Origin of the sequence: Collinsella tanakaei YIT 12063 (genome assembly GCF_000225705.1) — a bacterium.
Lineage (GTDB): Bacteria > Actinomycetota > Coriobacteriia > Coriobacteriales > Coriobacteriaceae > Collinsella > Collinsella tanakaei.
Map to the genome: position 1 here is coordinate 53,610 of NZ_JH126471.1, position 43,269 is coordinate 96,878.

34 protein-coding genes and 1 pseudogene are annotated in these 43,269 nt (G+C 61.8%); 24 read left to right on the plus strand and 11 right to left on the minus strand.

Going from position 1 to position 43,269, the window contains the following annotated elements:
- The 4 genes from HMPREF9452_RS08110 to HMPREF9452_RS08120 all read left to right on the plus strand — a co-directional run.
- Nucleotides 1-223: biotin/lipoyl-containing protein (locus HMPREF9452_RS08110; protein WP_009141655.1), on the plus strand; the 223-nt coding region annotated here is incomplete at its 5' end.
- Between the two features lie 41 nt (nucleotides 224-264).
- On the plus strand, nucleotides 265-1,380 hold the full coding sequence (locus HMPREF9452_RS08115) for a sodium ion-translocating decarboxylase subunit beta (protein WP_009141656.1): 1,116 nt from the start codon (nucleotides 265-267) through the stop codon (nucleotides 1,378-1,380).
- A 12-nt stretch (nucleotides 1,381-1,392) separates the two neighbouring features.
- The gene (locus HMPREF9452_RS12010) at nucleotides 1,393-1,536 is read left to right on the plus strand and encodes an OadG-related small transporter subunit (RefSeq protein WP_009141657.1); all 144 of its coding nucleotides are present in this window, start codon (nucleotides 1,393-1,395) and stop codon (nucleotides 1,534-1,536) included.
- Nucleotides 1,537-1,594: 58 nt separating this feature from the next.
- Nucleotides 1,595-2,986 (plus strand): oxaloacetate decarboxylase subunit alpha, encoded by a 1,392-nt coding sequence (locus HMPREF9452_RS08120; RefSeq protein WP_009141658.1) that lies wholly within the window; start codon nucleotides 1,595-1,597, stop codon nucleotides 2,984-2,986.
- Nucleotides 2,987-3,160: 174 nt separating this feature from the next.
- On the opposite strand, the gene pckA is transcribed toward HMPREF9452_RS08120, so the two are convergent.
- Both pckA and HMPREF9452_RS08130 read right to left on the minus strand, forming a co-directional pair.
- Entirely contained in the window at nucleotides 3,161-4,744 is a 1,584-nt protein-coding gene (gene pckA / locus HMPREF9452_RS08125) for a phosphoenolpyruvate carboxykinase (ATP) (protein WP_009141659.1), read from the minus strand.
- Nucleotides 4,745-4,996: 252 nt separating this feature from the next.
- The gene (locus HMPREF9452_RS08130; protein WP_009141660.1) at nucleotides 4,997-5,806 is read right to left on the minus strand and encodes a biotin--[acetyl-CoA-carboxylase] ligase; all 810 of its coding nucleotides are present in this window, start codon (nucleotides 5,804-5,806) and stop codon (nucleotides 4,997-4,999) included.
- Nucleotides 5,807-5,994: 188 nt separating this feature from the next.
- On the opposite strand from HMPREF9452_RS08130, the gene HMPREF9452_RS08135 reads away from it, so the two are divergent.
- Nucleotides 5,995-6,921, plus strand: a complete 927-nt coding sequence (locus HMPREF9452_RS08135) for a TIGR02452 family protein (protein ID WP_009141661.1) — start codon at nucleotides 5,995-5,997, stop codon at nucleotides 6,919-6,921.
- A gap of 113 nt (nucleotides 6,922-7,034) precedes the next feature.
- Here HMPREF9452_RS08135 and HMPREF9452_RS08140 read toward each other — a convergent pair whose 3' ends face one another.
- Nucleotides 7,035-7,904, minus strand: a complete 870-nt coding sequence (locus HMPREF9452_RS08140) for a YaaA family protein (RefSeq protein ID WP_009141662.1) — start codon at nucleotides 7,902-7,904, stop codon at nucleotides 7,035-7,037.
- Between the two features lie 126 nt (nucleotides 7,905-8,030).
- Here HMPREF9452_RS08140 and HMPREF9452_RS08145 point away from each other — a divergent pair, with 126 nt between their 5' ends.
- Entirely contained in the window at nucleotides 8,031-9,005 is a 975-nt protein-coding gene (locus HMPREF9452_RS08145) for a PfkB family carbohydrate kinase (RefSeq protein WP_232205048.1), read from the plus strand.
- Between the two features lie 156 nt (nucleotides 9,006-9,161).
- On the opposite strand, the gene HMPREF9452_RS08150 is transcribed toward HMPREF9452_RS08145, so the two are convergent.
- Nucleotides 9,162-10,553, minus strand: a complete 1,392-nt coding sequence (locus HMPREF9452_RS08150; protein WP_009141664.1) for an aminopeptidase — start codon at nucleotides 10,551-10,553, stop codon at nucleotides 9,162-9,164.
- A 197-nt stretch (nucleotides 10,554-10,750) separates the two neighbouring features.
- On the opposite strand from HMPREF9452_RS08150, the gene polA reads away from it, so the two are divergent.
- Complete coding sequence (gene polA, locus HMPREF9452_RS08155) at nucleotides 10,751-13,567, plus strand: DNA polymerase I (protein WP_009141665.1); 2,817 nt, start codon at nucleotides 10,751-10,753, stop codon at nucleotides 13,565-13,567.
- A 516-nt stretch (nucleotides 13,568-14,083) separates the two neighbouring features.
- Here polA and HMPREF9452_RS08160 read toward each other — a convergent pair.
- Complete coding sequence (locus HMPREF9452_RS08160) at nucleotides 14,084-14,920, minus strand: HAD-IIB family hydrolase (RefSeq protein WP_009141666.1); 837 nt, start codon at nucleotides 14,918-14,920, stop codon at nucleotides 14,084-14,086.
- 564 nt (nucleotides 14,921-15,484) lie between these two features.
- Here HMPREF9452_RS08160 and HMPREF9452_RS08165 point away from each other — a divergent pair.
- The 3 genes from HMPREF9452_RS08165 to argH all read left to right on the plus strand — a co-directional run bounded on the left by HMPREF9452_RS08165 (nucleotide 15,485) and on the right by argH (nucleotide 18,499).
- Nucleotides 15,485-16,771 (plus strand): argininosuccinate synthase, encoded by a 1,287-nt coding sequence (locus HMPREF9452_RS08165; protein WP_009141667.1) that lies wholly within the window; start codon nucleotides 15,485-15,487, stop codon nucleotides 16,769-16,771.
- 9 nt (nucleotides 16,772-16,780) lie between these two features.
- On the plus strand, nucleotides 16,781-16,993 hold the full coding sequence (locus HMPREF9452_RS08170) for a hypothetical protein (protein WP_009141668.1): 213 nt from the start codon (nucleotides 16,781-16,783) through the stop codon (nucleotides 16,991-16,993).
- Nucleotides 16,994-17,071: 78 nt separating this feature from the next.
- The gene (gene argH / locus HMPREF9452_RS08175; RefSeq protein WP_009141669.1) at nucleotides 17,072-18,499 is read left to right on the plus strand and encodes an argininosuccinate lyase; all 1,428 of its coding nucleotides are present in this window, start codon (nucleotides 17,072-17,074) and stop codon (nucleotides 18,497-18,499) included.
- Nucleotides 18,500-18,648: 149 nt separating this feature from the next.
- On the opposite strand, the gene HMPREF9452_RS08180 is transcribed toward argH, so the two are convergent.
- The 3 genes from HMPREF9452_RS08180 to HMPREF9452_RS08190 form a co-directional block, all read right to left on the minus strand.
- Entirely contained in the window at nucleotides 18,649-19,143 is a 495-nt protein-coding gene (locus HMPREF9452_RS08180) for a hypothetical protein (protein ID WP_009141670.1), read from the minus strand.
- A 70-nt stretch (nucleotides 19,144-19,213) separates the two neighbouring features.
- Nucleotides 19,214-19,675 (minus strand): hypothetical protein, encoded by a 462-nt coding sequence (locus HMPREF9452_RS08185; RefSeq protein WP_009141671.1) that lies wholly within the window; start codon nucleotides 19,673-19,675, stop codon nucleotides 19,214-19,216.
- 38 nt (nucleotides 19,676-19,713) lie between these two features.
- A complete protein-coding gene (locus tag HMPREF9452_RS08190) occupies nucleotides 19,714-20,097 on the minus strand; it encodes a hypothetical protein (protein ID WP_009141672.1) in 384 nt (127 codons plus the stop codon).
- A gap of 276 nt (nucleotides 20,098-20,373) precedes the next feature.
- Between HMPREF9452_RS08190 and ndk the strand changes: the two genes are divergently transcribed.
- Together ndk and HMPREF9452_RS08200 are read left to right on the plus strand one after the other, a co-directional pair.
- A complete protein-coding gene (ndk, locus tag HMPREF9452_RS08195) occupies nucleotides 20,374-20,778 on the plus strand; it encodes a nucleoside-diphosphate kinase (protein WP_009141673.1) in 405 nt (134 codons plus the stop codon).
- A gap of 102 nt (nucleotides 20,779-20,880) precedes the next feature.
- The gene (locus HMPREF9452_RS08200; RefSeq protein ID WP_009141674.1) at nucleotides 20,881-22,290 is read left to right on the plus strand and encodes an L-cysteine desulfidase family protein; all 1,410 of its coding nucleotides are present in this window, start codon (nucleotides 20,881-20,883) and stop codon (nucleotides 22,288-22,290) included.
- A 165-nt stretch (nucleotides 22,291-22,455) separates the two neighbouring features.
- On the opposite strand, the gene HMPREF9452_RS08205 is transcribed toward HMPREF9452_RS08200, so the two are convergent.
- Complete coding sequence (locus HMPREF9452_RS08205) at nucleotides 22,456-23,229, minus strand: HAD family hydrolase (RefSeq protein ID WP_009141675.1); 774 nt, start codon at nucleotides 23,227-23,229, stop codon at nucleotides 22,456-22,458.
- A 420-nt stretch (nucleotides 23,230-23,649) separates the two neighbouring features.
- On the opposite strand from HMPREF9452_RS08205, the gene rpsA reads away from it, so the two are divergent.
- From rpsA to HMPREF9452_RS08260, 11 genes are all read left to right on the plus strand, one after another.
- On the plus strand, nucleotides 23,650-24,831 hold the full coding sequence (rpsA, locus tag HMPREF9452_RS08210; protein ID WP_009141676.1) for a 30S ribosomal protein S1: 1,182 nt from the start codon (nucleotides 23,650-23,652) through the stop codon (nucleotides 24,829-24,831).
- A 212-nt stretch (nucleotides 24,832-25,043) separates the two neighbouring features.
- Entirely contained in the window at nucleotides 25,044-25,727 is a 684-nt protein-coding gene (locus tag HMPREF9452_RS08215; RefSeq protein WP_009141677.1) for an HAD hydrolase-like protein, read from the plus strand.
- Nucleotides 25,728-25,827: 100 nt separating this feature from the next.
- The gene (locus tag HMPREF9452_RS08220) at nucleotides 25,828-27,243 is read left to right on the plus strand and encodes a Sapep family Mn(2+)-dependent dipeptidase (RefSeq protein WP_009141678.1); all 1,416 of its coding nucleotides are present in this window, start codon (nucleotides 25,828-25,830) and stop codon (nucleotides 27,241-27,243) included.
- 358 nt (nucleotides 27,244-27,601) lie between these two features.
- Entirely contained in the window at nucleotides 27,602-28,537 is a 936-nt protein-coding gene (locus HMPREF9452_RS08225; protein WP_009141679.1) for a phosphate ABC transporter substrate-binding protein, read from the plus strand.
- A gap of 31 nt (nucleotides 28,538-28,568) precedes the next feature.
- On the plus strand, nucleotides 28,569-29,477 hold the full coding sequence (gene pstC, locus HMPREF9452_RS08230) for a phosphate ABC transporter permease subunit PstC (protein WP_009141680.1): 909 nt from the start codon (nucleotides 28,569-28,571) through the stop codon (nucleotides 29,475-29,477).
- A complete protein-coding gene (gene pstA, locus HMPREF9452_RS08235; RefSeq protein ID WP_009141681.1) occupies nucleotides 29,470-30,417 on the plus strand; it encodes a phosphate ABC transporter permease PstA in 948 nt (315 codons plus the stop codon). The genes pstC and pstA overlap by 8 nt, the downstream gene beginning before the upstream one ends.
- Nucleotides 30,414-31,253 carry a phosphate ABC transporter ATP-binding protein PstB gene (pstB, locus tag HMPREF9452_RS08240; RefSeq protein ID WP_009141682.1) on the plus strand — a complete coding sequence of 280 codons (840 nt, stop codon included), beginning with the start codon at nucleotides 30,414-30,416 and terminating at the stop codon, nucleotides 31,251-31,253. Before pstA ends, pstB begins: the two co-directional genes overlap by 4 nt.
- Before the next feature lie 272 nt (nucleotides 31,254-31,525).
- The gene (locus tag HMPREF9452_RS08245) at nucleotides 31,526-33,382 is read left to right on the plus strand and encodes an ABC-F family ATP-binding cassette domain-containing protein (protein ID WP_040362812.1); all 1,857 of its coding nucleotides are present in this window, start codon (nucleotides 31,526-31,528) and stop codon (nucleotides 33,380-33,382) included.
- 710 nt (nucleotides 33,383-34,092) lie between these two features.
- A complete protein-coding gene (locus HMPREF9452_RS08250) occupies nucleotides 34,093-37,443 on the plus strand; it encodes an ABC transporter ATP-binding protein/permease (RefSeq protein ID WP_009141684.1) in 3,351 nt (1,116 codons plus the stop codon).
- A 249-nt stretch (nucleotides 37,444-37,692) separates the two neighbouring features.
- Nucleotides 37,693-38,739 carry a helix-turn-helix domain-containing protein gene (locus HMPREF9452_RS08255; protein WP_009141685.1) on the plus strand — a complete coding sequence of 349 codons (1,047 nt, stop codon included), beginning with the start codon at nucleotides 37,693-37,695 and terminating at the stop codon, nucleotides 38,737-38,739.
- A gap of 142 nt (nucleotides 38,740-38,881) precedes the next feature.
- Nucleotides 38,882-39,124 carry a hypothetical protein gene (locus HMPREF9452_RS08260; protein ID WP_009141686.1) on the plus strand — a complete coding sequence of 81 codons (243 nt, stop codon included), beginning with the start codon at nucleotides 38,882-38,884 and terminating at the stop codon, nucleotides 39,122-39,124.
- A gap of 72 nt (nucleotides 39,125-39,196) precedes the next feature.
- Here the strand turns inward: HMPREF9452_RS08260 and HMPREF9452_RS08265 are convergent, their stop codons facing one another.
- Both HMPREF9452_RS08265 and HMPREF9452_RS08270 read right to left on the minus strand, forming a co-directional pair.
- Nucleotides 39,197-39,901: a response regulator transcription factor gene (locus HMPREF9452_RS08265; protein WP_009141687.1), complete on the minus strand. Its 705-nt coding sequence runs from the start codon at nucleotides 39,899-39,901 to the stop codon at nucleotides 39,197-39,199.
- Nucleotides 39,894-42,632 (minus strand): sensor histidine kinase, encoded by a 2,739-nt coding sequence (locus HMPREF9452_RS08270; protein WP_009141688.1) that lies wholly within the window; start codon nucleotides 42,630-42,632, stop codon nucleotides 39,894-39,896. Before HMPREF9452_RS08270 ends, HMPREF9452_RS08265 begins: the two co-directional genes overlap by 8 nt.
- A gap of 330 nt (nucleotides 42,633-42,962) precedes the next feature.
- On the opposite strand from HMPREF9452_RS08270, the pseudogene HMPREF9452_RS12015 reads away from it, so the two are divergent.
- Nucleotides 42,963-43,269: pseudogene (locus tag HMPREF9452_RS12015) on the plus strand (IS110 family transposase); the annotation flags it as partial.

Consider the following 43,269-nt stretch of genomic DNA (forward strand, 5'->3'; position numbering starts at 1 on the left):
TCCCGCCGGCGCTCACGTGCAGGGTGCTCCCATGCCCGGCACCATCTTGGATATCCATCTCAACGTCGGCGACCCGGTCAAGGCCAACCAGCCCGTCATGGTTCTCGAGGCGATGAAGATGGAGTCCGAGATCGTCGCCGAGGTCGACGGCGTCATCGCTTCCATCGGCGTATCCAAGGGCGATATGGTCAACCCTGGCGACGAGCTGTTCAGCATCGCCTAGCGCCGTTCCGTCCATCTTCTACTTGAAAAGAGGCGTGACCATTGGAAACGTTGATTGAAGGAGTTATCGGCCTCGGCGCCGAGCCGGGCCGCATCGTCATGATGCTTATCGGCGCCATCCTTATGTATCTGGGCATCAAGAAGGAGTACGAGCCCACGCTGCTCGTCCCCATGGGCCTGGGCACCATCCTTGTGAACATTCCCAACACGGGCGTTCTCATGACCGGCGGCGAGGCCGGTCCGTTTCAGGTCCTGTTCGAGGCCGGTATCGAGACCGAGCTGTTTCCGCTTCTGCTCTTCATCGGTATCGGTGCCATGATCGACTTCGGTCCGCTGTTGTCTAACCCGTTCCTGCTGCTCTTTGGCGCAGCCGCCCAGTTCGGCATCTTCTTTGTCATCATCGTGGCGGTGCTCGCCGGCTTCGATATCGCCGACGCCGCCTCGATCGGCATCATCGCCGCGGCGGACGGACCTACATCTATCTTTGTAGCGAATTCGCTGGGATCAAAATATATGGGCGCCATCATGGTCGCGGCCTACTCCTACATGGCGCTGGTCCCCATCATCCAGCCTATCGCCATCAAGGCCGTTACCACTAAAAAAGAGCGCCGGATCCGCATGAAGTACAAGCCGGGCGAGGTATCGCAGACGGCGAAGATCCTCTTCCCGATCATCATCTGCGTGGTCGCCGGCCTCATCGCCCCGGTATCCTTGCCGCTGGTCGGTTTCCTTATGTTCGGTAACCTGCTGCGCGAGTGCGGCGTGCTCGACCGCCTGTCCGTCTCCGCTCAAAACGAGCTGGTCAACCTGGTTTCCATCCTGCTGGGCCTGTGCGTCTCGGTGAAGATGGTCTATACCGACTTCCTCCAGTTCGACACCCTGCTGGTAATGGGCCTGGGTCTTCTGGGCTTTGTCATGGACTCCGTGGGCGGCGTCATGTTCGCCAAGCTGCTCAACCTGTTCCGCAAGGAGAAGATCAACCCCATGATCGGCGCCTCGGGCATCTCCGCCTTCCCCATGAGCTCCCGCGTCATCCAGAAGCTCGCTACTGAGGAAGATCCCCAGAACTTCATCCTCATGCAGGCTGCCGGCGCCAACGTTGCCGGCCAGATCGCATCGGTTGTTGCCGGCGGCCTGGTCCTTGGCCTTTTGCTTTAAGGGAGGTTTGAGATGGCTGAACTGTTTTCCGGCGACCTCGCAACAGCTTTCCAGATTCTGGTTCTTGGCTGGGGCGGCATCTTTGTTGTCATGCTCATCATCTACCTGGTGTCCATGGCTCTTTCCAAGATGTTCCCGCCCAAAAAGGACGCTTAAGGCTATTCCGTTCGTTTACGTTCGATACTCTATATAGATAGGAGGTGCGACTCATCCCATGGCACATAAGATTCGCTTTATGGAGACCATCCTGCGCGACGGCCAGCAGAGCCAGATCGCGACGCGCATGCCCATCGAGGATATGGTTCCCATTTTGGAAACCCTCGATAGCTGCGGCTACGAGTCGCTTGAGGTTTGGGGCGGCGCGACGTTCGATTCGTGCCTGCGCTTTTTGGACGAGGATCCCTGGGAGCGCCTGCGCACCATTCGCTCCCATGTGAAGAACACCAAGTTGCAGATGCTGCTGCGCGGCCAGAACCTTCTGGGCTATCACAATTATGCGGACGATATCGTCGAGTCCTTTGTGAAGAAGTCTGTTGAGAACGGCATCGATGTCCTGCGCATCTTCGACGCGCTCAACGACACGCGAAACCTTACCACCTCGATTCGCGCTGCCAAGGAGGCCGGCGGCGAGGTGCAGGCTGCGATTTGCTACACCACCAGCGAGGTCCACACCATCCGCTATTTCGTATCCCTGGTGAACGAGATGGAGCGCTCCGGTGCGGACTCCATCTGCATCAAGGACATGGCGGGCGTCCTCACGCCGGACGTCGCCTACGAGCTTGTTTCAGAGATCAAGAACGCTACCAGCCTGCCGCTCGAGCTGCATACGCACGGTACGGCCGGCATCGCCCAGATGACGCTCCTCAAGGCCGTCGAAGCGGGCGCCGACATCATCGACACCTGTATGTCCCCGCTTGCCGAAGGCACCAGCCAGCCGTGCTCCGAGTCCATGGCCATCGCGCTTGAGGGCCTGGGCTATAACACGGGCCTTGACTTGGGCCCCATGGAGGAGGTCGCCAAGGCGCTGCTGCCCGTGCGCGACGGCTTCCTGGCATCCGGCGTCCTTAATCCCAAGGTGCTGGGCGTCGACCCCAAGGCCCTGCTCTACAAGGTTCCCGGCGGCATGCTCTCCAACCTGCTCAACCAGCTGAAGGAGATGCATATCGAGGACCGTTACGGCGAGGTTTTGGCGGAGGTCCCCCGCGTGCGCGCCGATATGGGATATCCGCCGCTGGTCACCCCGCTGTCGCAGATGGTGGGTACCCAGGCGATGATGAACGTCATTTCCGGCGAGCGCTATAAGATCGTGCCGTCAGAGATTCGCGACTACGTCCACGGTATGTACGGACGCCCGCCGGTGAGCATCTCCAAGGAGATCCGCGAGAAGATCATCGGCGACGACGAGGTTATCACCTGCCGTCCCGCCGACTTGATCGAGCCTCAGATGCCCAAGCTGCGCGAGGAGATCTCGCAGTACGCCCGCAGCGAGGAGGACGTGCTTTCCTACGCCCTGTTCCCCGAGCAGGCGCGCGACTTCCTCGGCCGCCGCGAGGACCCGTTCTACGACGTCCCCGTCCAGGAGGTCAGCGTCTCCATCGACTGCTAGGATCTTGGCAGCCGGCAGTTATATTGGTTTTCTTGTAAACGCCCGTCCATCGCATGCCCGTGCGGTGGGCGGGCGTCTTTGTGCCGCTGGAGCTAACGCCGGGCCATGAAAAGAGCCCGCCTGCACGGACGGCAAGCGGGCTGAAGGGGGGCTTGTGGGGCGTGCTTGATTGCGCTAGCGCTTCAGCGTGGTAAGGTCCTCGAGCGAGGTGCCGGGGTAGCGCTTCTCGAAGTTCTCCTTGAAGAGCTTAGCGAGCTTGGCGGCAGCCTCGTCGTAGGCCTCGGGATCCTCCCAGGTCTTGCGGGGCTCCAGCAGGTCGGACGGTACGCCCAGGCACTCGCGCGGAACGTCGACATCGAAGACGTCGTCATGGCGATAGCCGGCGTAATCAAGCGAGCCGTCCATGGCAGCGCGCACCAGGGCGCGGGTGTGGGAGAGGGCGATGCGGTGGCCCACACCGTAGGGGCCGCCGGTCCAGCCGGTGTTGACCAGGTAGACGCGGGTGTTGTGCTTGGCGATCTTCTCGCCCAGCAGATAGGCGTAAACCATGTGGTCCAGCGGCATGAAAGGCTCGCCGAACAGCGCGGAGAACGTGGGTTGGGGCTCGACGATGCCGACCTCGGTGCCGGCGACCTTGGAGGTGTAGCCGGTCAGGAAGTGGAACATGGCCTCGGTGCGGTCCAGGCGCGAGATGGGGGGCAGCACGCCGTAGGCGTCTGCGGTGAGGAACAAGATGACGCTGGGGGTCTCGCCCACGCTGGGCTCGACGGCGCTGGGGATATGGGTCAGCGGGTAGCCGGCGCGGGTGTTCTCGGTGATGGAGCCGTCGGAGTAATCGGGCTCGCTGGTCTCCGGATCGAGAACCAGGTTCTCGGTAACGCACCCAAACTTGATGGCATCGAAGATCTCGGGCTCGCGCTCACGGGTGAGGTCGATGCACTTGGCGTAGCAGCCGCCCTCGATGTTGAAGATGCCGCGGGGGCTCCATCCGTGCTCGTCGTCACCGATCAGGCGACGGTTGGGGTCGGCGGACAGGGTGGTTTTGCCGGTGCCGGACAGGCCGAAGAGCACGGCGGTCTTGCCGGTGGCGGGGTCGACGTTGGCCGAGCAGTGCATGGAGAGAACGCCGTCCTCGACGGGGAGCAGATAGCTCATGGTCGTGAAGACGCCTTTCTTGATCTCGCCGGAATACCCGGTGCCGGCGACGATGATGCCCTTGGTGTCGAAGTTGAGCATGACCGCAGCGTCGCCGTCCACGCCGTCGACTTCCTTGCTGGTGGAGTAGCCGGGGGCCGCGAAGACCGTGATGTCCGGACGGCCGAAGTTGCTCAGCTCGTCCTTGGTGGGACGAACTAGCAGCTGGCTAATAAAAAGCGCCTGGCTGGCGCGCTCGCAAACAACAAGGACTTTTCGGGCGTAGGCGCGGTCGGCGCCGGCAAAGGCGCGGACAACAAAGACCTCGCGATCAGAGAGGTAGGCGGCGACGTTGTTATAGAGGCGCTCGTAGGTCTCGACGTCGATGGGGCGGTTCTGGGGGCTGTTCCAGTTCACGTTCTCGTGCGCCTTGGGGGCGTCGACGATGTAGCGGTTCTGGGGGCTGCGGCCGGTGTACTTGCCGGTCTCGCACATCAAAGAGCCGGTGTTGGTGAGAACGCCCTCGCCTGCCTTGACTGCGTACTCGGTAAGCTTTGCCGGGGACCAATCGACGTTGACCTTCTCAGAGTTGATTCCAAGATCTTTAAGTATCGTCCTGATCATTTCACTCACTCCTTGGTTGTCTTGTCCAGTGATACTCAAACGCATGGCTACCACTATGCCCTCTTCGCAGATACGCGGGACGAAAAAATCGGTCAAAGTGATGGGTTGAAACGGGCAACGGTTTACGAGACATCTGTAAAAAAATCGACTGGCCTGCAAACGTGCAGACCAGTCGATTGCTGATTTTTTTTGGCTCGCTTCGCAGCCCGATCTTTTGGCGCGATCCTGGGTCGTGCGGGGCAAATGATGTGCTTAATCGCAGGCCAGGGGCCTAAGCGACACATGGGCGGAGTCAAGCGCGAGCGTCTTGCCGTCTTGGTCCACCACTATCGCGCGGCCCCAGGGGTCGATGCCGTTAAGCGTTCCCGTGCCAAGAAGTTCGTGCTGGGGGGAAAGGACCTTGACCTTCTCGTTGCTGTATGCGACTAGACGGTTGTAATCCTCGACAATGCCAAAAAGGGGAGGGGCTCCCTCGCCTTCGCGTGCAACGACGCGTGCCCAAGACTCATAGGTTTCAAGCACGTGCGAGCGGATGGTCTTGGCGGCGTGGTCGATGTCCGGCATGGTGCAGCAGGGTGACAGCGCGTCTGCCAGGCACGTGATGGGCAGGGCTCCCTTGGTCCGGGCGCCGGCGTCTGGTAGGGAGAAGTTGATGCCGCAACCGCATACGGCGGCCATACCCTGGGTCGTCTGCACGGCCTCGACCAGGATGCCGCCCAGCTTGCCCGCGGGCGTGATGACGTCGTTGGGCCATTTAAGGGCGAGGTCGGCACAGCCCAAAGATTCAAGCGCGCGGACCACGCCCAGGCCGCAAGCTACGGGAATGCCGGGAAGCTGCGTCGGCGCAAGGGCGGGCCTCAAGAGGATGGAGAGGTATAGCCCGCCGTCTGGGGACGCCCAGTTGTGCGCTCGCCGCCCGCGACCCGCGGTTTGCGTGCGCGCCCTGATAGCCATGCCGTGCGGGGCCCCTGCGCGCGCCCGGGACATGAGCTCCTCATTGGTCGAGCCAACGCTTTCTAGGACAACAAGATCCTTGTCCGCTTGCTCGCGGGTTCGATCCATATGCGCTCCTAACGTGTTGGGGTGGCGAGTGCCTCTTTTTGGCATTGTACGCCCGGGACGCGCATGCATGCATCTGGTTAAAACGTTGGCATCTCGCACGGCGTTCACGGGTACCATGGACTGCAGTGGCGGATATGCGCGTTTACGGCGTAGGTCCGCGCGAGTAAAGGCATGAAGGAGGCTATCCCATGGCATTTGGTAACAATCGTTCTGATACGAGCCGCTCGCGCGCGGGCCGTTCCGGTGAGCGCGACAATCGCAAGGCGGAGCGCGCCCGCAAGAACGAGCTGCACACCAAGGATATGGAGGGCGCGTACGCCAAGGATATCGAGCGGTCATTCGCCGGGCTGCGCACGGTAGACGGCTCGCCCAAGGTGGAGGTGGAGGGCTGCGTGCCGTCCGTCGCCGTTATAGACCAAGACGCCGTGACCGCGATTTTGGAGAACGGCCGCGGCCGCGCCCAGTTCTGCGATATGGCGGTGCTGGACTTTGCATCCTTTACGTCGCCGGGCGGCGGCTATATCCGCGGTTCCGTGGCGCAGGAGGAGTCGCTGTGCATGGAGTCTTATCTCTACAACGTGCTTAAGCGCAAAGAGGATTGGTACGTTGAGAACCGCCGCCGCAACATCAACTGCAACCTGTACAAGAACCGTGCCCTGGTGGTGCCCGCCGTGCGCTTTGGCCGCGACCGCGTGCACGCATATGCCGACGTGCTGGTGGTGGCGGCTCCCAACGCCCGCCGCGCCCGCGAGGAGTATAACGTGGACAAGGAGGCCTTGGAGCGCGCCATGCGCGAGCGCATCCGCTTCGCCCTTTCCCTTGCCGACGAGCTGGGCCATGAGAAGCTGGTTTTGGGCGCCTTTGGTTGCGGCGTGTTTGGCTGGGATGCAAGCGTGGTGGCGGAGATGTTCCGCGAAGAGCTCGGCCTTGGCGCGCACGTGGCCAAGCAGGTGGTCTTTGCCGTGCCCAAGGGCCGTTTTGACGAGAACCTGCCCAAGTTCGCCCATGCGTTCGCAATGTTCCCGAACAAGAACCCCCAGGCGTACGCAACGCCCGTGGTGGAGGTAAAGCCCGTGGTGGAAGAGGACGAGGACGACTGGCGCAAGTATCTGTAAGGCGCCCTAGAGACAAAGATGCCAAGCATAGGGCCCCGCCTTCCCAGAGATGTAGATGGGGAAGGCGGGGCCCTTTATATTCATGGCGGGCGCGGACTCATGGATCCGTTGGCTTAGCTCTTCATGAATACCAGCGTTTGGCTGCCGCCCGCGTTTGCTGTGGGCGAGTAGTTGGACGAGAGCTGGGGCGAGAAGGCATAGCCCACGTTGAAACGGGTTAGATCCGCCGGGTCCTCTATGCGGTTCTCCGCCATCCAGCGGACCATGGAGCCGCGGGCGGTCTTGCTGGCGGTGGAGCGCTGCACGGGCTTGCCCGCCCGCAGGTCCTCGCCAAAGATGCAGGTGATGCAGCGCGAGCTCTGGTCCAGATGGGGAAGCACCGCCTTTGCGTACTCCACGCTGGCAAGGTTGACCACGCATGTGCCCGCGTGCGCCGCCGCGCCGGTTTGCGGCGGGGTTTCATCGTCCATATAACCGCAGACGGCCCGGGCAAGCGCATCTCCCCAGAAGGCGTAGAGGTTCTTGGCGCCGTCTGCGGCCAGCTTGGCGCCCATTTCAAGGCGATAGGGCTGCACGGCGTCAAAGGGTCGCACGCACCCGTACAGGCCGGAGAGAATCCACAGGTGGCTTTGCAGCCATGCGAGCGACTCTTGGTCCAGGACCTCTGGCGCCATGCTTTGGTATTGAATGCCCACGTAGGAGAACGCGGCGGGCGAGACCAGGCGGGCGAGTTCGGGATTGTTGAGGTCGCCGGCGTCCATAAGGGGTTCGAATGCGTGCAGGCGGTCGAGGTTTTGCTGCAGCAGCCTGTCGCTGACCGACCAAAGCGCCTGGAGCGCGTCCTTGCCGTCTTGATGCTCGATTTGCAAAAGGTGCTGGTGCAGCGTGGCAGTGCGCTGGGGGTAGGGCGGGATGCCCTGCGCGGCGAAGGCGCTTGCGCAGACGCGCATCTGCTTGGCAGGGGAGATGATGACTTGCAGCATGGGCTTGTATCCGTTTCGCACGAGATTTGCGTAATGGCTGGGCAGTGCCTTTGGATGGTACCATGCAGACCGTGATTGGATTTCGCCGTCGGCGGGCGGCGCGTGCGAGGAGGCACCGTGGGAAAGATGCTGTTTGTAGGGGTCACCTGCGCGGACGTGGTGATCAACGTGGACCGTCTGCCGCGGACCGCGCAAGACGTTATTGTCTACGGGCAGAAGACCATGCTGGGCGGATGCGCATTCAACGCGTTTTCTGTGGCGCACGCCCTGGGCGAGCCCGCGCTGCTGTTTAGCCCCGTTGGCACGGGCGCGTTTGGCGACTTTGTACGCAAGGGCCTTGCCGCGGAGGGCGTGCCCGTGCTGGTAGAGAACCCGCAGATGGAAAACGGCTGCTGCTATTGCTTTGTGGAGCCCGGCGGCGAGCGCACGTTCATCGCGTACCACGGGGCGGATTATCACTATGAGTCCGCGTGGTTCGATGCGCTTGATATGGACGAGGTCGACGCGGTGTATTCGTGTGGCCTTGAGATCGAGGACCCCACCGGTTCGTTGGTGGTCGAGTTCTTGGAGCGAGCATGCGCGGGCAAGCAGCTGTACTTTACTCCGGGGCCTCGTCCCGAATCGCTGCCCATGGACCTGGTGGAGCGCATCTACGATTTGCACCCCCAGTTGCATATGAATGCGGATGAGGCATGCGTAGCTGCCGCGCGCCTTACGGGTGAGGCGGATGCGTTCGCGCGTGGCGGCGCAATGGATGGGGACGCGGCGGACGGGGACGCGTCCGGCGTCGACCAGGCGGTGGTGCGGGCGGTCGCCGTGCTGCAGAAGCGCGTGGGCAACACCGTTTTCGCTACCATGGGGCCGGATGGCTGCTATTTCGATACCGGCGAGCGCCGCGGCGTGGTGCCGGGCGTGGCGGCGACGGTGGTGGACACCATCGGCGCGGGCGATTCTCATATTGGCGCGCTGATGAGCGCGCGGCACCGCGGCGAGTCGATCGAGGGCGCCCTGATGCGCGCGAACCGCGTGGCATCTGCGGTGGTGGGCGCGTCCGGCGCGCATCTGCCGCGCGAGCGCGTGGCGGAGGCTGCCGGGTATTAAGCGCGCCGCGCTTGGCGGCTATTTTTCCAGAAGAACTCGTTCAAAGATAAAACGGCCCGACCCGCAGACCGGATGCGTTGCCGGTGCAGGGGTCGGGCCGTATTCGTTGCGTCGGACGACTCCTTGCGGGGCCGTCCCCGTGGCGCTTGCGCGGCGCTAGGCGCGGGCGATAAAGGCCTTATAGCCCTTGTAGGCCTCGAAGACGTCCGCCTTGTTGGTGGCCTCCCAAAGCGCGTGCATGGAGATGACCGCCACGCCGGAGTCGATGACGTCCATGCCGTACTCGGCCAGGATATAGGCGATGGTGCCGCCGCCGCCCGCACCGATGCGACCGAGCTCGCAGGTCTGGTAGTCGACGCCCGCCTCGTCCATGATGTCGCGGATCAGCGCGAAGTACTCGGCGTCGGCATCGTTGGAGCCGCTCTTGCCGCGTGCGCCGGTGTACTTGTTGAAGCACAGGCCGTGACCCATGATGGCGGCGTTCTTCTTCTCGAAGCGGTCGGCGTAGAGGTGGTCGAAGCCGGCGGAGACGTCGGAGCTGAGCATGCGGGAGTTGGCGAGCGCGCGGCGAAGCGCCAGCGGGGAGTCCTCGCCGGCCAGCGCCATGATCTCGGCGACGGTGTTCTCGAAGAAGCGGCTGGTCATGCCGGAGGCGCCCACGGAGCCGATCTCCTCCTTGTCGACCAGCAGGGTGACACTGGTGGTCTCGACCTGGGGCACGTCGAGCTGGGCGAGCAGGGAGGTGTAGGCGCAGACGCGGTCGTCCTGGCCGTGGCCCAGAATCATGGAGCGGTCCAGGCCCATGTCGCGGGCGGGGCCGGCGGGCACGACCTCTATCTCGGCGGAGAGGAAGTCCTCCTCCTCGACGTCGTACTTCTCCTTGATGAGGTTGAGGAACATCTGCTTGACGGGCTCCTTGGCCTCTTCGTCCCCATCGATCACCACGGGGCGGCCGGCGACGATGACATCGAGGTTCTCATGCTCGACCGCCTTGCCGGCGGGCTTCTCCATCTGGTCGCTCGCCAGGTGGATCAGGAGGTCGGAGATGCAGAAGACGGGATCGGTCGCATCCTCGCCCACCACGACGTCGACGGTGGTGCCGTCCTTCTTGCAGATGACGCCGTGAAGCGCCAGCGGGGTGGCGACCCAGTGGTAGGCCTTGACGCCGCCGTAGTAATGGGTGTCCAGGTAGGCCATGTCGCCGGCCTCGTAGAGCGGGTTCTGCTTGAGGTCCAGGCGCGGGGAGTCGATGTGGGCGCCCAGGATGTTCATGCCCTGCTCCATGGGGCGGCTGCCCAGGTTGACAAGCATAAGGGTCTTGTTGTGGCTGACGGCGTAGACCTTGTCGCCCGCCTTGAGCTCGCGGCCCTGCTCGACGGCATCGGCCAGGTTGGTGTAGCCGGCGGCCTCGGCCAGCTTGATGGATGAGGTCACGCACTCGCGCTCGGTCTTGTTGTCGCTGATGAAGGCGCGGTAGCGCTCGCAGAGATCGTCGAGCTCGGCAAGCGCCGCCTCGTCATATTTCTTCCATGCGTTGGGTCGTTCCATGACGTTCCTTTCGTTCTACGCAGGTTGTGTTACCGCATGCCATGGTATCACGTGGACGCGGAGCCTTTGTGCTTTCTACCGCGGCGGGCGTATTCGCTTCGCTTGCGGAAGAGTAGGGGAGGGCGCTGTGGGATATGGCGCCAAGGGTGCCGCTCGCGTAGACTGGTGCTCAGCAAAAAGATACTAAGGAGGGTCTTATGACCGACGTTTCGACCGATGTCTCCTCGTCCACCGCATCCGCGCCCCGCCGCCGCGTGGTGGCCGTCATCGACGGCAACTCGCTGATGCACCGCGCGTTCCATGCCGTGCCGCCTACCATGAATGCTCCGGACGGGCGCCCCACCAACGCCGTCTTCGGCTTTCTCAACATGTTCCTCAAGATGGTCGACGCCTTTGACCCGGACGGCGTGATCTGCGCGTTCGACAAGGGCCGTCCCGCCGTGCGCATGGAGATGCTGCCGCAGTACAAGGCGCAGCGCCCGCCCATGGACAATGACTTGCGCCAGCAGTTTCCCATGGTCAAGAAGCTGCTCGAGGCCATCCGCGTGCCCATTGTGGAGGCAGAGGGCTGGGAAGGCGACGACATCTTGGGCACGCTCGCGCGCCGCGGCGAGGCCGCCGGTTGCGACATGCTGCTCATCACCGGTGACCGCGATATGTACCAGCTGGTCACCGACCATATCAACGTGGTTTCCACCCGCAAGGGCCTCTCTGACATCGCGATTATGACGCCGGAGAGCGTGGACGACCTCTACCATGGCATCACGCCCCAGCTGGTGCCGGACTTCTACGGCCTCAAAGGCGATAGCTCGGACAATATTCCCGGCGTGCCGGGCATCGGTCCCAAAAAGGCGAGCGCGCTGATCGCCCAGTACGGCAGTTTGGACGAGGTCATCGCCCATGCGGACGAGGTCAAGGGCAAGATGGGCGAGAACCTGCGCGCCCACATCGAAGACGCCCTGCTCTCGCGCGAGGTGGCGCGTATTCGCACGGACGCCCCCATCGAGATGGATTTCGATACGCTCGCGTTTCCCGCCTACGACGCGCAGTCCGTGGGCGAGGGTCTGGGCGAGCTGGGCATCATGGCCATGCAGAACCGCTTCCTGGCGCTGCTTGGCGAGGGCGCTGCCGCGGCGGCGGACGCTGCCCCGGCGTTCGAGATGCCCCGCGTGGTCGCGGTCGCGCACGCAGAGACGGGCGAGGGCGTTTCCGAGGCTCTGGAGGAGGTCGCCCGCGCCATCGAGGCGGGCGAGTGGCTCGGCGTCACCTTGGACGATGACAAGGATGAGGACGCGCTCTTTGGCATGACGCGCGCGCTGTGGGTGGCCACCGCCTCCGGCATGGTCTGTTTCGAGGAGCCGCAGACCGCGGGTGCGTGCGCTGCCTGCGTCGACGCTGCCGACAAGAATGGTGTTGACGCGTCGCGCGGCCTTATCAACGGCGTGCTCGTCCACCTGTTCACGCGCGCCCTTGTCTGCTCGCCGGACGTCAAGGCGCTCATCCACCAGCTGTCGCCCATCGACTCGACGGAGCCGGAGCTGATGGATCCGCTGGACGTGGACTCCGATCGCGTCTTCGATACCACGGTCGCCGCCTACCTGCTCGACTCCATCCGCTCCGAGTTCGACGCAGCCTATCTGGCGGATACCTACCTTTCCTCCGGCCTGCCCGCCGCGCGCGGGGAGGACGGTGCCGCCGAGGACGCGCCTACGGCGGCCGCGCGCTACGCGGCGGTGTCGGTCGCGGTGCGCGAGGCGCTGCAAGCGGCGATGGAGCGCGATAGCGACATCGACGTCTTCACCCAGATAGAGATGCCGCTTGTTCCGGTGCTCGCTGGCATGGAGCGCGCCGGCATGCTGGTGGATCCCGATCGCCTGAAGGCTTTGTCCGACCAGCTTGGCGGGCAGATCGACGCTCTGGCCGCGCGCATTCGCGAGCTCGCCGGCGACGAGACCTTCAACATCTCCAGCCCCATGCAGCTCTCGCACATCTTGTTCGACGTGATGGGCCTGCCCACCAAGGGCCTCAAGAAAACGCAGCGCGGTTACTACTCCACCAACGCCAAGGTTTTGGACGAGTTCGCCCGCGACAACGAGTTTGTCCGCCTGGTGTTGGAGTACCGCGAGAAGACCAAGATCAAGTCCACCTACTTGGATGCCCTGGGCCCGCTGCGCCGTTTAGACGGCCGCGTGCACACCACCTACAACCAAACCATCACCGCGACGGGCCGCCTGTCCTCGTCCAGCCCCAACCTGCAGAACATTCCTACCCGTTCCGAGTTGGGGCGCACGGTGAAGACGGCGTTCTCCGCGGGCGAGGGCTCCGTGCTGCTGGCGGTTGACTACTCGCAGATCGAGCTGCGGCTGCTGGCGCACCTTTCCGGTGACGAGCATCTGGTGGCGGCTTTCAACGAGGGCGAGGACTTCCACGCCGAGACCGCCGCGCGCGTCTTTGGCGTGCCGGTGGACCAGGTGACTCCTGCGCTGCGAAGCCGTGCCAAGGCGGTCAACTTCGGTATCGTCTACGGCCAGCAGGCGTACGGCCTGTCGCAGACGCTCGATATTCCCATGGGCGAGGCGCGCGAGATGATCGATCGCTACTTCGACGCGTACCCCGGCGTGCGCGCCTATCTTGACCAGACCATCGCCGATGCCAAGGCGACCGGTTATGCCGTGACCATGTTCGGCCGTCGCCGCCCCATCCCCGAGCTCAAGATGAAGAATCCCGTGCAGCGCGGTTTTGGCGAGCGCACCGCTATGAACCACCCTATGCAGGGATCTGCTGCGGACATCATCAAGATCGCGATGATTCGCGTGGCCGCGCGCTTGCGCGATGAGGGCATGGCCAGCCGCATGGTCCTGCAGGTGCATGACGAACTTGATTTCGAATGCCCTCTGGACGAGGTCGAGAAGCTCACCGCTTTGGTTCGCGACGAGATGGAGAACGTGGTGAAGCTGCGCGTGCCGCTGATTGCCGAGGCCTCTACGGGCGAGACCTGGGCGGACGCCAAGTAGCACCCGGTAAGTAATACGTGGGGCGGGAGGTCCCCTTCCCCTGGAGTATGCGCTTCGCGAAATACTCCAGGGGAAGGGGACCTCCCGCTTCTTGCATCTCTTTGGGTGTTGTGTGGCTGCGCACGGGCTTGTGCGGGAGCGTGGCAGCGCGCGGCAGTGTGCGCGACGGCATCCCGCAGTTTTCGACGAAGTGGGCCGATTTCAAAGTGGCCAAAGTAGTTCGTTTTAATACATGTATTGAAACGGGCCGTTATAGGCGTCCGAAATGGTTCTTTCTAATACCGGAATCGAAATCGGTATTATCCTGTGCCACTTTTTTCAGAAAAAGTGGCACGATCCAATACCGATGTGAAACGGGGTATTAAATCGTGCCATTTTAGACGTTCAAAACGGCATTCTGTAATACACGCGGACGCAGGGTGGGGCCAGCGACGCTTTCGGCTCCGTCCAGCCTGGTTGCCATGGTTGCCGCGGCCGGCGGGCGCAGGACGGGCTCGGCGGCCCGCGGCCCGGCGCCTACTTGACCGGGACCGCCTCGATGATGCGGTCGAGAACGGTCAGCACGCCCTCTTCCATGTTGCTGGGCGCCAGGAACATGCCGTGATCATGCATGTGCTCGGCAGCGTTGCCCATAACGTAGCTGTGGCCAACAATGTCCAGCATGGGGATGTCGTTATAGGTATCGCCAAAGGCGGCGATGTCTGCCAGGTCCACTCCTGCGTGCTCGGCGAGGCGACGCATACCCGAGCCCTTGTCGATACCGATGTTCATGAAGTCGATCCACTCGGCTCCCGCGCAGGTCACATAGAGCTTGTCACCAAATTCTGGCTGGTAGATGGTATCGAACTGCTCTTTGCTGTTCCACGTGGGATAGTAGACCGAGACCTTGTTGGCATCAACGTCCAAGCCCTCGAAGCTCTCCAGGTAGTTGATCGCCTTGTAGTAGATGCTGACTTCGCTGTGGTGCTCGTAGTCGCGGGCAAGGGCGTATGCCTCGTCGTACGCGCAGAGAACGGGCACGCCTTCGCCTGATTCCACAACGCGTGTAAGGACCGACCGGTACAATTCCACATCCATTTTGTCTTTATAGATGGGATTGTCGTTCACATAGACGTTGGCTCCGTTGTCGCAGACCATCGCCATGCGTGCGTGGTTGCTGGGGAACGAGAGGCGAAGCGCCGGCGCGGGGCGTCCGCTTGCCGCGCAAAACAGGATGCCGCGCTCGTAGAGGGCGTCGATGCGCTCGGCGATTCCCACGGGCATGGATTTGTCATCATGGAGTAAGGTGAGGTCCATATCCGTGGCGACGATCTTGATGCTCGCGAGGTTCTGATCTTCCAAATAGCTTTTCATAGTTCCCCCATACGTGAAAAGAAATAGAAACAAAAAAGAATGCATCTTGCATCTCGTCTGCTTTAGCGTAATATAGCGACAACGCGAATTGGTTGACGAATTGACCGTTTATCGAAAAGTACCAACCATTTGCGATTTGGTAATTGCGACGTCTTTTAGGCAAGGAGCGGACGAGTGAACACGGCACTGGCTACATATGAGGGCATGGCGATGTGCGCCATCCTGCCCAGCCAGAATGCTGCCGACAGCGCCGCACGACGCCAGCGTGCAATTTCCCGACGACGATAACGTTGTCTCTGTTTGCATGGAGGTTGCGGCCAGCACGCCAAGATGACCTCCGCAGAGTCTAACTGAGTTCGCCGGGGGTTCTTCTCTCGTAAGCTTACATGCCGGCTGCTGCCGTAGTGCGCGCGCATGCTTGCGGGAAATGTTGCAACATCCATATCCCTATAGGGCTCCAGTAGGCTCGTCCCACAACGCCGCATCCTCAATAAGCAGGGTGAGGGCAAGACGTGTACGTAACACAGCAGGCGGGGGGCCTGCGAAGTCGAAAGGACGATTCCCATGAGCAAGGAGAAAGTTGTACTCGCGTATTCCGGCGGTCTGGACACCTCTGTCTGCGTCAAGTGGCTGCAGGAGGAAATGAACCTCGACGTCATCGCCGTTCTGGGCAACGTTGGCCAGGAGCATGACGGCCTTGAGAAGATCAAGGAAAAGGCCCTGTCCCTGGGCGTTGTCGCCTGCGAGGTTGTCGACATGCGCCAGGAGTTTGTGGATCAGTACGTCTCTTGCGCCATCGCCGCCAACGCCATGTATGAGAACAAGTACCCGCTGCTCTCCGCCCTGTCTCGTCCGCTGATCTCCGCCCATCTGGTCCAGGCCGCCCACAAGTACGGTGCCACCTGCATTGCCCACGGCTGCACCGGCAAGGGTAACGACCAGGTCCGCTTCGAGACCTCCATTATGACGCTCGATCCCTTCCTCAAGGTTATCGCCCCTGTTCGCGAGTGGGATTTGGGCATGCGTCCGGACGAGATCGCCTACGCCAAGAAGCGCGGCGTGCCGGTGCCCGTGACCACCGAGGCTCCCTATTCCATCGATGACAACCTGTGGGGCCGCGCCATCGAGGCGGGCGTTCTCGAGGATCCCTGGAACGAGCCGCCGGCGGACATCTGGACCATGACCGTCGACCCCGCTGAGGCCCCGGACACCCCCACCTACGTCGAGGTTGGTTTTGAGAAGGGTATTCCCTGCAGCCTGGATGGCGAGAAGATGGGCATGGTCGAGCTTATCGAGAAGATGAACAGGATCGCCGGCGAGAACGGCTACGGCCGCATCGACATGATCGAGAACCGCTACGTGGGCTTGAAGTCCCGCGAGTGCTACGAGGTTCCCGCCGGTCTCGCCCTTATCGCCGCCCATAAGGCGCTTGAGGACCTGTGCCTGGAGCGCGACGTGCTGCACGCCAAGCTGAGCCTTGAGCAGGCATGGGCGGACCAGGTCTACAACGGCCGCTGGTTCTCTCCCTACAAGCAGGCTATCGACGCCTTCATGGCCAGCGCCCAGGATATGGTGAGCGGCACCATCAAGCTCAAGTTCTATAAGGGTTCCTGCGTGGTCGCCGGCCGCAAGAGCGCCTGCGCTCTGTATGACCAGAACCTGGCCACCTATGACAACGACGACGCCTTTGACCAGAAGGCCGCCAAGGGCTTCATCGACATCCAGGCCCTGTCCCTCAAGACCTGGGCGATCAAGAAGTCCCAGGTTGCCCAGCAGCAGGAGGCCTCGTCCGTAAAGCTCGACGTTGTCTCCGGCACCTGCCCCGCGTGCGACCAGGCCGTCAACTACTAAGGGGGAGCCATGTTCGCATTCAACGTTAACCAGGAGAAGGTCTCCCATATTCCCTACACGCTTAAAGAGTGGGCGCGCGAGCAGGGTCCCAAGACTCTGGTCCGCGAGATGGAGCTGGACCGTGCCCAGAGCGCGGAAAGGGCCTGGGGCGACTACACGCTGAAGGGCTGGGCGAACCACCATGGCGCTCACACGCAGCTGGTTGCACTTGGGTATTGCTAGTTTTTAGCGGGGCCGCCTTCGCGACGGCCCCGTTGCCGTACATCCGGCAAGGCCGGAGAATGAGAAAGGGTTGAGGTCATGGCATTGTGGGGCGGAAGGTTCGAAGGCGGCGTAGCTACTTCCACGCAGGAGTTTGGCGCGTCGCTGCCGGTCGACAAGCACCTCTACAAACAGGATATCGCCGGATCTAAGGCGCACGCCGGTATGCTGGCCAAGCAGGGCATCATTAGCGACTCGGATGCCCAGGCTATAGCGGAGGGCCTTGACCAGATCGAGGCCCAGATAGACGCCGGCGACTTTGTCTTCGACATCAACGACGAGGACATTCACATGGCGATCGAAAGCGAGCTTACGCGGCGCATCGGCGAGGCTGGCAAGCGCCTGCATACCGGTCGCTCTCGCAACGATCAGGTAGCGACCGATACCCGCCTTGCCGTGAAGGCCTTGACCAAGGACCTTATGGAGGCGAACCTCAACCTTCGCCACGTTCTGGTGGAGGCAGCAGAGGCGAATAAGAAGGCGATACTTCCCGGCATGACGCACCTGCAGCATGCTCAGCCCGTGCTGTTCTCGCATCATCTTCTGGCGTATTACTGGATGTTCACGCGCGACTACAAGCGCATAGTCGCCGCGTTCGAAGCCGCAGACGCCTCGCCGCTGGGCGCCGCCGCGCTTGCCGGCACCACTTATCCGCTCGACCGCGTGGCGTCCGCCCACGCCATGGGCTTCAAGCAGATCATCCCCAACTCGCTCGACGCCGTGTCCGACCGTGACTTCCTGCTCGATTTGCACTTCGCCTGCTCGACCATGGCCATGCACCTTTCGCGCCTGGCCGAGGAGATCGTGCTGTGGAGCAGCTCCGAGTTCGGCTTCATCACGCTGTCAGATTCCTTCTCCACCGGCTCTTCTATCATGCCGCAGAAGAAGAACCCCGATTTCGCCGAGCTTATCCGCGGCAAGACCGGCCGTGTCTACGGCAACCTGGTCCAGCTGCTGGTTACCTGCAAGGGCCTGCCGCTGGCCTACAACAAGGACCTGCAGGAGGACAAGGAGGGCGCCCTGGACTCCGCCCACACGCTTGCCCAGTGCCTTTCCGTCATGTCCGGCATGATCTCGACCATGACCGTCAACGCGGACGCTATGCGCGCCGCCTGCAAGGTGGGCCACCTTGCCGCGACCGACGTGGCCGACTACCTGGCCAAGCGCGGTATGCCGTTTCGCGAGGCGCACGCCGTGGTGGGCCATCTGGTGTTGGAGTGCGACAAGCGCGGTTGCCAGCTGGACGATCTGCCGCTTGAGGTCTTCAAGGAGGCGAGCCCGCTGTTTGGCGCGGATATCACCTCTGCTTTGGACATCGACGCCATCGTCGCGGCGCGCACCACGCAGGGCGGCACCGCGCCCACGGCGGTTGCCGAGCAGATGCGCCTGGTCCGTGCGTCCTACACCGCGGACGAGGCCTACCTGGAAGGATTGCCCTACATTGTCCCCATGGGGCAGGGCGCGTAGCGTTTGTTTTACTTCTTATGGGTGCGCCCTTGTGTGCGGGCGCGCCCTTTTTCATTCACGCAGAAGGGTGAGCGCGCTATTACGACTGAGGGAGGATGCGACGCTGTCATTCCCCTTGTCTCTAAGGCGCGCCTTGCGGCCTGCCGGGGCTATCTGTAGAGCACTGCTTCTTTTCCCTCGAAACGGATGTAGACGGCTCCTTCATGCCCGTCGAATCCCATGTGGTTATAGAGCACGTAGAACTCACCAGAGGGTTCAGTCTCTTCTGGCGAGCCTCCCGACGGATATGAGTAATCTAGCGGGTACAGGTAATACAGGTTGGGGACGCTTCCCGCAACTGCCGTGCCAGAACTGGCGTAGTCTTCATGGCCCTCGCTGTCTATTTCCATAAGGGAATAGCTAAACCCCTGCCCGCCCTCTTCTTCGGGGTCGCCGTAGCATTTGAAATGAGACGGACCGGCATAGTCTTCGAAGCCGCCTTTGGCCAATCTAATAGTGAACTGGCCATTTGGATCGAAGCCGTTGGCTAGGCCATCGCGAGCGAGATTGTATTGATGGATGCAGACAATGGAGAAGAGCGTGAGGCCTGCGATGCCGATTACGCAGGCTATCGCTATGATCCGTTTGGTTGCTTTTCGCTTCATTGTGCTGCTCCAAAAGTCGTGGCTATGCTCTGACCATTTATGACTCTTTATATCACGTTTACGTGCGCTTCTACGAAGTCGCCGGTATCTCGATGCCGCTTGCTCCCAGCATCTCTTCTTCTGCCGCTAGGGCTTCGTCGCCTGTGAGCACGGTTGCGAAGGACGAAGCTTCTTTCTGTGCGATCTCCAGGTAATCGCGGTACGCCTCATCGCTTAGGCTTCCGTTTTGATAATCCTGTTCAATCTGCTCAATGGCCGCCTGCGCTCCGCTGTTTGAATCCTCGTCCCCGTTAGGGGGCAGTTTCTTGACCGCGGTGGTGACGTCATCTGTCGTGACGTTGCGATTGTCCTCAAGCTCGCTTGGGTTAACGTACGCGTCGCCCTCCCCAGCTTGCTTCCACGCGCCCGAGGAGCAGCCCAGAATGTAATAGTGGTCTCCTTCGGTGTTGTATGAGGATCCATCTGGAATGGAATAGAGGAAGAGCAGGTAGCTGTCGCCCTGGTTTAGCTCTGGGGCGGAGTTGTTGAGCATCTCAACGTATGTTCCTCGTCCGCCTGGGGTGCGAAGCGTTATGTCTCCTTGCCTTTTGTATATGCAGGCGAGCCCTTAAGGACGCTATCGACCTTGAACGTGCGGTCGGTGAAAAAGCGCGGGTCTGCATCTTCATGCACGGGCTTAACCAGCAGCGAGGCTCCTTCGCTGACGATTGTTCCGGTGACAATGAGACCTGCTCGCGCTGCGGCATCGTCCAAACTGTAACTTGGGTCCGCCTCCGTTAGTTCTTGGACAAGAAGGGGTTCGGGCAAATTAGCATCGGTGCCTCGTGTCTGCTGGGCGGAATCGGTGCCGGAGGGCGTGGGGGAGGGCGTTTTGAGCAAGAGCGAGCCTCCTGCCAAGACGGCGATGCAAGCCACCGCGGCGATGCAGAGATTGCGAGCGCGTGATTGAGCCATGACGTCCTCCTTTGCGAGATGGGTTGAAGCTGCGGCGACAGATTGCCGATCTGCGACGCTTGTTAAGCAGTATTCCCACGGAGAAAAAATATCATCTCAGTACGAGCAATTTCTATATCAACCCTCTCCCGCACTTGCGGTCGCGTGGTTGTGTGCGAAGGCGGGGGGTGAGGGACGAGATGTCTGCACTTCTCAATGAACGCCTACCGAAAAGGTGGGTATAAGGGGACGAGGATTTCTGTCCACGCTTCTAATCCCAATACACAGGAGAGACCCATGGCAGTTGAAAAGACGTTTTGCATGCTTAAGCCGGACGCCGTGCGCGATCGCAAGATGGGCCGCATCATCGATAGGATCGAGGCCTCCGGTCTGGTAATCGAGCGCATGGAGATGTGCGAGCTCACGCGTTCCCTTGCAGAGGAGCACTATGCGCACCTGGCTGCAGAGCCGTTCTTTGGCAGGATCGTAGACTTTATGACCGGCGGTCCCGTGGTCAAGATGGTCCTGAGCGGCCCTAACGCGGTGGCAAAGCTTCGTGCGCTCATGGGGGCGACCGACCCGCTCAAAGCGGCGCCGGGCACTATCCGCGCGGACTTTGCCCTTGAGACGAGCTCCAACGTTATCCACGGTTCCGATAGCGTTGAGAACGCGGAGATAGAGATCAAGCGATTCTTTGGCTAGGATAATCGCCCCGCTGCCCGATTCGGTAGCGGGGCGATTTTATACATTCTGGATGAAACTCGTACAATAGTGACCGAACTGCTTACAAGCGAGGAGGTCGTCGTGGCAGACAACACCGTAGAGAACGATATCAACCAGATGGACGAGCGCCAGCGCGATGAGGCCCTGTGCGATCTGCTGAACAGCGAGCTCATCTGTGCGCTGGGCTGCACCGAACCCATCGCCGTGGCATATGCGGCGGCGCTTGCCCGCTTGGTGCTGGGGTGCGAGCCGGAGACGCTCGAGATTGAGTGCTCGGGCAACATCATCAAAAACGTCAAGAGCGTGACCGTGCCCAACTCCGACGGCATGCGCGGTGTTGAGGCGGCGGCGGTGCTGGGTGCCGTGGGCGGAAACGCCGCGGCGGCGCTCGAGGTGCTGGAGACCGTGACGGATGCCGATCGCGCCCATGCTCGCGAGCTGCTTGCCAAACCGGATTATTGCGATGTTGAGCTGGTCGAGGGCGTGCCCAACTTATATATAGAGGTTCATGCTAGGGCTTTGGGCCATGTTGCCGAGGTTGCTATTTCCGAACACCACACCAATGTGGTCCGCTGCATGCGCGACGGCGTGCCGGCGACGCAGCTGTGCCCGGCGGCGCGTGGCGGCGACGTGGTGGATGCGTGCTCTGGTACCTGCGCGCTCATGGCCGCCGCAACTCCGCAAGATGGGGAGCAGAAGCGGGAGGCTGAGCTTTCTCGCCCCTTGGGCGGGCTCTCGATGGACGTCATTTTGGACTTTGCCGAGTCCGGTGACATTTCGTTCGCGAGAGAGGCTTTGGAGCGCCAGCTTACCCTTAACAAGGACATCTCGGACGAGGGTCTGGCCAACGCTTGGGGCGCCGAGGTTGGCCGCACGCTGCTCGCCACGCGCGGCGACGATGTTGCCTGCCGTGCCCGCGCTCGCGCCGCCGCTGGGTCGGATGCCCGCATGAGCGGCTGCGCTTTGCCGGTCACCATTGTCTGCGGGTCCGGCAACCAGGGCATCACCTGCGCCATGCCGGTGTTCACCTATGCAGAGGATCTGGGTATCGACCGCGAGCGCACCCTGCGGGCCCTGGCGCTGGCGGACCTGGTCGCCATCCACACCAAGAGCTATATCGGAGCGCTCTCGGCGTTTTGCGGCGTGGTGTGCGCGGCGTGCGGCGCGGGCGCGGCCATAGCCTGGATGCGCGGAGGTAGCCGCGAGCAGATTGGCGCGACCGTGGTGAACACGCTGGGTAATGTGGGCGGCATCGTGTGCGATGGCGCCAAGGCGAGCTGCGCCGCCAAGATCTCCGCCGCCGTCGACGCTGCCATCCTGGGGTGCGATATGGCGCTGGCGGATCGCGGTTTCCGCGCGGGCGAGGGCGTGGTGCAGGACACCGTTGAGGAGACCATCGCCGCTATGGGCTACGTGGGCCGTGTTGGTATGAAGGATACCGACGTTGAGATCTTGAACATCATGATTGGCAAGACCGAGGTCGATGCATAGGCGCGCGCCGTCTTCATGCAACACCCTCGTCCAAGGACTCGGTGGGTGAACGGGCCCGGCACCAAAGGGGATAAGCCTTGAGGTGCCGGGCCCGTGCTTTTAGCGGGGGAGCAGTGGGGGAGAGCGCGATCGCGATCGAAAGGCCGCTTCTTGAGCGCTGCCTGACTAGACGTTGGATGCGTGGGCGTTGGCTGCGGCCGCCTGCTCCCGGCGCTCGTAGAAGCGCTCCTCGATCTCGTTGAAGCTGTCGGCGAACTTGGCCATGGAGCCGGCCCAGGTGGCGCGCACGGGCGTGCCGTTGCCAACATAAGCGGTTTGTATGCCGCAGTCGGGCGAGGGGAAGTCGCGGCGGGGGTCGTTGCCGACCATAAGGACCTCTTGGGGCTCAAGGCCCATCTTGGCGATGCTGGCAAGGTAATAGTCTGCCGTGGGCTTGCAGCGCGTGCTGTTTTCCATGGTGGTGACCAGCTCAAAGGGCATATCGAGCATGTCGCCCCAGCCCATGCGGCACTCGATGCACGCGCGGCTGAAGCTGGGGTTGGTGAGCAGCGCGCAGCGAAGTCCGCGCGAGGCGACGGCGTCGATAGCCTCGCGCGCGCCCTCGCGGGGGCGGGCGTTTATGATGCCGTCGTTTTTGCCGGGCAGAATCTCGCGCTCGTAATAGGTAAGCACATCTGCTATGACGGGGTCGCACAGCGGAACGCCGCACCTGCGCTCGATCTGCTTTTGGAAGAATGCCAGGTTGGTGTCATCATCGTTGCGCTCTCCGTTGTTGAGGGCGTAGAGCGCGGCGCCAAACGTCGCGAACATGGAAAGCGGGCTCTTGCGGGCGATGTCCGCCAGCAGCGCCGCCTCGTCGCGTGCGAAGACGGCAATGAAAGCGCTCAGGTTGATGCTGAGCAGCGTATCATCCATATCGAAAACCACGGCTTTGAGCACGGGTACCTCCCTTTGGCGCCGACAGGGGCGACTGCGGCTGGTCAATACGTCATGTGTACCCAGTATGGTAGGGGCTAACGCGAGCGATGTCCCCTTACGGTTTTATAAGGTTTTGACGGCGGGGCCCAGGCGCCCCCGATCGAGGGGAGGCGGGGCGGTGCGCGTTAACAAGGTGGAAATAGCTAACAAAAGTCATAGATGTTTTTTGAACCGCCCGCGTAAAACTCGTGCATTACGCTTGAAAATGTGGTCGAATCCTCGTATCCTAGATGAACGTGAATGCAAACGCTTCACATACGTATCTGTCGGCCCCCGAGTATGTTCCAAACAGTGAGCAAATGCGCCAGGGCGCTCGTCCCCGCAGGCGTTCATCTGCAGGTCCTAGCAATCGGGGCCCCGTAGTTCGAAAGGGGTCCACCTTTGAGTGAGATTCAGAACTCGTCCATCTTCTCCCTCGACGATGTCAACGAGGAGGAGATGAACAGCCTTATCGACGGTACCATCACCGATTTCGATGAGGGCGATCTCGTTAACGGCACTGTCGTCAAGATCGAGCATGACGAGGTGCTCGTTGACATCGGATTCAAGTCCGAGGGCGTCATTCCCGTCCGCGAGCTCTCCATCCGCAAGGACGCTAACCCTGCAGACATCGTCTCCCTGGGCGATCCCATCGAGGCCCTGGTTCTCCAGAAGGAGGACAAGGACGGCCGTCTGGTTCTCTCCAAGAAGCGTGCCGAGTACGAGCGTGCTTGGAACCGCATCGAGGAGAAGTTCAACGCCGGCGAGAACGTCGAGGGCGAGGTTATCGAGGTCGTCAAGGGTGGTCTTATCCTCGACATCGGCCTGCGCGGCTTCCTGCCCGCTTCCCTGGTCGACCTTCGCCGCGTGAAGGACCTCACCTCCTACATGGGCACCTCCATCGAGGCCCGCGTCATCGAGATGGATCGCAACCGCAACAACGTCGTTCTTTCCCGCCGCGTGGTTCTCGAGGAGTCCCGCAAGGCCGAGCGCTCCGAGATCCTCTCCAAGCTCAAGAGCGGCATGCGCCTCAAGGGCACCGTTTCCTCCATCGTGGACTTCGGCGCCTTCGTGGACCTGGGCGGCATCGACGGCCTGATCCACATCTCCGAGCTCTCCTGGAACCACGTCAACCACCCCTCCGAGGTCGTCAAGGTCGGCCAGGAGGTCGAGGTCGAGGTTCTGGATGTCGACCTCAACCGCGAGCGCATCTCCCTTGGTCTCAAGCAGACCACCGAGGATCCGTGGCGCGCACTCGTCAAGAAGTACCCCGTGGGCGCTATCGTCGAGGGTACCGTCACCAAGCTCGTGCCCTTCGGCGCGTTCGTTGACCTTGGTGAGGGCATCGAGGGCCTGGTCCACATCTCCGAGATGGCTAACAAGCACGTTGACCAGCCCAGCCAGGTTACCCACGTGGGCGACACCGTCCAGGTGAAGGTCATGGAGATCGACCTCGACCGTCGTCGCATCTCCCTGTCCATGAAGTCCGCTGCCGAGACCCTCGGCGTGGAGATCGAGGTCACCCCGCTTCCTTCCGAGAAGAAGGACGACGAGGCTGAGGCCGAGGCTGCCGACGCCGAGTAGCCTGCATCCTAGCTATCGCTAGCAATCATGCGCAAGAAGACCCTCGGGATAGGCTCCCGGGGGTCTTTTTATGCGCGCGTAAAATCATGGCAAGAAATGGCCAGCAGGTGCTTTGCTGCGTTTTGTGCGGGTAGAATCGCTTGACTGCTACGAGTTTTCTATTGCGCGCCGCCATGTCCCATCAGGGTTGGCGCGCGCCTGAAAGGGGAGTAATGTCCGATTCAAATCGCGTGGCGAGGGCTCCTCGCCCGCTGAGCGAGTACCCGGTGGTGCTCTTTGATTTCGATGGCACCGTTGCCGATACGCAGCCAGCCATCTTCCGCGTCGCCATCCAGACCATGCGCGAGCACGGCTATGATCCCGATCCTTCCAAGATGCTCAGCATGATAGGCCCTCCCCTTGAAGATGGCTTTGCCCTGGTATGTGGTATGGATAAAGACGAGGCCCGTGAATGCGCCGATGCGTATCGCGAGCTATTCTCCCGCACCGTTACTCCGGACGAGTTCCCGTTGATGCCCGGCATGCGCGAGCTGCTGGATGGCCTTGTGGCCTCTGGTCGCAGGGTGGCGGTCGCAACCTCGCGCATGGAGGCGTCCGCTCAAGAGATGGTCGCTTCTCTCGGCCTCACGCAGTTCGAGGCCGTTATCGGCCGCGTCCACGGGGTTCGCTACTCAAAGGCGGAGTCCATCGAAGGCGCCCTGCAGGCCCTGCGCGTACCCGCTCGCGATGCCGTCATGGTGGGCGACCGCATGCATGACGTTATCGGCGCGCGCGAATGGGAGATCCCGTGCATCGGCCTGTATTCCGGCGCGGCGTACCCCGGCGAGCTCGAGGAGGCGGGCGCCGTCGCAACCTGCCATTCCGTTAAGGAGCTCGCGCAGCTTCTTGGCTTGTAGGGTGCGTTTTGGCGCTTGCGCGGCCGGCTGCGCAGCTTGGTACGGGTAAGATAGTGGGCAGCATGTACTGAAACCAGTTTGATTGTGAGGATCAACCTCTATGGATACAGAGCTTATGGGGCGTATCGAGGCATATGTGGACGAGGTCTGGGAGGACGTTGTCGCCGATATCTCCAACTTGGTGAGCCATCCTTCCATTGCCGATTCCTCGGCGGCTACGGCTGGCGCGCCGTTTGGCGAGCATGTCCGCGGCGCGCTCGACTGCGCGCTTTCCATCGCTGAGCGCTTGGGCTATACGGTTGGCGAGGACGAGGGCTACGTTGGCTTTGCCGATGTGCCGGGTGAGAGCGAGCAGCAGATCGCCACCATCGCCCATGTGGACGTGGTCCCTGCCGGCCCCGGTTGGGCGACCGATCCGTTCAAGATGGAGCGTCGCGAGGGCTGGCTGCTGGGCCGCGGCGTTATCGACGATAAGGGTCCCGCGGTACTCTCACTCTATGCCGGAGCTTTCTTGCTGCGCGAGAACATCAAACCCCGTTACACCTTCCGCGCGCTGCTTGGTTGCGACGAGGAAGTGGGCATGACCGACGTGCACCATTACCTGGAGCACCATGACCACCCGCTGTTCCTCTTCACGCCGGACGCCGAGTTCCCCGTCTGCAATGCCGAGAAGGGCTGTTTCGGCGCTACCTTTACCACCGCGCCCGTCTCCGGCGGTCTTATCCGCTCTTGGAGCGGCGCCGAGGCGACCAACGCTATTCCCGGCGAGTCCGTTATCGAGCTCGCTATCGACGCGGCGAATCTGCCTGCTCCCGCCGCCAACGCCGACCGTTTGCAGGTCGTCTCGGTCGAGCCCGGCGTCAGCCGTATCGTGGCGCACGGCATCGGAGGCCATGCGTCCTTGCCTGAGGGTACCGTCAACGCGATCGCCCTCATCGTCGGCTACCTGCGCGAGTCCGGCGTTCTCGGCGACGCCGCCGCGTCCGCGCTCGACCTTCTCGCTCAGATACATCTCGACGCGGCGGGCACGGGTCTTGGCATCGCTACGCAGAGCCCTGCCTTTGGTCCCTTGACCTGCAGCGCGGGCACCGTGCGTGTTTTGGACGACGGCCGCATCGAGCAGACTATCGATGTGAGGTTCCCGGACAGCATCGATGCGGACGAGCTGGCTCGGCGTTGCCGCGAGCTCGCCCTGCGCTACGGCGGCGCGGTCGAGACTTCTCGCGCCAAGCCGCCCTTCTCCGTCGACGCGTCCTCGCCTCAGGTGCAGACCCTGATCGACATCTACAACGGCGTCACGGGCCGCAACGCCAAGCCGTTTGCCATAGGCGGCGGCACCTATGCGCGCAACTTCAAGAGCGCCGTCTCCTTTGGTCCGGAGGACAACCAGCTGGTCTTGCCCGATTGGGCGGGTACCATGCACGGTCCCAACGAGGCCGCCAAGGAGAGCCTGCTGCGCGAGGCCCTCAAGATGTATATCATGGCCATCCTGCAGCTTATGGAGCTTGATTACTAGTCGGGTGTTTGCCTGGGCGGGTTGGTCGCTTGGACCGGTGCGGGGGAGTGCCAAGGAGCGCTCGTCCATAAACTAATATATGGTCAACTTATGATTGCGCTATGCCCGCTGCGCGCGGGGAAGAGCGCGGTAGGGGCGTCGGCGTTATCGGCGCCCCTCTTTTGTAAGCTGGCTGTAAATCGATGGTTTGAACAGGGTAATGCTTGGTCAAAAGCAAGTAATGACCTGCAAACGCGCTCATTTCTTCCGTGAACGAACGATATCTTACTTAATCGAAGAGCGGACGGGCGGCATGGGGTCGCACCGCACCGCACCGCGCGCCCCATCCTCGGCGCCGTTCATTCTCGGAAGGAGAACCATGTTCGCATATAACTGCTCTCGTCGTCAGTTCCTCGGTCTCGCCGGTGGCGTCGCCGCTTTCGCCGGTCTCGGTCTTGCCGGTTGCGGCAACTCCTCTACTCCCGCCGCTGGTTCCGCTGAGGACACCGCCGCTTCCACCCTTACCGGTGAGGTGACCTACGACGGAGCATCCTCGTTCCAGGCGCTCGTCGAGGCTGCCGCTGAGAAGTTCATGGACGAGAACCCCGACGTTTCCGTTTCCGGTTCCGGCAACGGTTCCGGTACCGGCCTGACCGCCGTTGCCGCCGGCACCGTCACCATCGGTAACTCCGACGTCTTCGCCGAGGAGAAGCTCGAGGCCGCCGACGCCGAGAAGCTCGTCGACCATGAGGTCGCCGTCGTGGGCATGGGCCCTGTGGTCTCCAAGAACGTCACCGTCGACGACCTTACCCTCGAGCAGCTCAAGGGTATCTTCTCCGGCACTATCACCAACTGGTCCGAAGTTGGCGGCGACGACGCTCAGATCGTCGTCCTCAACCGTAAGGCCGGCTCCGGTACCCGCGCCACCTTTGAGTCCGCTGTCTTTGGCGACGAGGAGAACACCTTCAAAGGCGACGCCGAGCTCGACAAGTCCGGCGACGTCCAGACCCAGATCGCCGCTACCGACAACGCGATTTCTTACCTTGACTTCTCCCACTTCGATGACTCCAAGTTCAACGCCATCAAGGTTGGCGGCGTGGAGCCCAAGAGCGAGAACGTCTACGACAACTCCTTTGTCATCTGGGCTACCGAGCACATGTACTGCGCCAAGGACGCCGATGAGGCTACCACCGCTTTCCTGGAGTACATGCTTTCCGACGAGGTCCAGGGCTCCCTGGTCGAGGAGCAGGGCTTCATCCCCGTCTCCGAGATGAAGGTCACCAAGGACGCTTCCGGCAAGGTTTCCACCAAGTAATAGAAGCCCGTTAGAAGAGGAAGGATGCGTGATGGCACGTCAAATGCCAAAGCGCAACCTGGAAAAAGTGGGCCTGGGTGTCACGGGTGCGTGCGTCGCGCTCGTGACACTCGTTGTGTGTGCGCTGATTTTCATGGTTGCTCAAAAGGGTCTGTCGGCCTTTTTCAAAGACGGCGTCAACGTTGTCGAGTTCTTTACCGGTACCACGTGGGACCTGCATAACGCGCAGGAGAACGGTATGCCCTTCACCGGTGCCCTTCCCCTGATCGTGACGTCGTTCTCGGTCATGGTGCTCTCCACCGCCATCGCCCTGCCCGTCGCCATTGGGTCGGCCATCTTCGCGGTCGAGATTCAGCCCAAGTTTGGCCAGAAGGTGTTCCAACCCCTGATCGAGCTGCTGGTCGGTATCCCGTCGGTTGTCTTCGGCCTTATTGGCTTCCATGTCATCGTCGGTGCCATGAAGGCGATCTTCAACGTTCCCACGGGCCTGGGCATCCTGCCGGGCTCCCTGGTGCTGGCGATCATGATTCTGCCCACCATCACCACGCTTGCGATCGATGCCCTGCGTGCTGTGCCCGACAGTTATCGCCAAGGATCGCTTGCACTGGGCTATACCCGCTGGCAGACCATCTGGCACGTGGTCCTTCGAAGCGCGTTGCCCTCGCTCATGACCGCCGTCATCCTGGGCATGACCCGCGCCTTTGGCGAGACCCTGGCCGTGCGCATGGTTATCGGCGGTATCGAGACCATGCCGAACGGCCTGCTCGATGCCGCGTCTACCATCACCACCACGCTGACCACCAGCATGGCCGTCTACGCCGACGGCTCAGTCCAAAACGATGTGCTGTGGTCGCTGGCCCTGATGCTGATGGGCATGTCGCTCATCTTCATCCTCATCATCCATCTCATTGGTAAGAAGGGGGCGACCGAACGTGCCTAATACCCAAGCGGCTCCCGTCGCGTCTGCGGAATCCGCGCAGGACGCCCACATCAAGCGCGCCGGCATGCAGGACAAGCTTGCAACGGGCGTGCTCACCGCCATCGTCGCCCTGGTCATGCTGCTCGTCGTGTCAATGATCGCCTACATCTTGTTCCAGGGTATAGGCATGCTGTTCAAGCCCGGCTTCCTTACCGAGGCCGCACGTTCCAACGGTACCGAGGGCGGCGTCGCCTATCAGCTGTTCGACTCGTTCTACATGCTGTTCCTCACCCTGATCATCTCGGTGCCCATCAGCTTGGGCGGTGCGGTGTTTTTGGTCGAGTACGCGCCGGACGGTCCCGTCACCACCATCGCCTCCACGGCGATCGAGACCCTCTCCAGCCTTCCCTCCATCGTCGTGGGCATGTTCGGCTTCCTGGTGTTTTCGGTTAATTTGGGGTGGAAGTATTCCATTATCTCCGGCGCCGTGGCCCTTACCATGTTCAACATCCCCATCCTGGTGCGCGTGATCCAGCAGGCTCTGGAGGATGTTCCCCAGTCGCAGCGCGATGCGTGCCTGGCCATGGGCCTCACTCGCTGGGAGGCCACTATCCACGTGCTGATCCCGGCCGCTATGCCCGCCATCGTCACCGGCGTGGTGCTCTCCGCTGGCCGCGTTTTCGGTGAGGCCGCCGCGCTGCTGTTCACCTCCGGTATGTCCAGCCCCGTGCGCCTCAACTTCACGACCCTTAATTTCTCCAGCCCCACCTGCGCATGGAACGTGTTCCGTCCCGGCGAGTCGCTTGCCGTGCACATCTATAAGATCTACGGCGAGGGCAGCCCGCAGGCCCAGGAGATTGTCTGGGGTACCGCTGCGCTGCTGATGATCTGCGTCTTGCTGTTCAACATTCTCGCCCGCATCGTGGGCAAGGCCCTTGCAAGGAGGATGACCGCAGAATGACAAACGAGACCGACCAGTTCCTCGATAGCGTCGCCACCAGCGAAGCGGGCGGTCGCCGCCGCCGCGGCCGCGCCACTTCCAGCGAGGTTGTCCTCGCCGCGCGTGACGTCAACGTCTACTACGGCGACCATCATGCGCTGCACGGCACCACGCTCGATTTCCACAAGGGCGAGATCACCGCTCTCATCGGCCCGTCCGGTTGCGGCAAGTCGACCTTCCTGCGCAGCCTCAACCTTATGAACCGCGAGATCCGCGGATGCCGCGTCGAGGGCGAGATCATCTACCGCGACCACAACATCAATACGCCCAAGGAGAACCTCTACGAGCTCCGTCGCTCCATCGGCATGGTGTTCCAGCAGCCCAACCCGTTCCGTAAATCCATTTACGAGAACATCGTCTTCGCGCCCAAGCGCCACGGTCTTACCAACAAGGCCGAGCTCGACCAGCTGGTTGAGGAGAGCTTGCGCGGCGCCGCGTTGTGGGACGAGGTGAAGGACAAGCTCGATAAGAGCGCCTTCGCGCTGTCCGGCGGTCAGCAGCAGCGTCTCTGCATCGCCCGCACCCTCGCCCTCAAGCCGGATGTCATCCTGTTCGACGAGCCCTGCTCCGCGCTCGACCCCATCTCGACGCTCGCCATCGAGGACCTTATGAACTCTTTGGCCGAGGAGCGCGCCATCATCATCGTCACCCATAACATGGAGCAGGCGTCGCGCGTGTCTAACCGAACCGCCTTCTTTTACATGGGCGATATGGTGGAGTATGGCGAGACCGACCAGATCTTCCAGCGCCCCCAGGACAAGCGCTTGAACGATTACCTCACCGGCATGTTCTCCTAGCCGCCGGTCCTTGTCCTTTCGCTTGCATTACATACGCGCGCCCTTCTAGTCCGGGGCGTGCACACCCGTCGCGCCACGCCATGGCTGCGCGATGCGGACCTTCCCTTTGCGGCGGCTCGGCCTTAGGCTCCGGGTCGCCGCATCGCTATGTCTCGATTCGGCACGGATCTTTCGCGCCGTCGCCAACAGCCCTGCGTACCTGCTAGGATAAAAGGTTGGAAATGATCGTGCGCGCCGCCCGTCTGCGTCCGCGCGCTTGGAAGGTGGTAGACATGGCGATTTTGCTGGGGTGCGACTCGGTTCATTTGGAGTTTCCCACCAAGCTTATCTTGGGTAGCGTCACGCTGGGCGTGGACGAGGGCGACCGCATCGGCATCGTGGGCACCAACGGCGACGGCAAGTCCACGCTGCTTTCCGTTCTCGCCGGAACGCTCGAACCCGATGAGGGCCGTGTGACGCACCGTCGCGACGTCCACGTTGGCCTGCTCGGCCAGCGCGATTCGCTGGATTCTGACGACACCGTGCACCATGCGGTGGTGGGCGATATGCCCGAGTACGAATGGGCGGCGTCGCCTCGCATCCGCCAGATTTTGGACGGCCTTATCGCCGACGTTCCCTGGGAGGGCAAGGTGGGCGAGCTCTCCGGTGGCCAGCGCCGCCGCGTCGACCTGGCTCGCTTGCTTATTGGCACCTATGACGTGCTTATGTTGGACGAGCCTACCAACCACCTTGATATGCGCACCATCAACTGGCTCGCCGAGCACTTGAAGCAGCGCTGGCATGCGGGGGCGGGCGCCTTGCTGGTGGTCACCCATGACCGTTGGTTTTTGGACGAGGTCTGCACTTCTATGTGGGAGGTCCATGACGGCAAGGTCGACCCCTTTGAGGGCGGTTACTCCGCATATATCCTGCAGCGCGTGGAGCGCGACCGCATGGCGCAGGTGGCAGAAGAGCGCCGCCGCAACATGGCGCGCAAGGAGCTGGCATGGCTTTCACGCGGCGCCCAGGCCCGCAGCACCAAGCCCAAGTTCCGTGTCGACGCCGCCCGAGAGCTCATCGCCGACGTTCCCCCCGTGCGAAACGAGCTGGAGCTCAAACGTCTGGCTGTAAGCCGCCTGGGCAAGCAGGTGATCGACGTCCTCGACGTGACCGCTGGGTATACCGATAGCTCCGCCGGCGATCCCGCCGCCCCCGTGCTGGAGGACGTCACCTGGCTTATCGGCGCGGGCGACCGCTACGGCCTGCTTGGTGCCAACGGCGCGGGAAAGACCACGCTGCTCGACGTTATCCAGGGCAAGATCCGTCCGCGAACCGGCCGCGTCAAGATTGGCCAGACGGTCAAGTTTGGCGTGCTCTCCCAGCAACTGCATGAGCTCGACCCGTACGAGACGGATACCATTCGCGAGGTTCTCTCTCGCTACAAGCGCGTCTACGTGGTTGATGGCAAGGAAACCAGTCCCGAGAAGCTGCTGGAGCGCCTGGGCTTCACCACCAAGCAGCAGTGGAGCCGCATCTGCGACCTCTCCGGCGGCCAGAAGCGCCGCTTGTCGCTGTTGCTCACCATTTTGGAAGAGCCCAACGTGCTGATTTTGGACGAGCCCGGCAACGACCTGGATACCGATATGCTCGCCATCGTGGAGGACCTGCTCGACGGCTGGCCCGGCACGCTGATCTTGGTGACGCACGACCGCTTCTTGATGGAGCGCGTGACGGATTCGCAATTCGCCTTGATCGACGGCCGCCTTCGCCATATGCCCGGCGGCGTTGACCAGTATCTCAAGGCGGCCGACGAGCTCGATGCTGCGGCAAGCGCCAGGCGCGCGGCGGGGTCTTCTTCTGGCGGTGCGTCGCCGGCTACTTCGCCCTCGTCCAAAAAGGCGCAGTCAAGTGCTGCCGCAGGCATGTCGAATGCTGAGCGCCAGCGCCTGAAGAAGGAGGTCGCATCGCTCGAGCGCAAGATGGATACGCGCCGTGCGCGTATCGAGGAGCTCGAGGCGGGCATGTTCGATATCGATCCCACGGACTTCGCGGCCCTGACCGCCCAGCAGGAGTCGATTGCGTCAGCGAAGGATGAGCTGGACGAGTTGGAGATGGCGTGGCTCGAAGCCAGCGAGCAGCTGGGGGAGTAGCCTGCCGACTGTGATAGCGTCGCTGTGGCGGCATCGCTGAGGTTGCATTGCCTATCGATGCCTTCGCGCGGAAGGCTGCCTGAGCCCAGGATGGGTGCCGGACCAAAAAGCGAGTTGGTGCGGAAATAGGGGTGTGCCAAATAATCGCTTAGTGCGGAGGTTGGGACAAATAGTCGCTTAGTGCGGTTCAAATCGCGTCAAATAATGCGTTAGTGCGGTCCGGGCGAGAGATGGTAAGGGTACCTTATGAATAGGGCGTCCGCATCGCCCGAGCTAGAAGGACCGGACGATGCTGCTCGATGCATAAGGGAGGTCCGTCAAACCGCCTTCAATCCGCACTAACGCACTATTTGACCAAACCTCCGCACTAAGCCGCTTTTTGACACGCCGTCCTCTCCACGCTGACGCTCCATTTGGCCTCCGTCCTCTCTGGCTGCTCCCGCCCGCCGCGCCGTGCGCTCTCCGCGCGCGGCGGTCGATTGCTTTGCACCCGGCTTGAGAACGGGTCCGGCGCAAGAGGGGCGCGCAAAATGATGTCGGTCTCATGCAAAGACCGCCCAAGCGCCACTTGCTTGAGAATTGAGCTTCTCGCCATGGTTAATATGGGTATCAGGAAAAATGGTAATGGTACCTAATGGTATTGCCGATGTGTGGCGTCGCCATCACATCGGCGTTTCTTTTCGGGCGGGAACATACGGACGGGAACATACATGATCGAGATTCGCGACATCACTAAAACGTACACAACGGGCGACTTGGTTCAGCGCGCGCTGGACGGCGTGTCCGTGACGTTTCGCGAGAACGAGTTTGTGGCCGTGCTGGGTCCGTCTGGCTCCGGCAAGACCACGTTTCTCAACATCCTGGGCGGGTTCGACCACGCGGATTCGGGCGATATCGTAGTAAACGGTGTCTCTACCAGCGATTATGGAGACGCTGAGTGGGATACCTACCGCAATCACCGCGTGGGCTTCATCTTCCAAAGCTATAACCTCATCCCTCACCAGACCATTCTGGCCAACGTCGAGCTCGCCCTCACGTTGGCGGGCGTGGACCGCGCGGAGCGAACCCGGCGCGCCCGTGCCGCGCTTGAGCGCGTGGGACTTGGCGCCCATGTGAACAAGAAGCCCTCGCAGCTCTCCGGCGGCCAGATGCAGCGCGTGGCCATTGCTCGCGCCCTGGTGAACGATCCAGAGATCGTCCTGGCGGACGAGCCCACCGGCGCGCTCGACACGGAGACGGGCATCCAGGTGATGGACCTGCTCGCTGAGGTCGCACGCGAGCGCCTGGTCATCATGGTCACGCATAATCCGCAACTGGCCGAGGACTACGCTACGCGCATCGTCCGCATTCAAGACGGTCGCGTGGTGGACGATACCAATCCGGTGAGCGCGGACGAGCGTGCCGCCGCGGCGTATCGGGCTTCTTTGGACGAGCCTGCCGAGAAGGGTCCCAAACGCCGCTCGTCCATGAGCCTGCTCACGGCGCTGTCGCTCTCGTTCAACAACCTTATGACCAAAAAGGGCCGCACCATCATGACGGCTTTCGCCGGATCGATCGGCATCATCGGAATCGCGGCTATCCTGGCGCTTTCCAATGGCGTGAACGGCTATATCGCCAAGGTCGAGCAGGACACGCTGTCGAGCTATCCGCTGACCATAGCGCGGCAGAGCTACGACCTCTCCAGCATGCTGACGGGAGACGCGGGTTCGGGCGATGCCGCGGACCAGGGCGGATCAGGCGATGACGCGGACCCCGACGGCTCATCGTCCGCAGGGGACGCCGGAGTGGACAAGAGCGGCTCTATTCCGGTATTCACCATGCTTTCCGATATGTTCGCCAGTGTTAAGTCGAATGACATGGCGAGCTTTAAGGCCTTTCTGGATCAGGATGCCGATGAGCTGGACGGCGAGGTTTCCGCGATTCAGTACGACTACGGCATCACACCGCTGGTGTACCGGGCGGACGTCTCCAACGGCCCCGCGCGGCTTTCGCCCAACGCTATGTCCACTGCCATGACGGGCGGGGCGAGTTCCGCGGCGATGGCGGGCACCATGATGACGGGCGCCACTTCCTTCAACGAGATGATCGATAACCCCGATCTTTTGGATGAGCAATACGACGTGGTCGCCGGCAGGTGGGCAAAGGCGGCGGACGAGTGCGTGCTGGTGCTCTCCAGCAGCGGTAAGGTCTCGGACTTCACCCTGTACAGCATCGGCGTGCTCGATCCCGCCGAGCTGGACCGCATGGTCGATAGCACTATGAGCGGCGCGGGGGAGGTGGACGTGCCCAAGGTGGATGTGGACCTCACCTATGAGGACGCGCTGGGTACAAGCTTCAAGGTGCTGGCCGCAAGCGACTTCTATCGCAAGAATGAGGAGACCGGCGGCTGGACCGACATGTCAGATGATGAGGCGTTCATGACGCAGCAGGTCGCAGGCGGTCTGGACCTCAAGATCGTGGGCGTGGTGCAGCCCAGCCCCACGGCAAAATCCGCCGCGCTCTCGCAGGGTATCGCCTACACGCACGGCCTCACCGAGGAGCTCATGGCGCGCGCGGCGAACTCGCAGATCGTCCAGCAGCAGCTCGGCAATCCGGACGTGGACGTGTTCACCGGCAAGTCGTTCGCGACCCTGCAAGAGGAGGTTAAGGGCGGCGTGGACCTTTCAAGCCTGTTTAGCGTGGACGAGTCCGGGTTGCGCGCGGCGTTTTCCGTCGATGCGTCCAAGCTGGGTGCGGGCCTTGACCTTTCCGGTTTCGATTTTTCCGGCATCGATATGGGCAACGTCGACATAGACCTATCTGGCATCGCGGGCTCTCTTGATATCGAGGGTATCGTCGTGGGCGCGCCGGCGCCGGATATCTCCGGCATTCTGGGTGATCTGGCCGAGGACCCCGTGCTCGACCGCGACCAGATGGAGCAGACCGCAACGCTTGCCAACCAGTTTGTGCAGGGCTTTGTCACGCGCTGGCTGCCCGCCCACGGTGAGGGGCTCGATCCGTCTGCAGATGATTTTGCGGCAAGGCTCCTTGTCCAATTCGCGGCATATGCAAGCAGCACCGAAGCCGATGGCGGCAAGGTGCTCTTGGACCAGATTGTCCAGGTGGCGGGTCAGCCCGTAGCGGACCGCTTGGATAAGATTGCGCGCGACTACATCGAGAACCAGCTTGCTCCCTACATGCAGGGCGCCTTTGAGAAGATGCTGGGGCAGGTGTCCAGTGAGATCTCAAATGCCGTCTCATCCCAGCTGCAGGCGGGTCTAACCGGCGCTATGGCGCAGATGGCCTCCAACATGGGCACCCAGCTGTCGCAGCGCTTGGCTGCCAATATGGCGGGAGCATTCAACGTTGATGCCTCGGCGTTCGCCAACGCGATCCACTTGAACATGGATGCCGAGGACTTGACGTCTCTTATGACTAGCTACGCCAACGCCGGCAAGCTGACCTACGACAACAACCTGGCAACGCTTGGCTATGCGGACCAGGCCAACCCGCAGTCTGTGAGCATCTATCCGGTGGATTTCGAGGCGAAAGAGGCGGTGCTCTCCGCCATCGATGGCTACAACCAGGACGTCCGCGCGGCGGGGGAGGAAGACAAGGCGATTGTCTACACCGACTACATGGGCGTGATCATGGGCAGCGTGACGGACATCGTGAACATGATCTCGCTGGTGCTCATCGCGTTCGTTAGCATCTCGCTGGTGGTGAGCTCGATCATGATCGGCATCATCACCTACATCAGCGTGCTGGAGCGCAAAAAGGAGATCGGCATCCTGCGCGCCATGGGTGCGTCCAAGCGCAACATCGCCAACGTGTTCAACGCGGAGACCTTTATCGAGGGCTTAATCGCCGGCGTGCTGGCGATCGCCGTGGTGGTGCTGGCGTCCTTCCCGGTCAACGCGTGGGCGCTGGCCGAGCACCAGGTTGAAAACGTCATGCAGCTGCCCGTCTCATCGGCGCTGGGGCTCATCCTCATCAGCGTTGTCCTTACCGTTGTGGCGGGCCTCATCCCCAGCCGCTCCGCCGCCCGCCGCGATCCCGTTGAAGCCCTGCGCAGCGAGTAAGCCGGCAGCCGGAGTGCAACTGGAGTGCGGATGGGACCGAGCGCTCTAAAAGGCGCGCGATCGCTTTTGACGGCCGTGTGCGGGCTTTGTGCCCGTGCGCGGCCGTTGCCATGCGCCGCCTCATTAACCGGCGGTTAGGTTTTGCGCTCCAAACATGATGACACCTCAATTGCGTTCGACCCTGCAAGCTGCTGAAATAGACGGTGAGCAGCTGCGAGGTAACCATCATATGCTGAAGGGACGGACGCAATGCCTATAGCCAACATCATTCGCGAACGACGTCGTGAGCTAGGCCTGACGCAAGAGCAGGTAGCTCAGAGTCTGGGGGTTTCCGCGCCGGCGGTCAACAAGTGGGAGCGCGGTGCGAGCTACCCGGATATCACGATCATTCCGCCGCTTGCCCGGCTGTTGCAGACGGATGCAAACACGTTGCTTTCCTTTGAGGCTGATTTGGACGAGGAGACAAACCTTGCCATTCAGCGCGAGGTTGATCGCCTGGTGCGCGAGGAGGGTTACGTGGAGGGCTTTGCCTACGCGCAGGAACAGCTGCGCCTATATCCGGCCAGCGATGAGCTCGCTATTGTGCTTACGCAATACCTTGACGGCGCGCTCACGCTTTTTCAGGTTGAGGACCCCGATCGGTATCGTTCTGCGCTAGACAAAGCCTGCGAGCGGCTGAGCCAAAGCGCTCTGCCCGAAGCTCGCGAGCAAGTGTGCGGCATGCTGATCGCGCGCGCCATGCAAGATGGGCGCTACGAGGACGCGCAGCACCTGCTTGACACAATTCATCAGCCGCAGATCGACAGGGAAGAGCGCCAGGCGATTCTCCTAATGCGCCAGGGTCGCGATGAGGAGGCAGCGCGTCGGTGGGAGGCGCGCCTTATCAGGATTTCTGCCGATCTCATGGGCGCCATCAACAGCATTATCGAGATTGCCTTGCGCGCGGGCCGAGTGGACGATGCGTGCGCGTGCGCCCTCCGCGCGCAAGCGACGTTCGAGGCGCTCGACCAGCCCGGGTGGATGAGGCTTGCGCCCAGCTTGACCGTTGCGGTGGCAAGACAGGATGCGGACGAGACGCTTGATTTGCTCGAGCAGATGATGGCGTCCCTGCATGGGGGCGACACCGGCGTTCTCAAGAGTCCCCTGTACCGTTATAGCGACTTTAACGATCTGGCGCAGCTGACCTCCCAAATGGGCGCGGTGATGCTGGCCGGTGTACAGGCTGACGAGGATTATGCGTTTTTACGCGAGGCTCCCGGCTATGGCGCCTTTCTTAAGAAGTGGGGCGTTCGGTAGGCCGGCCCGCCCTGTAAGAGCGAGATGCGTTCCCATCATTTTCACCACGCTTGCCGAGAGATGCGGTTTGCGCGCCCCGCGGTGGGTAGTACGTAGATAGCACCGTTATTTCGGCGTCAGAACGCGGCGGAAAGGAGCCATCATGCCCGGGTATGAGATCTTGATTATGTTGGCGGTCGTTGTCCTTCTGGTGATCGCGGCGCTCTTCGCGGTGCCGCGCGTCATGCGCACGTGGACCGCGGCGACGTCGCCTACGGACGAGCGCATCGAATACGCGACCCACATGGGAAAGGCGGTGGACCAGGGCCCAGCCCCCAGTGACACGGCCGAGCGCGAGCGCATGGGTCATCGCGAGACCGAGGGCGCGCCCATTCGCCAGCTCTAAGCCAAATGATGAATCTGCTTGAGAAGACGGGTCCGTGTTGGGCCCGTCTTCTTGCTTAGGGTTCCGTTGTCGTCAGAGGCGCTGCATGCGGTAGCCCACGCCCACATGCGTCTGGATCATGGTGGGGTGCGACGGGTCCGCCTCGATCTTCTTGCGCAAGGTTCGCATGAAAACACGCAGGCTCGCGATATCGCTATCCCAGCTCGTGCCCCAAATCTCGCGAGTAATATAGGTGTGGGTGAGCACCTTGTCGACGTTTTTCGCTAGGAGAACGAGCAACTTGTATTCGGTTGGAGTGAGCGAGAGCTCGTGTCCTTCGATTGTCGCGTATCCCGCGGCGTAGTCGATGTGTAGAGGCCCGTTATCGAAGGTGCTCGTTTCGGCTGGCTCGCTCGCCGCCATAGAGGAGCGCCTTAGGCTGGCGCGTACACGCGCTAGCAGTTCTTCTACTGAAAAGGGCTTGGTAAGGTAATCGTCGGCGCCCGCGTCGAGTGCTGTGATTTTGTCGGAGTCTTCGGTGCGAGCCGAGATGACGGTTATGGGCACCGCGGACCAGCTTCGAATCTTGGTGATGACTTCGACTCCGTCGATGTCTGGTAGGCCCAGGTCGAGCATAATGAGGTCGGGGCCATGCGATGCCGCTTCCATGATGGCTGCCTGGCCGTTGCAGGCCTTTTCAACGCTGTATCCATGCAGGACAAGGGCGGTTGATACGAGGTTTTGAACAGCGGGGTCATCTTCAACCAGTAGAATGCGTGGCTTTACGGCGTCATTCATGGATTTCTATCTCCTCGGCGGGCAGGGTGAAGCAGAAGACGGCTCCACGGGGATGGTTGTCGCGTACCTCGATGATACCGCCGTGTGCCTCTACAATAGAGCGGCACAGCGATAGGCCGAGGCCGAAGCTGCGGTGCGAATCCACGGGTTGGGCTTTACTTGAGATGAAGAATTGGTCGAAGACGTGGGGTTTATCGCAGTCTGCTACGCCTGGGCCGTTGTCGGCAACTTCTACCACGATGAACTTGCCCTCGCGATGAGCGCCGATGGTGATAGTCGAGTTCTCGGGTGTGTACTTGAAGGCATTCATAATGAGATTTGTGAGCACCTGCATGATGAGGTGGACGTCGATGCGCACCAGCAGGATATCATCATCGTTGCGCTTAACGGTGATGGTGTGGCCGCGCGATGCGCGTGCGACATGGCTGAGGGCTCCCGCGATAACCTCGTCGATGAGTTCGGTTGTGAGGTTGAGGTGTATACTGCCGTCCTCGACCCGGGTGATGGCGAGCAAGTTTTCAACGGTATCGATCAGCCAAAGGGAGTCGTCGTAGATGGCGTCGGCGAGGTTTCGTCGCTGTTCGGGGGTGAGCTTCTCGTCGCCTTCCCGAAGAACCGCCGCGGATCCGGAGATCGCCGTGAGGGGCGTTCTCAGGTCATGGCCTATGGAGCGAAGGAGGTTGGCGCGCAGCTGCTCGTTTCTGGCTAGGACGGCGGCCTCTTCACGTTCCTTTGCTGCCTTGTCGCTCTCGAGCGCCAAAGCGCATTCGCCGACGATGGATAAAACAATTGAATGCTCAAAGTCTTCCAGCTCTCGCCCGTTCAGGGCGATGCCCATGACTCCGAACACTTCGTCACCGGTGCGTACCGCAAGGTAAAGACAAGAAGCTTCGGGTAGGGTGCGCGTGCTCGCCCCTGCGTGCTTGTTATTGGCGTACGTCCACGTTGCGACAGCCCGTTCGTAGTCAGTGAGCAGCGATGCGGAGTGGTCCTCGGAGCCCGCGGGCTCGTAGATGGCTTTCCCGAGAAGGCTGCGATCGGCGGTGTAGAAGACCACATCGAGCTTTAATAGTTTGACGAGCTGGTTCATGGCTACACGGGCGCGTGCTTCTGCGCCATGGGCCTGCTGCAGGAGCTGGTTTGTTTCGAGGAGCACTCGTGTCCTGAACGCGTTTTCAGCAGAGGTCCGGGCGCTATTGGTGATACGTGCCGTGAGCTCGCCGGCAACCATGGCGGTTGCGAACATGATGGCGAACGTGACAAGGTAGCTTCGATCGTAGCTGTTGAGTGAGAACAGGGGCGTAACGAAGCAGAAGTTGTAGAGAACGACGGAAAGGACGCTGGACATGATTGTGCATAAGCGTCCGGTTGTGGTGACGGCGGTGAGCAGCGCAGTGAGGATATAAAGAGAGATGATGCTGGAGTCGGCGAATCCCAGGTGGCGGAAGGAGACTCCAATCGCCGTGGCAACAAGGGAGAGGCCTAGCGTTCGAAGGACATCGCGGCCGCTGGGCGGTTGCAGCGCGGTCTGATGCTTGCGCTCCATCGGCCGGGAGGGCGGTGTTTCTTGGTCCGGGATGATGTAGATGTCGAGGTTTGGAGCAAATGCTATGAGTTGCTCGACGAGCGATTTGCGACCAAAGAGGACCTGACGGACGCCGCTGTGCTCCCCCGTGCGCCCCATGACGATCTTGGAGATGCCGGAGAGGCGGGCGAACTCGGCGATCTGGAAGGCGACATCGTCGCCGTAGACCGTCTCCATGTGGGCCCCGAGCTGCTCGGCAAGCGCGATGTTGGCAGAAAGCTTGGCGCGCTCGCCCTCGTCCATCGCCTGGGTGCGTGGGCTCTCCACGAATAGCGCCACCAACTCGCTGCGAAACGCCTTGGCCATGCGCGCCGCGGCACGGACGATGCGGGGATTGGTCGGAGCTGGAGAGATGCAGACCAAGATGCGCTCGCTGGTGTAATAATCACGGTTTCCCAACACGCGCGCGGCGTCCGTGAGGCGGCTGGTGCGGTCGGCGCAACGGCGCAGCGCGATCTCGCGAAGCGCGGTGAGGTTTTCAATGGTGAAAAAATACTGTTGTGCACGATCTGCCTGGTCGGGATGGTAGACGAGTCCGGCTCGAAGGCGCTCGAGCAAGTCTTCAGGTTCGATATCGACGAGTTCGACCTGGTCGGCGTCGTCGAAGATGCGGTCAGGGATTCGCTCGCTCACGACGATTCCGGTGATGGACGCGACTATGTCGTTCAAGCTCTCGATATGTTGGACGTTCACCGTCGTGTAGACATCTATGCCTGCACGCAGGAGCTCTTCTACATCCTGATAGCGTTTTTCATGACGGTTCCCGGGCGCGTTTGTATGGGCTAGCTCATCGACGAGGATGAGCTGGGGGGCGCGCATGATGGCCGCATCGAGGTCGAATTCGGAAAGCGTGATGCCATTGTGTTCGACGAGTTCGTGTGGCAGGCATTCGATTCCTCTTGCAAGACGGGCGGTCGCCGGGCGCTCATGCGGTTCGATGTACCCGGCGACGACGTCGACGCCGCGTCGCTTGGCGGCGTGGGCAGCTTGCAGCATCGCGTAGGTTTTGCCCACGCCCGCGGCATAGCCGAAGAAGATTTTGAGATGCCCCCGGCCATTTCGAATCTCGTCGGGCGATCCGTCTTGTTCGATTGCCTTGAGAAGAAGGTCTGGATTGGCGCGGGTGTCTGATGCGTCACGCGGCATGGTGTGGCCTTTCTAGATCGTGAAGTATGCGTGCACTTGCGGCGACGGCGCCGTTTGGTGCCCACGTGGTCGAGTATAGACACACTGAGAATTCAATGGGGCTTTCTACCTGCATCTTTACGCCATCTTAAGGTCGTCCGAGCCAACCCTAATGCTGCTTTAATTCCCGAAAGCGTTTACTATCGTCAAGCGCTTGCGGAGTCGGGCGCTTGAGACGATATGAGTTGAACATTGGGAGCCCCTCCCCTTGCAGCTCTATCGTGGGTCGGGCGACAATGGTCGTAGCGCCAACCGTGGCCGCGCGCCACATGCGACGGAGAGGGGCCCGCCATGTCCAATTATGTCACAGCCATCGGTCTCGACGTCCACGCGAGGAGCATCTCCGCATGCGCCTTCGACCCCATGACCGGCGAGGTGTCCCGCGCAAGGTTCGGATACGACCCCGCGTCGGTCGCCGAGTGGGCACTGGGGTTCGAGTCGCCCAAGGCGGTGTACGAGAGCGGCCCGACCGGCTTCCACCTCTGCCGCGCCCTGAGGGCGCTCGGCGTCGACTGCGCCGTAGGCGCCGTCTCCAAGATGCACCGGCCGGCCGCCGACCGCGGGCGCAAGAACGACCGGCGCGACGCCGAGTGGCTCG

Bases quoted from the DNA above. Each gene is read 5' to 3' on its own strand.
- HMPREF9452_RS08160 (WP_009141666.1), bottom strand. From the start codon at position 14,920: ATGAAAAGCTATTTGGAAGATCAGAACCTCGCGAGCATCAAGATCGTC.
- HMPREF9452_RS08265 (WP_009141687.1), bottom strand. From the start codon at position 39,901: ATGAATGACGCCGTAAAGCCACGCATTCTACTGGTTGAAGATGACCCC.
- pstB (WP_009141682.1), top strand. From the start codon at position 30,414: ATGACAAACGAGACCGACCAGTTCCTCGATAGCGTCGCCACCAGCGAA.
- HMPREF9452_RS08190 (WP_009141672.1), bottom strand. From the start codon at position 20,097: ATGGCTCAATCACGCGCTCGCAATCTCTGCATCGCCGCGGTGGCTTGC.
- HMPREF9452_RS08185 (WP_009141671.1), bottom strand. From the start codon at position 19,675: ATGCTCAACAACTCCGCCCCAGAGCTAAACCAGGGCGACAGCTACCTG.
- pstC (WP_009141680.1), top strand. From the start codon at position 28,569: ATGGCACGTCAAATGCCAAAGCGCAACCTGGAAAAAGTGGGCCTGGGT.
- HMPREF9452_RS08130 (WP_009141660.1), bottom strand. From the start codon at position 5,806: ATGGATCGAACCCGCGAGCAAGCGGACAAGGATCTTGTTGTCCTAGAA.
- HMPREF9452_RS08150 (WP_009141664.1), bottom strand. From the start codon at position 10,553: ATGGAACGACCCAACGCATGGAAGAAATATGACGAGGCGGCGCTTGCC.
- HMPREF9452_RS08120 (WP_009141658.1), top strand. From the start codon at position 1,595: ATGGCACATAAGATTCGCTTTATGGAGACCATCCTGCGCGACGGCCAG.
- HMPREF9452_RS08165 (WP_009141667.1), top strand. From the start codon at position 15,485: ATGAGCAAGGAGAAAGTTGTACTCGCGTATTCCGGCGGTCTGGACACC.
- HMPREF9452_RS08250 (WP_009141684.1), top strand. From the start codon at position 34,093: ATGATCGAGATTCGCGACATCACTAAAACGTACACAACGGGCGACTTG.
- pckA (WP_009141659.1), bottom strand. From the start codon at position 4,744: ATGATCAGGACGATACTTAAAGATCTTGGAATCAACTCTGAGAAGGTC.
- ndk (WP_009141673.1), top strand. From the start codon at position 20,374: ATGGCAGTTGAAAAGACGTTTTGCATGCTTAAGCCGGACGCCGTGCGC.
- HMPREF9452_RS08140 (WP_009141662.1), bottom strand. From the start codon at position 7,904: ATGCTGCAAGTCATCATCTCCCCTGCCAAGCAGATGCGCGTCTGCGCA.
- argH (WP_009141669.1), top strand. From the start codon at position 17,072: ATGGCATTGTGGGGCGGAAGGTTCGAAGGCGGCGTAGCTACTTCCACG.
- HMPREF9452_RS08145 (WP_232205048.1), top strand. From the start codon at position 8,031: ATGCTGTTTGTAGGGGTCACCTGCGCGGACGTGGTGATCAACGTGGAC.
- polA (WP_009141665.1), top strand. From the start codon at position 10,751: ATGACCGACGTTTCGACCGATGTCTCCTCGTCCACCGCATCCGCGCCC.
- HMPREF9452_RS08255 (WP_009141685.1), top strand. From the start codon at position 37,693: ATGCCTATAGCCAACATCATTCGCGAACGACGTCGTGAGCTAGGCCTG.
- HMPREF9452_RS08170 (WP_009141668.1), top strand. From the start codon at position 16,781: ATGTTCGCATTCAACGTTAACCAGGAGAAGGTCTCCCATATTCCCTAC.
- HMPREF9452_RS08225 (WP_009141679.1), top strand. From the start codon at position 27,602: ATGTTCGCATATAACTGCTCTCGTCGTCAGTTCCTCGGTCTCGCCGGT.
- HMPREF9452_RS08135 (WP_009141661.1), top strand. From the start codon at position 5,995: ATGGCATTTGGTAACAATCGTTCTGATACGAGCCGCTCGCGCGCGGGC.
- HMPREF9452_RS08220 (WP_009141678.1), top strand. From the start codon at position 25,828: ATGGATACAGAGCTTATGGGGCGTATCGAGGCATATGTGGACGAGGTC.
- HMPREF9452_RS08270 (WP_009141688.1), bottom strand. From the start codon at position 42,632: ATGCCGCGTGACGCATCAGACACCCGCGCCAATCCAGACCTTCTTCTC.
- HMPREF9452_RS08245 (WP_040362812.1), top strand. From the start codon at position 31,526: ATGGCGATTTTGCTGGGGTGCGACTCGGTTCATTTGGAGTTTCCCACC.
- HMPREF9452_RS08215 (WP_009141677.1), top strand. From the start codon at position 25,044: ATGTCCGATTCAAATCGCGTGGCGAGGGCTCCTCGCCCGCTGAGCGAG.
- HMPREF9452_RS08260 (WP_009141686.1), top strand. From the start codon at position 38,882: ATGCCCGGGTATGAGATCTTGATTATGTTGGCGGTCGTTGTCCTTCTG.
- HMPREF9452_RS08180 (WP_009141670.1), bottom strand. From the start codon at position 19,143: ATGAAGCGAAAAGCAACCAAACGGATCATAGCGATAGCCTGCGTAATC.
- HMPREF9452_RS12010 (WP_009141657.1), top strand. From the start codon at position 1,393: ATGGCTGAACTGTTTTCCGGCGACCTCGCAACAGCTTTCCAGATTCTG.